The organism is Variovorax sp. OAS795 (genome assembly GCF_040546685.1).
GTDB lineage: Bacteria > Pseudomonadota > Gammaproteobacteria > Burkholderiales > Burkholderiaceae_C > Variovorax.
In genome coordinates, this window is record NZ_JBEPOH010000002.1 from 168,498 (window position 1) to 222,168 (window position 53,671).

A 53,671-nucleotide genomic window follows, 5' to 3' on the forward strand; every position below is an offset into this window, starting at 1 on the left:
ATTTGTAGGGATGATTTGAGGCATTGCGCAGTAACAGTTTCAGTAACCCCGCCTCCAGATCAACAGGCGAGTAAAAGTTACTGCAGTGCAAGAACTCCGACTCTCCAATCAATTCGAAACCTGTCGCCGAAATCGCGCGAGCGTGTCCGACACACGTTGACCGAAGCGGCGTGCTGTTTCCAAGTCTCCAGCAGCCATTTCATCGGTGGACGCATCCGACGGCGTTGTCGTAGCAAGGCCGCTGAATGACGCTACATAGTTGATGTCATTTCGCTCGGCCGCCTTGGTACTGCTCGGCAGCATACCCATGCCCACCCAAAGCATCCCGTGCTGTTGTGCCATCGTGAACAGCGCGTTGAGCGTGGCGGCCTTGTCTCCGTTCATGCCCGCCGAGTTGGTGAAGGCCGCAGCAAGCTTGTCCTTCCACCCCATGACAGCCCACACTTTGGACGATTCGTCGATGAACTTCTTGAACTGCCAGCTTACGCTGCCTATGTAGGTCGGAGACCCAAACACGATCGCGTCGGCCTTGGACAGCTGCTCCCAGCCTTCGGATGGAAGATTGCCTGCCTCGTCGATACGCAAGAGCTGCGCCTCTGAAGTGAGTGCGACTGCTTCTGCAATCCGCTTGGTGTGGCCGAAACCGCTGAAATACACAACGACGATGTTTTGCGACATGGTGCCTCCATTTAAGAAGAGCCGTCGTGCGCAACGGCCAACTGTTCTGCCGATCGCGAAGCGACGTGAACGAATGCCTGCTCAGAATTTGCAATGACTCCCCGGAGCTTTCTGCTGGTGGGCCGCTTGCCGACGGACCGAATTTGCCCAGCGGCATCACTTGCGCTGGCTGCTTCCGTAGGAGTCGCCGTAACTTGGAATCGCGCCGACCTTGTTTTCTGCTTTCAGTTCCGCCCGTTTGGCGCTGCGCTCGGCCCTCCGCTCGGCTCTTGGCAGTCGCGCGATCGCACTTGGCTTGGGGTTGCCCTCTCCCGGCATGAAGGCGCGTGCTGCTTCGCCGCCCGTGGTTTTCCGAGCCTCGCGCGCCTTAACTCGCTCTGGACGCGACACCTTGGGCCGAGCTTCTGGAATCGGGTCGCCTTCTCCCGGCTTGAACTCGCGAGCAGTCTGCGTCGCCTCGGCTTTCCGCTCCGCGCGAACCTGCGCCGCTTGCGGCTTGGTTTGTGCCAAGCAGCTTAATGAAGATCCCAGGAACACAGCTCCGATGATCGACACATAGGCAATTGATTTCATGATTTGCTCCTGACTGATAATTGGAAGAAGAAAGTTCACTCGCTTGGCCTGAGAAAACCAAGCCTACGAGGCCTTCAATCTTTGGTCAGTAGCGCTTTGTCGACAACGTTCCAAATGCCGACGTCTTCTACTTCTGAAGGTAGACGCATGAAAAGACCCGGGGCAATCGGCTCATGAACTGCGATAGCGCACGCGAGGGCGCGCACATCGGGTTCTGCGCTTGAGGGACCAGCCCCTTGCACCCGCACTTTCCAGATCAAACGACGTTAACAACAATCTTGCCGGTTGCGTGGCCTCCGATAGCGCGCGCATGCGCTTGTTCAACCTGAGCGAGCGTGAAGCTCTGGGTGTCCAAGACAGGACGAATCTGGCCTGCTTCGACCAGCTTGGTGATCTGCGCCAGGATCTCACCGTGATGGGAGCGGCCTGTGCCGCTCAGCATCGGCATCAGCGTGAAGACACCGGAATAAGTGGCGCCTCGAAAAGACAGCGGTGCCAGTGCGTGGGTGCCCCAACCCAGCGCGCTAACGACATGGCCGGTATACCGGCGCACGGCTTGAAACGACGCGTCAAGGGTGGCGCCCCCCACGGTGTCGTACACCACGTCGAACCCCTCGTCCGCCGTGTGCTCAAGAACATACGCGGCGGGCGTGGATGTCGTGTAGTCGATGGGTGTGGCACCCAAAGATCGGACCACATCAAACTGCGCGGGCGTGACGGTGGTGTACACGTCAGCGCCGATCGAACGGGCAATCTGTATGGCCGCGCTCCCGACTCCCCCCGCGCCACCATGAACGAGCACCTTGTGGCCGGCACTCGTCCGGGCCCGATCGACCAAGCCCTCCCACGCGGTGATCGAAACCAGTGGCAGCGCGGCCGCCTCGCGCATCGACAGGTTCGCAGGCTTGTGTGCGAGCAGATCCGCATCGACGGCGCCGTACTCGGCCAAGGTGCCTTGCAGCCCACCCACACCCCCGACAAGACCGTAGACCTCGTCACCCACGTGGAAGCGAGTCACGCCGGCGCCGACCTGGATGACGGTACCCGCCAGGTCCATGCCAAGAATCGCCGGGAGTGGGTGCTTCGCATGCGCCGCAGTGCCGGCGCGAATCTTGGTGTCCAGCGGGTTGACGCCGCTGGCGGCGATACGGACCAACACGTGGCCGGCGGAGATTTCCGGAACGGGGCGCTCGGCGATCAGAAAGGCGCCATTGGCTTCGTGAACCAAGGCGGCCTGCATCGTGGCGGAAATAGGTGAGTTGCGCATGGCAAAGTCCTCTTTAACTTCTGGTTGATAGGAGGGCCTTACTTTGGGGTTTTCATTTGTGAATGTAAATTCACAGAACTGAACACTCTCTATTCATATTTGAACTCCCATGGACTGGCAGGATCTCCGAATCTTTCTGGCGGTTGCGCGTGCGGGCACGTTGAGCGGCGCAGCCGCACGTCTGGGAATGTCCCAGCCGACCATGGGGCGCCGCATTCGGGCGCTGGAAGACTCAACCGGGCAGAAGCTGCTGCATCGTGGTCCGGAGGGATTTCAACTCACCGACGAGGGCGCGTCGGTGCTCTTGCACGCAGAGCGTATGGAGGAGGAGGCGCTCGCCATCGAGCGACAGCTGGCCGGTCACGGCGCTGACCTCCAGGGGCTTCTTCGGGTGTCGTGCTCCGACTGGTTCGGATTGCATGTCCTGTCACCGGTCATCACTGAATTCGTCGGACGCCACCCGGGCGTTCGCATCGACCTCATCACGGACGTACGTTTTCTCGATCTCGACCGACGGGAGGCAGACTTGGTGTTTCGCATTCGGCCTTCCGAAAGCCCAGGGGTCGTCCAACGCCACCTCATGCACATGAGCTATGCGCTCTATGGGCCAGCTGGCGTGCAAGGGCCCGCAACAGGCAATGGGGCCGACATAAAACTGATCACGCTGAATACGGCCTTCGAGGATCTGCCGGACGTGCATTGGCTGCGCAGCACGTTCCCGTCAGGCATCTTCACGCTCGGCAGCAACAATCGTGATGTGCAAGCTCGCTTGTGTGGCCTGGGGGCAGGATTCGCTGTGTTGCCAACCCTCCTCGGCGATCACTTCCCTGGCATCGAAAGGCACGACCTGGAGCCGCCGCCACCTGGCCGGGACGTCTGGTTTGTCTATCACCAGGACCTTCGTGGACTGGCGAGACTGCGAGCATTCCTGGACCTGGTGATCGAGAAACTCGGCGGACGCACCACCCATGCCGGCGCGGCGCCCGAGCCGTTCGTGACTCCCGCTCTGCAGGTGAAGGACCGCTAACTGCTGAGCGCCCCTATATCGCCGCGAAACTCCCCCACCACAGTTCGGATCAAGAGCCACAGGATGACAAGCGTCGACACGGCCACCAGCCCGATCGCAATCGTTATGGTGATCGATCCAGGCTCCGCTTCGGCGAACCGGAGCGAGGCTATGGCGGAAGCTGCAAGCGGGAAGCTGACCGCCCACCACGCGAACCGGAACGGACAGCAGTTTCCCAGATTCCTGAGCCGTCCCAGCAGCACCAGCAGAAGGAAGATTGTCAGCACATACAACGACTTGGCGAACAGATCGACCTGGCCCGTCGTTGCAACATAGGTAGACATTCCAACCGCAAAGGGTGCCACGAGGATCATCAGGGTAGGGCGCAGTGCTACGGGCATTGGCGGCTCGAAAACCAGGCGCGAGAAGACCAACGTGAAGAGTGGAATCGCGAAGAAGAGACCGATCGCCAAGCCGGCCAGCATGAGGCCTCGCAACTGCGGCAAAGATAGATAGGGAATCGCCAGCGGCAAGTCAAGCAAGCCGACCACTGGAAGGATCCATGCCGGCGTCGCGTGGGTGATTTGATGCTGCGAACTCAACCAGCGGTCCACGATGAATATTGCAAAGGCCGCCATTCCCAGCGCCCCGACTGCCCACATGAGGCGCGCGACCATCAAGTTCAGCGGAGCGATGACCATGGGCAAAAGCAGGAGGCTGATCCAGAAGGTCGCGAAAAGGTTGACCGCAATAGGATGGCCGAACTCGGCTTCGGCCCGCGCCCTCGAGTGCATGAGCTTCGCAGCATAGGCAAGCGTGACGAGGACGAACGCCAAAATCGCCGCGTATGCGAAGGCCTGCGCAATCCACGAAGGTGTGGCGAACTGCGCATGCATGGTGGCCCACACCAAACTCAGGCCCGTCAAGCCCATGACACTGCCGAAGAGGCCGACGGGTACATGAGCCCACTGGCTCGTCGAAGACCCAACTGCTTCTGTCATAGTGGTGTTCATGCTGTCTGCCCCCTTTGGTTTGAGCCTCTGATACCAGTCAATGAAGCAAACAGGCAGCGATCTCCCAGAGGCGATGTGCATTGGTAGCGTCGAGCGCATACGGAGCAACCCCGCGATAGTCCGCAGATCGCACCGGCACGATCTCTGCCTCATTGCAGTCCTCGAAGTAGCGCCCGCCGACCCCACTGAGCAGAGGGGAAGCCGCCAGGAGCACAGATGTGGCCGCACCTTGCTGCACGGACTTCTGTCTCTCTTTCGGCGTCTTCAAGCCACCCGAGTGCTTCTGAAGGTTCGTCGCGATCGCCCCGGGATTGAGCGCATTGGCGAAGATGCCTTCACCCGACCAGCGGCGATTCGCCTCCATCGCAAGAAGGATGCACGCTGTCTTGGATTGCCCATAGGCAACGAAGGGTGTGTAGGGAATGAAGTTGAAGTGCAGGTCGTCGAAGTTGACTGGAGAGAAGAGACTGCCGCTTGAACCAAGTGAGACGATGCGTGCGCCATTTGCCGCAGCCAGCGCGTCGTGAAGTCCCACCGTCAGTCCCATATGCCCCATGAAGTTGGTCGCGAACTGCAGTTCCCATCCCTCTGTAGAACGCTGTAGCTCCGGCAGGGCCATGATCCCAGCGTTGTTCACCAAGATGTGCAGCGGTCCGCGCCATTCCTCGACGAAGTCACGCACCGAGCGCGGACTCGATAGCTCCAGAAGCGCAACGTGAACGCGGCAGCGCCTGGCGGCAGCTATGGCATGAGCCACCTTCTTGCCCGCCTCTACGTCCCGAACGGCCAGCGTAACATCGGCGCCGGCGTGCGCGAGCGCGCGCGCCGTCTCGATGCCTATGCCCGACGTAGCACCCGTGACGATGGCGCGCCGACCTGACAGTCGAACCCCTGAGAGCACTTCATCCGCTGTCGACGCGAAATCGAATGGCGTCGATATCCTGGCTGTGCCTTCGCGAGTGCCCAATCCCCAGGCCGGAGGATCGCTGGCCGGAAACGATTCCAGGCCAGCTTCCTCTACTGGATCCCGTGAACTTCCGCCGGACATCGAAGGTCACGCCTTCTGTTCAGACTTGATGAAGTCGAGCAGGTCGGCGTTGAACCGATCCTTGTGGGTATCGGTCAGCCCGTGCGGAGCGCCGGGATAGACGATAAGCTTTGAAGTCTTGACCATCTTGGCCGAAGCCCGGCCGCCGACGTCGATCGGAACCACTTGGTCGTCGCCGCCATGGATCACGAGCGTCGGAATGGTGAACTTCTTGAGGTCTTCCGTGAAATCCGTCTCGGAGAAAACCTTGATGCAATCGAACGTGTTCTTGTGTCCGCCCATCATGCCTTGCAGCCACCAGGCATCGATGAGGCCTTGGGAAGCCTTGGCACCCGGGCGATTGAAGCCATAGAACGGTCCGCTCGCGATGTCCTTGAAAAACTGCGAACGGTTCGCCAGTTGCTGGGCGCGGAGCCCGTCGAACACTTCCAGGGGAACGCCACCGGGATTCGCCGCTGTCTTCAGCATCAGCGGCGGAATGGCAGAGACGAGTACGGCTTTCGCGACGCGTTTCGTCCCGTGGCGGCCGATGTAGCGTGCGACTTCTCCGCCGCCGGTGGAAAATCCGACCAGCACGGCATTCCTGATGTTCAGCGAATCCAACATGACTTCCATGTCGTCCGCATAGGTGTCCATGTCATTGCCTTGCCAAGGCTGGCTCGAGCGGCCATGGCCTCGCCGATCGTGCGCGATGCACCGATATCCTTGCCCGCCCAGGAACAGCATCTGGGATTCCCAGCTGTCGGAGCTCAGTGGCCATCCGTGGCAGAACACGATCGGCTGGCCGCTTTTCGGCCCCCAATCCTTGAAGTAAATCTGCGTGCCATCTTTGGTTGTGACGGTGTTCATCGTTCGGCTTCCTTTCAGTGGATTGCGAGATGCAGGCATTCCTGCGGCCTGGGCGGATGCGACCTGAGTCGCCGTGGAAATCGAGAGTGCAAGCGCAACGCCGGCGCCGCCAGCGAGTACGTCGCGGCGCGTCGCGCCGTGTTTGCTGATAACGATTGATCTGGCCATGGCGTGGATTCCTTTTCGGTTGGTTGAAAAGAATCGTAGGCAGTGGATGCGCCTCGAACATCTGCCGCTGGAACGTCCTTGCATCGGTCAGAAGACTGTGTGCAAAGGGAGACGTCTTTGCTGGCTGTGGTCGGTCCTATGGAAGATGCGTTGACAGCTCCCGGGGGAGAAAGTACCTGCACGAAGAACCATTCGTCGAGTACGCCAATGCCACACGCAACCCTCAATTTGTTTGCGCCCTCTCAGTTGCACAGGGGACAGCCATGAGGCGGGACCCCACCTACGCGATGGATCACCAGCCGGAGTTCGTGCTGTCGATGCAGACCGCCTTGGCACTGGAGCTCGGTTCGTCCCACCGCGTCGGCGGAGTGGCGCGAACCTGGACTCCCGTTCCGGCGTCGCCAACGGCGACCCGAGACCACGCCTTCGTCGCGTTGCTCTCGGCCCTGCGGCCTTTTGGGGGGCTCATGCGCGTCGATGACCTTGCAGACGTATTAGTTCGCAGAGGTCACGGCGACCATGCCAGCTTAGCGCGGGCGATTGTGTCGGGCGAGCTCATCAGCTTTGAGTGGAACCGAGACTATTGGATACCCGTGTTCCAGCTCGATGGATACAGCCTGGTCCTGAAGAGCGGGGCGAGGAAAGCCGTGGCACAGCTGGCAGGGGTGTTTGACGGCTGGGACTTGTCGATCTGGTTCGCCACTCCCAATCCTTGGTTGGCTGAGCGCGCCCCGGTTCAAGTCATCGAAGAAGATGAGGATGCCGTGGCGGACGCGGCAAGGGCCGCGCGATTCATCGTGAAAGGCTGAAGTTTCACTATTTGGGCAGCGGCATCGCTGGCTCGCCCCCGTGCAGGGAGCGAGCTCAAGCCCTCACAGTCTAGACGCCCATGTAGACCAAGAGCGTGAAGAACGCCGGATCGATCACAAAGGCACCGTACTTTCCGTCGAACTTGGCGGTCGGTTTCAGTGCCACGATCTCGGCAAGCGACTTTCCCTGCTTCTTCAATGCAGCGACGTTCTTTCGCGACGTGACCAGCATGTCCCGGTACTCCATGAGCTCCGCGCGATTTCCAATCGGACCATGGCCTGGAATGACGATCGTTTTTTCCGTCGTTCGCTTGAGGCTCGCGTCGACCCACCGGATCATGCCGTCGATGCTTCCACCGGCACCGTAGTCGATGAACGGATAGTGGCCATTCCAGAAAATGTCGCCGAGCTGAAGCACGTCCGCTTTCTTGAAGTACACCGCGGTGTCGCCATCGCTATGTCCGCCACCGTAGTTGGTCAGGATGATCGTCTCCCCACCGAACTCCATCGTTTTTTGCTTTCCGTAAGTGACGGTCGGCAACGCTCCAGGCGGCAGAGGAGGGAATGTGTAACCCCATTCGATCACGCGGGTGCGGTCCCGTAGCCGCTTCAGCACGTTGTCATGAGAGAGAATCGTTGCGCCTTCGGCGTTCACCCATTCATTACCGTCGGAGTGGTCCCAGTGCCAGTGCGTGTTGACGAGGTACCGCGGCGGCAGCTTGCTGATGCCGTCGAGCGCCGCCTTGACCTTCGGCTTGGAGACGGCGATGCCGGAATCGACGAGGAACTTGCCGTCGGGCGTGGAAAGTACCCCGATGTTCCCGCCCGAGCCCATCAGAACACTGAGGTTTCCTCGGATCGGCGTAACAGTGATGTCCGCCTTCGCTGCTTCATCATTGATGGCGAGAACGGGACTGGTGACTTCGGCGCTCGCAGGCAGCGCCGTCAGGACTGCGATGGTCAGTACGCAGGCAGCGGCAAGTGCGCGCACCGCGGATGTAGGGCGTGTAGCTGATTTCATCATGCAACCTTCGTTTCGCTCGGGGTCTACGAGCGGACCGGTGCTGCGGCGGCCCATTCCGCTCGGGTCATCGGCTCACCGTTAATGGTTTCGAAAATGGCCTTGGAATTGCCCAGCGTCTCCTTGAGCGATTTGGGCCCTGCGAACGGCCGTCCACCGATATGCCAGCCGTCCGTATGGAGTTCCTCGATCAGGACCCACACCACCTCCCTGAAGGCTTCCGAGCCTTCGAACTTGACCATGACGTCGGTGAGCGCCTTAGCGAGCGCGTGCTTCTCCTCGGTCGAAAATACACCGTCGACCAGCTTTACGTTGACAAATGGCATGTTGAACTCCTTGAGGAATGGACGAGAGAAAGTGCATGGCGAATGCCAGCCCTGGAAGCGAGAGCCGCGACCGCGTGCTCTTCGAGAAGACCAACGAGGATTCGCTGATCCAATTTCGTGGAATGAGCGCTGGCTCATTCAATGACGCCTTGAAGGTGTTTCACGACAGGCCGTCCGCATTGGCCTGCGTATCGCCGCTGGGCAGCACGAACGAACTCAATATCTGACGATGCAGCTCGAGCTTTGCGAGAAACCAGTCGTCGCCGTGTTTCTCCCACGTCTCGTAGTAGTGGCCATAGCCGCGCATGGCGGAGCCCGGGTTGCCGTTGTGTGCGGGGAACACCAGGTAGTCCTCCATGGCCCAGATGGCGCAGACCCTGCGTTCGGAAACCAAGGAGAGTTCGGAGTTGCATACCCGGTGACTGGTCCGTGCACCTTCGAGCAACCGTACTGTCGGCCCGAGGAGGTCCTCGGTCGAAGAAAACTCATGAAGAACCTTGCCGTCTACTCCATAGAAGATGAACTTTGCGTGGGGCAAGGTCAGCCTCTTGAAGCTCTCCCATTGCTTGGTGTCCACAAAGCGGCAGTACTGCGCCTTCTTGAGTCTTATCCTTTCGGCGATTTCGAACGATATGTGCATTGGATGCTCCGGTGTATCGGCCTTGAATGGACGGAGGGCTATGCGTTTCTGCGAGCGAGGGATTGCACCTTTCCCGTGGCGGACGCCCTCTCGATCGCTGCAATCACCTCGTGCTGGTAGCAAGCGCGCGCGAAGTCGGGCGTGAGATGCGTGTTGTTCCGGATATCGTCGGCCAACTGGGCATAGAGCCGCAAAGTGTTGCCCCCGGGCACTCCAGGAATGTCGAAGTCCGTCTGCAGGCCAGGCAACTCGATGTCGGAGGCCGTAATGTCATCGCCTCGTGCACCGCTAAGTCTCAAGTCCGCGACTTGTACGTTCCCGATGGGTGAGCTGACGACCAGATCGCCTTCTGTTCCATTGATTTCCCAGTGAAGATTGCTGCCTCGCGAAACCCCACCGCGGTAAAAGATGGACGCAGTCGCACCGCTGTACAGTCCACCGAAAATGGCGATCTGGTCCGGGGCCGATACCGCCAGCATCCGATCGTCTTCCTTGACGCGGACCCATTGCCGTCCCATACCGAGCCTCGCGCCTACATCGACGAAATCTCCCAGCATGAAGTTGAGTGCGTCCAGTGCATGGAGTGTGGGGACGGTCAGGGTGGAGGCGCCCTCCGCCACATCGAAGATGTAGCCGCGCGACCGTTCGGTCTCCGGTCCCCATGCGATTCCTGAGCCGACCAGCGTGGTTGCCAGAACTTGTCCGACATAGCCTTCGCGGATCAGCTTGCGCGCATGCTGAATTGCCGGTGCAAAGCGGCCTTGCAGCCCGATAGCCGTGCGAACGCCTGCCGCCGTCGCTCGCTCCGCCAGGTCTCGCGCTTCGGCAAGTTCTCTGCCAAGCGGCCACTCGCAGAGCACCATCCTTCCTGCCGCCAGGGCAGCCGAAACCATGGCGTGGTGATGACGTACCTTCACCGTGACAACGACGAGATCCACGTCGGGACAGGTGACGAGCTCCTCGTAGTTATCGAACGCCAGTACGCCAAACGCAGTCGCGGCCGCCTCGGCCGATTGCCTGCTGCTCGTGCTGACTGCCCGAAGCTCATAGTCAGGAAGAGCGCGGATCGCAGGGATATGGGCGGCGATAGCCCATCCAGGATTGAGCGGACTTGCACCGATCACTCCGACGCCGATTCTTTTCATGATCTAGCTTTCAATGGTTGTAGGGCTGATGGCTGTTCAAGGCCGAGGCAGCAGGAGAAGCTTGCCGGTGGTGCGGCGTGACTCGATGTCACGATGCGCGCTTGCGGCGTCCGCGAGCGGATACCGCTTTCCGATCGACACCGTTAGATCCCCAGCGCGAACCCAGTCAAACAAGCGGCTTGCATTGCGGACCAGGCGCTCATGCGTCCGACAATGATCAAGCACGACTGGGTACGTGACCTTGATGCTCTTGGGAATGTCCCAGACGGTGAATGGCGGCATCGGCTCGTCGAAGAGCGGCCCGTAGAGAGCCAGCGTTCCGTGAAAGTCGACAACCGCGAGTGAATTTCTGAATGTCTCGGCGCCGGAGCCGTCATAGACGACTTGCACTCCAACATTGCTGGTGAGCCGAAGGAGCTCGGCGGCAAAGTTGCCGCTGCGGTCGACAATCACATGGCTTGCACCCGCTGCCTTGGCGGCCGCAATCTTCTCGGCGCTCGACACGCGGCCGATCACCCGCCCGCCGAGCACGCGCACCATTTGCGTGAGCAGCAAGCCCACGCCACCGGCAGCTGCATGTATCAATGCAGTCTCACCGGGTCGGAGCATATGGGACTCGAAGACCAGGTTGCTCGCTGTGAGTCCCTGCATCATCAACCCGGCGGCCGTCTCGTAGGCGATGTCATCCGGCAAGGGAACGAGCTGGGTGGCCGGAACGATCACTTGCTCGGCATAGCTGCCCCAGGCGAAATACCACGCCACCCGGTCATCGACCTTGAATGATGTCACCTCTTTTCCGAGGCTGATCACCTTGCCGGCACCCTCTACTCCGGGTGTCAATGGCAAATCGGTTCGCCCACCCGGATGTCCGCGGCGTGTGCCCGTGTCCATGAAGTTGACTCCGGCGGCCGCAACTTCCACAAGCACTTCGCCAGTTCCGGGTGTCGGGCAATCGACGTCTTTCAGCTTCAGTTGTTCGGGGCCGCCATGGGCTTCCAGAACGATGGCCTTCATCGGACTACTCCCGGTTGAAAGGCTGCCGAGCGTCGATATCGACGACAAGCTTGCCTTCGGCCGTGCGGTCCCTGATGGCCCGATACGCGTCGTCGACGGTGTCCAGCGTGAAGATGCGCGGGTCGACGCGGGGAACAAGCTTTCCGTCTTCGACCAGGCGAGTGGCGTGCCGAAGGATCTCGCCGTGGTGTTCACGCCCGACTCCGCTCAGCATCGGCAGCAGCGTAAAAACACCCGAATAGGTTCCTGCACGGAAGGACAGCGGACCGAGGGCGTGGGTTCCCCATCCAAGGCAACTCACGACATGACCGAAGCGGCGCACTGCAGCGAACGATGCGTCGAGCGTCGCCCCACCTACTGTGTCGTACACCAGATCAAAGCCGTGCCCGTCGGTGTGCCGCCCTACATAGTCCTCGATAGACTCTGCGGCGTAGTCGATCAGGACGGCACCGATCTTTTCGACATAGCTTCGCTTCGACTCGGCATCCGTTGCATACACCTTCGCACCGAGCGCATTGGCGATCTGGACGGCCACGTGACCGACGCCGCCGGCGCCTCCATGAATCAATACCTGCTGGCGTTTCTGGATTGATGCCCGGTCTACCAGCCCCTCCCAGGCGGTGATAAATACCAGCGGCAGCGCGGCCGCTTCCCTCATGCTCAGGTTCCTCGGCTTTGGCGCGAGCAGCCTGGCGTCTACTGCCGCAAACTCTGCCAGGGATCCCTGAAGCCCGCCGACGCCTCCGGTCATGCCATACACCTCGTCGCCCCGCTTGAAGGTGGTCACGCCGCTTCCCACATTTTCGACCACTCCGGCCAGATCCAGGCCCAGGATGGCAGGCAACGGATGCTTCGCGTGCGCGGCTTCGCCCGCCCGGATCTTCACGTCGAGTGGATTCACGCCGCTGGCCCTGATTCGCACGAGAACATGCCCTGCGGAAAGACTTGGACTCTGGATTTGAGCCACACGGAAGGCAGCGCCAGGGCTGTCCACGATTGCGGCGAGCATCGATTCGGGATGGGTCATGTGTATCTCCTTGGTGCTTGTGTGCGCCGGGCGCCTTGCCGAGCGGGGCGAAAAACCATGCGAGCGTCCGTCAAGCCAACCCGCGTTGCATGGCCGTCGAGGCAGCTTCGGTACGACTTGCGACCTTCAGCTTCGAGAGAATCGATTGCACGTGGCACTTCACGGTGCCGACGTGCAAGTCGAGCTTGTTCGCAATCGCCTTGTTGGAGAGCCCGAGCGTCACCAAGGAAAGGACGTCTTGTTCCCGGACGGTCAGCGCTTCCTGAGACAGGCAGTCCGCAATTCGCTCGGCGACCGGGATACCGATGCATCTCGAACCGCGACCTGCGGCGCGAACCCCTTCTGCGAGCTCACGCGGGGAGCAGTCGGGCGTGAGATATCCGAGAACGCCACATTCAAGTGCGACCCGAATCTCACGCTGGCTATTTCTGGCGCTCAAGACGACGACGCGCCTGCGGGGCGTCGCGCCAACGTAAATGTCAGCGCTTTCGCGCCCGGGCCCCACGAGGTCCATGGCCGCGTCGTAGTCGGCCACGATGACGTCGAGGTCCTGGGGCGGCGGCGCCGCCGAATCTTGCAGTGGTGGACCGCAACGCACCACCATGCCTGGCTCTTCGCGCAATGCTGCACAGATTCCGAGCCTCAGCAAAGGCTCGGCATGCATTACGAACACCTCGAATGAACTTTGCCGCTGAAGGTACATGACCGCTGCTCCAGATAAGGGTGGCATCGAGTGCTTCGCATCTCGACTTTTGATGCCTCGATGATCCGAGGCCACCCATAGCAACGGCGTATGAATGAATTTGCCCCGCTTATGAAGGCCTGCGGGGACTCCCGGTTAGGGCGAGCGCCACGGAGCGCTGCTCAGGCGGCGAGCGTGTCGCCGCAAGCTCAGAGTTGTCGCGTCGCGGTGAAGCTGTGAGCGGCCAGGAGGACGCGCTTGACGGCGCTGTCGCGTTCCCGCGTTCTCGACACCAAGTAGAGCGGCAGCTCGAGGTGCTCGCTTGTGTCCTCCAGTTCGACGAGCGCTACGGCGGGATCTGCAAAACGGCGGCAACTGGCAGGCAACAGAGCGACCCCCAGGCCGCCGCTGACAAACGACAAGATGGTGGGTACTTCAAACGCCTCGAGTGCAGCGCGCGGCTGAAAGCCGGCGGCACTGCAAGCGGCGAGGATGCGCGAATCGATGGTTACGAAGCGGTCCGCATTCAGCGAGGTGAGCTTAAGGCTGGCCTGGTTGGCCAAGGGATGCGTCCGGGGAAGAGCGGCCACCATCCTTTGACGGTGAACGAGCGTGAATTCGAGCACGTCCGACGCGAAAGTGGATTGCCGCACGAGCCCGAGGTCAAGCTCGCCTTCCTCCAGCTTGTACATCTGGTCATAGGAGGGCAGTGCGGACATCTGGAAGCGGACGCCGGGCAGCTGGCGCTGCAGGAACGGCAACAACTCGGGCAGCAGATCGAACGACGCGGATTGGACAAACCCGATTCGACAAAATCCCTCGCCGCCGGAAGCGATTGCGATGACATTGCGCTCCATTTGGCCTACGAGCGCCAGAACCTCTCGCGCGCCTCGTGCGTAAGCCTTGCCCGCCGGAGTCAAGACCACTGATCGATTCGTTCGGCTGACCAGCGGAACGCCCATCTGCTCCTCGAGGCGTTGCAACGCCAAGCTCAGTGCTGGCTGAGACATTCCGAGCTTCGTGGCTGCAGACGTGAAGCTGAGCGTCTCTGCCAGCACTGTGAAGTAGCGCAGGGTTTTGAGCTCGCTGTGAATCATGTGGCCGCCAGCTTTCGAGGGCGTCGTCTAAACCCCGGAGCGTGCGACCCGCGGAGGCCGCAACCCGGTACCAGCCGGCACGCTAACCGCCCATGTCGTTTTCGTGAATAACATTTTCACGTTACTCCTTGTCGGCTTCGTTCCGCGCCGCGCACAATGACTCAGCGAGAAGTCTGCGAGGCAGTTGCCATTCGTTGTCGAAATCCCCGGATCGACTCACGCAAAAACGTGATGGCGATCTCCAAGAGCCGCTGATAGCCTCTCGCGCTGCGATAAGACATGCGCGCCATCGACCATGGCCGATGCTGGACGCAACGTCACGGTCCGATCGAGGAATCTGAGGTGAACATCTTCCGTCTTCTGCGATTCGCCGGCCTTTCCATGTTGCTTGGTTCGGTTCTCCAGCCACCGGCGGCACTGGCGCAGGACGCCTATCCGTCACGACCTGTCGTGCTTGTGGTGCCATTCCCGCCCGGGGGCAGCGGCGACGTGCAGGCACGGATCGTTGCTGCTGTGCTGGCGAGACGATTGGAGCAAAGCGTCATCGTGGAAAACCGCCCAGGGGCGGGCACAGCGATCGGCGCTGCATACGTGGCACACGCCAAAGCAGACGGATACACCTTGTTGCTGAGTTCCGGTTCCACGTTCACGCTGAATCCGGCCATTCAATCCTCCTTGCCCTACGATCCGATCAAGAGTTTCCAACCGATCGGAATGATCAGCCGCGTGCCCCTTGTGATGCTGGCCAACACCAAGGTGCCGCTGAACAGCCTGCGCGAGGTAGCCACGACCCTCAGGGCGAGTCCGGACAAGTTCGCCTACGCCTCCTTTGGTGCAGGCACAAGCTCTCACTTCGCCGGGGCGATCGCCACCCGCGCGATGGGCATCCAGCTCATGCATGTGCCGTACCGCGGCAGCTCCCTCGCCATGAAAGACCTCATCGGAGGGCAAGTCGGCTTTCTGTTCGACACGCTGACCTCTGCGGTGCCTCAGATTCGCGCCGGCAGGGTCAAACCGCTTGCTATCACTTCGGCGCGGCGCTCACCTTTGCTGCCCGACGTGCCGACCTTCGCCGAATCCGGCTACCCGGAGGTCGTCTTCGACAGCTGGGGCATGCTGGTCGGCCCGCGAGGCCTGCCTTCGCAGGTGCTGGCCAAGCTGGAGATCGCGTTGCAGGAGACGATTGCCGATGATTCGGTGCGGCAAAGCTTGGCCGAGCAAGGTGTGGAGGCAATGTTTGCGGGCTCTGCACAAGCAGCCGAGTATCTCGAGGCGGAACTTCCATTGATGCGAGCGACCGCGGCGCGCGCTAATATTCGCGCGGAGTGAACTGCAGACGACCACCGGCTATTGAATGAACGATGGTCCGATGCGGTCGCATCGAGTAAAGATCGCAATTCGGCGAGGAGCTCATCGGATGGATGCAGCGGACCACCTAATCTATGTTGTCGACGATGACTTTCGGATGCGCGAAGGGTTGGAGGATTTGCTGACTGCTGAAGGCATGAATGTCGCGTGCTTCTCGAATGCGACTGACTATCTGCGCTTCGTGCGACCCGATCTTCCTTCTTGCCTTGTGCTGGATGTCGAACTGCCTGACATCAGCGGCCTGGAATTGCAGGCGCAGCTAGAGCAAGGTGTTCACCCCAGCATTGTTTTTCTGACCGGACACGGAGACATTCCAAGTTCTGTGAGGGCTTGCAAGGCCGGTGCGGTCGACTTTCTGACCAAGCCTTTCGATACTCAGCACCTGTTGAGTTCGATTCGCGAAGCTGTTCGCCTGGACGGCGAACGCCGACGCTCATTGGCGGCGCGCTCCGCATTGAGCGAGCGTTTTGGCACGCTGTCGCCACGCGAGCGCGAAGTCTTGCCGCTGGTGGTCGGCGGCCTCCTGAACAAGCAGGCTGCAGCCATCCTCGGGATCAGCGAGATCACTTTGCAGATTCATCGAAGCAGCATCATGCGCAAGCTCGGCGCGGACTCGCTTCCCACACTCGTGCGCATTGCCGATGCGCTAGAGGTGCCAGTGACGCATTCGCGGCGGGCGCCCCTTTAACAGGTGCTTTGCCCCTGCAAAGTCGCAATTTCAGCCGCGACGTAGACAAGAGTCGACCGTTCGAAGGAGCGACGGGCCATCGAATGGTTTTTTGAACAGCTCGGGCTTGCGTCCGATGCAGCGCGACGAGATGAATTTGGCCTCGTCCACATGAGCCGTCATCAGAATGACCGGGAGTTCAGGGCGGCGTAGCGAAGCCAGGCGCTGCAATCCCCAACCGTCCATGCCCGGCATGCAGATGTCGCAGATCAGGCATCCTGCCGCTTCGAAGCTGTCGCTAGCCAGGAACGCGGACGCTGAAGAGAAAACTCGAACAGCATGGCCGGCGGATTCGAGCAAGTCTTGCAGGCCTTCCAGCATGCGCCGATCGTCGTCGACCACAGCCACGACCGATTGCAAGGTCTCCAGAGGGTCAGCCATCGTTCGGCCCGCTGGAGGAGCGCGCATTCACAACGTCATCAAGGCCCGGAGATGCAATGGCATTGGGTCGCATGGCTCACTCCTTACCGCGCCTCGCTGCCGTCCATGCCCGGCTGATGCCGGGCTCAGGACGAACCTTTTGAGGTCCGGAAGCGGAAATCATCGTACATCCGCGCCACAACGCTGCGGCTAACGCTAAAACATGATTGCACGTCAGCGTCATGTATGTTCTGGCAGCAAAATCGCCAGTGCCATCCAGAAAATCAGGGTGACAGCTCCGTAAAGGTTGGCCCGCTCCGGGCCCGTCTTTCGCGGGATCTAAATTGCACCAAGGCGCCCGGAGAAAGTCTCATGGCAAGGTCTTACGATGATTCGACACGCACGACCGTGCGAAAACGCGTCGCGAAAGCTCTCCCCACGCCCGATCTGCGAACAATCATCGACGCAATTCCGGTGCTGGCCTGGACCGCCGGACCGGATGGTGCGGCTGATTTCTTCAACAGCTACTGGGTTGCATTTTCCGGTTTGTCGAGCGAAGAGTCCGTGGCTCAAGGCTGGTCTCAGGTGCTCCATCCCGAGGATCGGGAGCGGGTCTTGAGTGACTGGCAGGCAGCCGTCGAGACGGGCGTGCCAATCGAAATGGAGCTGCGGCTTCGTCGCTCCGACGGCGACTACCTGTGGTTCCTGGCGCGTGCGCAACCCTTGCGTGATGCGTCCGGACAGGTCCTCAAGTGGTACGGCACAAGCACCGAGATCGACGCGCGCCGCAAGCAGGAACATCTGGCCCGCGAGAGCGCCGATTCCTATAGCCAAATTCTGGACCGCGTGCCGGCGATGCTGTTCACGACCACCGCAGAGGGTGAACTGGAGTTCGTGAACGGCCCGCTGCTGCGTTACTTCGGAACCGGTCTGGAAGCCCTGCAAGCCTGGAAGCAGGCAGCGCATTTGCATCCCGACGACCTCCCACACACTATCGCGCTCTGGTCGCAGGCCGTCGCGGCGGGAGAGGCCTGCCTCATTGAACATCGCATGCGGCGTCACGACGGCGTCTACCGGTGGTTCCAATTTCAAGCCGTACCGCAACGGGACGACGGCGGGCGCTTGGTCCGATGGTACGGATCGATCACCGACCTGGACGACGTCAAAAGAAAAGACGCCGAACTTCGTGCCATGGAAACCCGGCTGTCGAGTGCCTCGAAGATGGCGGCTGTGAGCCAGCTTTCGGCGGCAATTGCACACGAAGTCAGCCAGCCCCTAGCGGCGGTGGTGGCGAATGGCGACGCATGTACACGTTGGCTGAGTATGCAGCCGCCCAATATCGAACGCGCACTTCAGAGCCTAGAGCGAGTCGGGCGCGATGCCGCGGCCAGTGCGGATGTCGTCCAGAGAATCCGGCTTCTCTTCCAGCGTGCTCCGCTGGTACGGGAGCCGTTGGACCTGAACGCTGTGACGACCGAGGTGCTCCAGATGCTCCACGGCGAACTGCTTCACACGGGCGTGACGCCTAAAAGGGAACTCGAGCCTACGCTGCCCGTCGTCCAAGGCGACCGCGTACAGATTCAGCAAGTTCTCTCCAACCTGTTGCGCAACGCACTCGAAGCCTTGGGCGAACAGGAAGGCGTCGCAAGATCGCTCACCGTGAGTTCGAGATTGGACGGCGATGAGGCGATCGTTTTTGTCACGGACAGCGGCCCGGGTTTGAGCGATCCCCACATCATCTTTCAGCCCTTTTTCACTACCAAGCGCACAGGGATGGGAATGGGCTTGGCGATCAGCAGGACGATCGTGGAAGCGCATGGCGGCAGGCTCTGGGCTACTTCGGAACCGGGTGCTGGCGCCACATTCGCGCTCGCCATCCGCGTCTAGTCTGCGCGCATGTGCGACGCTCAGGCGAAGCGGCAGGCTTCTTCGAATGCGAGGCGCGGGTGGCGATCGAACAGGTGGGCGGGGTCGCCGTGGCCGAGGTTGCACAGGAAGTTGGTGCGCACCGAGGTGCCCTGCCAGAACGCCGCGTCCATGCCCGCCACATCGAAGCCCGACATCGGCCCGCAGTCCAGCCCGATGGCACGTGCCGCGAGCATGAAGTAGCCCGCCTGCAGGCTCGCGTTGCGAAAGGCCGTGCGCAGTGCGTGCTGCTCCTTGTCAGGACCGATGAAGTCGGCCTGCATCCCTGGCCGGTGCGGAAAGAGGCGCGGCAATTCGCGGTAGAAGGCCGTGTCGAACGCGAGGATCGCGGTGACGGGCGCCGTCATCGTCTTCTCGACGTTGCCGGGCGAGAGCAGGGGCCGCAGGCGTTCTCGGCCTTCGTCGGAGCGCACGAAGACCACGCGCATGGGCGAGCAGTTGGCCGAGGTGGGCCCCCATTTCACGAGCTCGTAAATCTGGCGCAGTTGCGCTTCGCTGACCGGTCGGGGCAGCCAGCCGTTGTGCGAACGGGCCTGTCGGAAAAGGGTGTCGAGGGCGCTGTCTGGGATCATGGGGAAGGTGTGTCGTCGAAGGACCGCATCAGGCCAAGCGCCGCGGTCGCGATGACGCCGTCGGCCTGCGCCAGCGCATCGAGGATCGAGAAGTGATCGTGGCCCGGGCAGTCGATATGGCCGGCGTGCACGTCGTGCCACTGTCGTTGGATGATCCCGCATTGTTCGTGAAAGCCGGCGTTCTCCTCGCTGCCCAGCGCGGTGAGCAGGGGCGCGGCAGAGGCCGGTCGCAACAACGCCGGACTCAGGGCTGTCGCACTGCGCGGCGTGAAGGGCGTGGCCTCCATCACCGACGGCACGTGGAGCAGCGGGCGCAGGTCGTACAGCGCGCTGATGCAGACGGCGGCCCTCACCGCGGGTTCGGTGGCCAGCAGCATCGCCGCCAGGTGCCCGCCGGCCGAATGGCCACAGGCGAACAGGCGCCCGGCCGGTGCGTCCCACTGCACGTGGTGCGTGGCGAGCCAGGTTGCCGCGCTGCGCACCTGCGCGACGATGGCCTCCACGCTCACCGCAGGGCACAGCGCGTAGTTGACCACCGCCACCGCGTAACCCGCGGCGGTGAAGGGCGGTGCGACCAGCGAGGCGTCGCTCTTGTCGAGCGAGCGCCAGTAGCCGCCGTGGATGTACATCAGCGTGCCGCGCGGACGGCCTTCGGGCAGGAACAGGTCGAGCCGTTCGGCCGGGTCGGGCCCGTAGGCCAGGTCGAGCCGGCCCGGCGCGCGGGCGCGCACCGCGGCGGACACGCGCGCCCAGCCGTCGAAGATGCGCTGGTAGTGCGGGACGGCCAGGCGCGCGTTGTAGCGGCGCTCGCCGTCGGTGGGGGGCGGCGACATGGCGAGCTAGGCGTTCGCGGCGATGCGGGCGACCACGGCCTGCAGGTCGGCGCGGACCTTCTCGGACAGCCCGGCCACGGGAGGCCGCGTCGGTCCGGCGCTGCGGCCCGCGAGGGTCATGGCCTCCTTGATGACGACCGGGAACGAGCCCCAGGCCCAGGCCGCGCGCAGCGGCGCGAACACGTTCGACAGGCGCAGCGCCTCGTCGTGGCGGCCGGCGCGCAGCGCGTCGTACAGGCGCACCATCAGTTCGGGGAACACATTGGCGGCAGGCGAGATGGTGCCCTGTGCGCCGTGGAACATCATCGACAGCGCGATGGTGTCGCGGCCCGAGAACAGCAGCGCGGGGCGCGGCGCGGCCAACAGGTACTCGATGGACTGCGTGAGGTCACCGCCCGAGTCCTTCATGCCCACGATGTTCTCGGCCGCCTGCATGCAGCGCGCGAGCGTGGCAGGCAGCACGTTGACGCTGGTGCGCGGCGGGTTGTTGTAGAGCATCACGGGCAGCTTCGTCGCGCGTGCCACGGCGGTGTAGTGGGCCACCAGCTCGTCCTGCGTGGGCTGCACGAAGTACGGTGTGATCACCAGCGCCAGGTCGGCGCCCAGGGCTTCGGCCGCCTGCGTGAGCGCAATGGCCTGGCGCGTGGTGGCGCCGCCCGTGCCGGCGTACAGCGGCACGCGGCCGTCGATGGCGCGCATCGACAGCTCCAGCAGGCGAATGTGCTCGTCGGTGTCCAGGGCGAAGAACTCGCCCTGGCTGCCGGCGACCGAGATGCCGTGCACGCCGGCACGGATGTAGCTGTCGATCAGCTCGCCGACGCGGGCTTCGTCGAGCCGGTGGTCGGCGGTGAAAGGCGTGGCCATGGCGGGCACGACGCCGTGGAATTTCGAGAGGTTCAAGGCAGAGAGCTCCGGAAGAAGAACGGTGGGTCGAGGAGCGGCGTCAGTCGACGCCCATGAGGTGGCCCAGCTGCACCACGTAGTGGCCGAAGGCGGCCGCTTCCTTGGTGGTGCGCGGGTCGCGCGGGCGGGGCAGGTCGATGCGGATGTCCTCGACGATGCGGCCCGGTCGCTCGGACATCACGAGCACGCGGTCCGAGAGAAAAACGGCTTCCGGGATGCTGTGGGTGATGAGGATCACCGTCTGGCGCATCTCCTGCCACAGGCGCAGCAGCTCGACATTGAGCTGGTCCCGCGTGAGCGCGTCCAGCGCCCCGAAGGGCTCGTCGAGCAGCAGCACCTGAGGCCGCATCACGAGGATCTGCCCGAGTGCGGCGCGCTGGCGCATGCCGCCCGAGAGTTCGTGCGGATAGTTGCGGCGGAACTTCTCCAGCTTGAGGATCGGCAGCAGCGCTTCCACGCGTTCGTCGATGTCCTTCCTGGGCAGCTTGCGCACCTCGGCCGCGAGGCGGATGTTCGCTTCCACGGTCTCCCACGGCAGCATGTTGTGGGTCTGGAACACCACGCCCACGTCGTCGGACATCCGCGTCTGCAGGTGGTCGAGCACGCGCACCTCGCCACCCGAGTCGGGCTGAATCAGCCCGGCCACGATGCGCAACAAGGTGCTCTTGCCGCAGCCGCTCGGACCCAGGATCGAGACGAACTCGCCGCGTTGCACCGTGAAGTCGACCTGCTCCAGCGCGCGCACGCTGTGGCGCGCGTCGAAGGTCTTCGCAACGCGGCTGACACCGATCGCGGTGTCGGTGGCACCGGGGGCGCGCACCAGCGGCTCGCCGGTGGCCACGCTCCCAGGCTTCACTTGCAGGCCCCCACCCAGCCGCCTTGGGAGATGTCGAAGACCACGCCGTCGAGGTCGCGGAACTTCATTTCGTAGTACAGGCTCTTCTTGTCGTGCGGCAGGTCCATGAAGAAGGTGCCGCCGTGGTCTTCGATGGCCTTGCGCTGTGCGTCCAGGTCGTCCACCCAGAAGCCGAAGTGGTGCGTGCCGATCCAGTCCTTGCCCTTTTCGAGGCCGGCGGCCTCGTCGGTCTTGTAGTTCAGCAGCGCTAGGCAGATGGTGCCGTCGGTCAGGTACACGCCGTCGGCAATGGGCGAGTGCGTGGGCTCCACGATGGTGAGGTCGAAGACCTCGCTGTAGAACTTGGCCGCCTTCTGGGGATCGGGAACGGCGAGGGCGATGTGACGCAGTTTGGCCATGTGGATGTCTCCTGAGTTGAAATCTTTGAAACGGCGAAAGAGAAAAGAGGAACGAAGGCTCAGAGCCCGCGCCACCAGATGCGCTTGGCGGCCAGCTCGACCAGCAGGTACAGCAGGCCGGCGACCACCGAGATCACCACCAGCGCGGCAAACAGGTAGTCGGTGCGCGCGTTGGCGTTGGCTTCGAGGATGAGGTGGCCGAGCCCGCGCTCGGAGCCGACGAACTCCCCCACGATCGCCCCGATCACGGCCAGCGGCATGGCCGAGCGCAGGCCGTCCATGATCGACGGCAGGGCCGAGGGCACGTAGAGGCGACGGAACGTGGTCCAGGACGAGGCGCGGATGGCGCGAAAGTGCTCGACCAGGTGCGCGGGCGTGCCCGCCAGTCCGCCCATGGTGGCGATCACGACCGGGAAGAAAGCGAAGAGAAAGGCCATCAGCACCTTCGAGGTGTCGCCGTAGCCGAACCAGATCACCATGAGTGGCGCCAGCGCGATCTTGGGCAGGCCCTGGAACACCACGATGAGCGGGTACAGCGACCGCCGCACCACCGGGATGGCGTGGATCGCGAGCCCGAGCAGCACGCCGCCAACGGCCGCCAGCGCGAAGCCGGCCAGCACCTCCTGCGTCGTGAACCACGACTGCACGAGCAGCGTCATGCGGTTGGTCCATAGGCTGTCGAGCACCTGGGACAGCGGCGGCAGCAGGTAGCGCTTGATGCCGAATACGTCGACCGATTTTTCCCACAGCAAGCCCAGCGCGAGGAACAGCAGGGCAGGGTCGGTGAAGCGGCGCCACGATTCGGCGCGCGAGGAAGGGGCAGGATGCATGTGTCTTGTCTCCAATCTTTCTTGTGAGTCGTGTCTCGTCGCGTGACGGGCGCTCAGCGCTTCGGCTCGTCGCTGTCTTCGCTCTCGCCGCCTTTGTCCAGTGCCGTGCGCGGCCCCCACTCGGGCGGCGGCACGACGAAGCGGTCGAAGTGCCACTGGTCGAAGGCCGCGAGGTCGTTCTTCCAGACGCGGGGCGTGTAGGGTTGCGCGGGCGTGATCTGAACCATCTCCGCGTAGAACTCGCAGTAGTTGCCGTCGGGGTCCTTGAACACGAGGAACAGGTTCTCGCCGGGCCCGTGCTTGCCGATGCCGCGCACGATGTCGATGCCTCGCGCCTGCAGATGGCGCGCGGCGTCCTCGATCTCGGCCAGCGAGCCGAGTTGGTAGGCGAAGTGCTCCAGCCCGGGCCGCCCCGGCGTGTAGGTGGCCCCGTGCTGCGGATCGCCGGGCGCAATCTGCGCCAGCGCCAGATCGTGGTGGTCGTTCCCGCAACGCAGGAAGGCCATCTGGTCTTCGATGTAGTCGGACACCTCCAGCCCGACGATCTCGGTGTAGAAGCGCACGGAAGCCTCGAGGTCGCGCACGTTGAGCACGACGTGCCCGAGGCGTTGGGGGCGGGGGCGTTGAACCATCGGCGTTGCTCCCGGGCTCATGGTGCGAGCAGGTCGTTGCTGTACGCGTCTTGCGGCTTCACCTTGCCGCCCAGGCCGAAGGCCTTGTCGACGAACTGCACGGTGGCCCGCATGCGGTCTTCGCGCAGGTGGCCCAGCCCCTTGGCCTTGGCCGCAGGATCGACCAGCAGGTCGTTCATGTCCTTGATCTGCGCCAGCGCCACGGCGCGGTCGGTCGTGGGAAACATCTTCACCATCAGGTCGGCTGCCTGCTCGGGATTGGCCATGGCGAACTCGAAGCCGCGGTACGACGCGCGCAGGAATTTCTTCGCCACCTCGGGGCGCTTCCTGATCAGGTCTTCGCTCGCGGCGAAGCCGCTGCCGTACGCGTCCAGGCCGAAGTCGCTGTACTCGATCCAGCCGAGCGTCACGCCTGCGGCGTTGGCCTGCTTCTGGGTCACGGCGCGGTTGCTCCCGCGCCAGCATTCGGCCAGGTCGACCTTGCCTTCGATCAGCGAGGCGTCGACCACGGCGGGGTCCATGCGCAGCAGGCGGATGCTGTCCTTGGGCTGCCGGTTCAGTTCCAGCCAGGCGGGCACGACGTTGTGCACCGGCGAGGCCGAGCCGCCGCCCAGGCGCAAGCCCTTCATGTCGGCCGGCGTCTTGGGTTGGTGGCGCTTGGTGTCGAAGCAGATGCCGGCGGGCCAGCGTGTGTTGATGGCGCCGATCATGCGGATCTTGCCGCCGTTGGCGCGGTTGAGCACGAGGCTGATCGGGTCGACGTAGCCGAACTCGAACTGCCCTTGGTCGAGCTCATTGGCGGTGCGGTTGCCGCCGTAGCCGCGCACGATGGCGGTGTCCAGGCCCAGCTCGCGGAAGAAGCCCTGCGCCTGCGCGACGATCACGCCCACCGAGCTGCCCTGCGGCAGCCACGCCATGTTGTAGGTGACCTTCTCCTGGGCAAACGCGGGGGCCGTGCCGGCCAGCAGCGCGCTGCAGGCGAGGCCGGTCAGTGCACGCGCGATCGCGGCGAATCCTCTGCGGGTGGGTTGCATGTCGTTGTCTCCATACCTTGTAGTGATGCGAAAGGACGGGGCCGTGGCCCCGCCGTGCCGGCGCTCAGACGCGCTCTGCCTGCACGTGATTGGCAAGCCGCCCGATGCCCTCGATGCTCGCCACCAGCCGGTCGCCTGGCTTCAGGTAGATACCCCGACCCATGCCCACGCCGGTCGGCGTGCCGGTGGCGATCACGTCGCCGGGTTCCAGCGTGACGATGGTCGACAGGTAGGCGATCTGCTCGCGCACCGTCCAGATCATGTTGGCGGTGCTGTCCTCCTGCATGGGCCCGTCGTTCACGTCCAGGCGCATCTGGACGGCCTGCGGGTCGGGGATCTGCCAGGCCGGCACCAGCCACGGGCCGATGGGCGCGAAGGTGTCGTGGCACTTGCCCTGGAACCAGTCGTGCTTGAACGGGTAGTCGGTGCGGATGTTGAGGTCGCGCGCCGAGATGTCGTTGACGATCGTGTAGCAGGCCACGGCGTCGAGCGCGTCTTCGACCGACACGCGGCGGCAGCGCTTGCCGATCACGGCGGCGAGTTCGACTTCCCAGTCGAGCTTGCTGGTCTCGGGCGGCATCTGGATCGTCTCGCCGTTGCCGATCACCGTGTTCGAGAGTTTCAGGAACATGTACGGCTTGCTCTGCGACTTGGCCGCCAGCACGGTGCCCATTTCGTTGGCGTGCGAGGCGAAGTTCGAAGCAGCGCAAAAGATGCGGCTCGGAACGAAGGGCGCGGCCACGGCCGCGGCGCCATCGGCCACCGGCCGGATGGCGCCCGACGCCGCCAGCGCACCGGCGATGGGCGTGGCGTCGCGCAGCCAGGGCTGGGCATTCGCCCAGTCGCGCAGCATGGCCTCGATGCCTTGCGTTACCCAGGCGTCTGGCAACGGTGGCAGGCCGGCCTTGCGCGCGGCCTCCAGGTCGTACAGCTGGTTGTCGATCACCAGGGCGGGGGCAAGCCCGCCGGCGCGGCGGTAAGTGGCGAGCGCGATCCAAGACATTCGATTGACTCCTCTTTGTTAGGTGGATTGGAATCCGCGACATGTATTTTGCATTCAGTGTCTGCGAATTGTGTGCAAGTTTATGTTTTGGTGTTCACGGACGTCAAGGCTTTCTTGCAATACGCCGGAAATTGGCGCGCAGGCGCGTGCACGGCCTGCGCCGCAAGGGCGGGCCGAGGGCAGATGGAACGAGGGAAAGGGAAGGAAGCGCGTCGGCCGCGTCAGGCGGCGGCGCTGGAAGCCGGGGTGCGGGAAGCGCTGCCGTCGAGGTGCTGCAGCACGTTCATCGCCGAGTTGGCCGCATGGCCGTGCATGGCAGCGGCGGCGGCCCCACCGTCGTGCGCCAGCAGGGCGGCAACGAGGGATTCATGCTCGACATGGGAATGCTGCAGACGGTTCTCCGTCGTGAAGAAGCCTTGCGAGCGAAAGGGCGCGAGGCGCTGCCGCAGGCTCAGTGCGAGGTCTTGCAGCGTCTTGTTGCGGGCGCCGGCGTAGATCAGCGCGTGGAATTCCTCGTTCAGCGCGGCGTACGCTTTTGCGTCGCCCTCGGCGGCGGCGCGCCCGGCCTGCTGATGAACGAACTCGATGCGCTTGAGTTCCGACGGCGCGGCACGCAGCGCGCACAGCTTGGCGCAGAGGGCTTCCAGTTCGCCGGAGGCTTCGAAGAGGCCGTCGAGGTCGGCAGGCGCCATCGTCGCCACCGAGAAGCCACGGCGCGGCAGGTGCTCGATCAACCGGGTCGAGGCCAGCTGGCGCAGCGCATCGCGCACCGGGCTGCGCGAGACACCGAAACGCGTGGCGATCGTCTGTTCGTCCAGGCGCTCGCCGGGCTGGAAACGGCGCAGCACGATTTCTTCGGCCAAACGGTCCGAGATAGTCTGGGACAGCGTTTTTCCAGGCTCGTTTTCCATGGTGTGCTCTTAGGAGGCGCGCGCAGTGCGTGTGGCGCGACATATTGTCGACAAAATTAAATTGTCGCATGCAATTAGGCGGACGCGTTCGAAGCAGGTGCCATAGGACAGGACTGCCTCTGCATCCGACACCCGTCAGTTGCGAATATTGCGTTTGGTGCGTATATTTCGCTTGAGGCGTCGGCGCAACGCCGGCTATTCAAAGGACCCAGAATGACCCAGATACTCGACCCCGCCAGCGAATTGGAAGCGGAAATGGCCGGCGCAGCGACGGCGTGCCTGGTTGCGGCTCTGGACCACTCCAAGGCGAAAGCCGTCAAGGTGACCATCGAAGTGGAGGGGGACGGCAAGGGCGAGGCCCCGGTGCTGCTCCTGCCTCCACGTGCCCTGCGCTTCTTTGCGGACGTTCTGCGCCAAATGGCCAAGCGCGAGCCCATGATGCTCGTCCCTCAGAAGCTGGAGCTCACGACGCAGCAAGCTGCGGCACTTTTGAATGTGTCGCGTCCCTTCGTGATCAAGGAGATCGAGGCTGGTCGGCTGAAGTGCCGGCTGATCAACCGGCACCGCCGCATCGAGTTCGAAGAGCTCATGCGCTACAAGGACGAGCAGAAGCAGCGATCGGCCGGCGCCCTCAGACGATTGAACGACCTCTCCCAGGAGATGGGCGAGGAGCTGTGAGTGGCGGGAAGCGCCCAGTACACGGCAGTGCTAGACGCCAACGTCCTGTATCCGGCGTTGCTGCGCGATGTGCTTCTCAGCCTGGCCGACGCGGATCTCTATAGCGCGAAGTGGTCCGTCCACATCCGCGACGAGTGGACGCGCAGCTTGTTGCGGGACCGGCCCGACATGGGGGCCCAGATCGCCGCAGCCGCGCAAGCCATGGAGGACGCAATTCCGGACTGCCTGGTCTCAGGCTACGAACACTTGATCGAGGGCTTGAAGCTGCCGGACCCGGACGACCGCCATGTGCTGGCGGCTGCGATCACCGGGCATGCGGACGCGATCGTGACGTGGAACGAGAAGGACTTTCCCAGGGAAGTGCTGGACCCGTTCGGCATCGAGGTGCAGACCCCCGACGAATTCGTCCTCAACCAGTTGATGCTGGAGAAGCTGACCGCGCTCGCGGCCCTCAAGCGCATGCGCGAGCGCTGGGCACGGCCCCAGTACGACGCGCCAGCGTTGGTTGCCTTACTCGAAAAGCGTGGGTTGCCCCAGACGGCGGCGCACCTGCGCGATGTCGTGGCACTCATCTAGCTCGCATTGATGCGTGCCGGGCGGAGAGTGGCGAGCGGCTCAAAAGTGGGAGAACCGTTTCGACGGCACTGTTGTCCGGGGTGCGATGCCGTGACTGCCGTTGCTTTCACGGATGCTCCCGCGCCTTGACGTTTCTCGCCGAGATCAATGCGCTAACGAGGTCACGCACAAGGCGTGACTTCGGCACACCGGGCCGAAAGATGAGCAGGCTTTTGAAGTTCACGGTCGCCGAGAACGGCCAGAACACGACGCCGCGCAAAGCGTAGCCGTCGATCGCATAGGGGTTGACCAAGCCCACCCCGATGCCTTCCATCGCGAGCGCGCAGACAGTCGCGGAATTCGGCGTTTCCACCACGATCACCGAGCGCACGCCTGCTGCGCGCAGGACGTCGTCAACCTGGCGGCGGACTGTGTCCTTTGGCGCCAATGCAATCAAGCGTTCACCGTCCAGGTTCTGGGGGCGGATCACTTTTCTAGCAACAGCACGACGGCCGGCGCGGGCCCAGCGTCTGATGACACTCAATGTCGCCACGTCTATCACTCCTAGGATCCCCTGCCTTAAAAATGAGCAGGGTAGAGTTTTACGTGGATCAGTCTTAGACGGAAATTAGTGCGTTAGCCGGGTCAATTTTCGGTTGCAATCAACAAGCGGTTCTCAATTGCGCAATCTCAGATGGTCCATCGACAGCTTGCTTCACCCCTACCGACTGCTCGCGTCTTGCAGCTGCCGGCCACGGTGACCCGTACCCAGCCGCGGCGACCCGCACCCATAGCGCGTAGTGCTTCCGCCGCCCTTGTGGGGACGCAGGTCAAGGCCCTTAGGATGGCAGCCGGCGTGTCCGCCAGGGGCTTGTTGCGGGCATCACAAATTTCGGCTTCGATGCTCTCGCGCATCGAGCGCGGCTTGGGCTCGCCTTCGGTGGAGACGCTGGACCGCATTGCACAAGGCCTACATGTGCCAGTGTCTCGGTTCTTCGGGGATCAGGCGCACCGTGCGGACTTCTGCCATGTCCGAGCTGGCCAGGGCATGGTCGTCGACAGGGTCGGTGCGGTCGCTGACTACCGATACGAACTCCTTGGGCATTCACTCTCGGGCAACCTGTTCGTCGAACCCTATCTGGTTACGCTGCTGCCCGATGCTGCGCCCTACGTGTCGAGTTGTCGAGTTGTCGATGGCTCCTGCTCGAGTCTAGGCAGCGCCAGATGCGACGGAGCGAGAGCCATTTCTGGCAGAGAGGTGGTGGTTTGGGCGATGCTCCTTGTTGTCGCCTCTCGGCCATTCGGCCCCTCCGCTGAAAGCCCGCTCTCGCCGATGCGGACTCGTTTCGAGTTCGGCTATTTGAAAACGCTACATCGCCATAACGACGAACACCTTCCGCAAGGTCTCAAGAACGTGCCATTCGCCCGTAGTGTTCGCCGGAAAGAACAGCGTATCCCCCGCGCGGAAGCTCAGTGGCGTTTCTCCTGTCGGTGTGAAGGTGCCGGCACCTGTAAGGATGTGCATGACCTCGGCGTTGGGCAGCTGGCGCTCGAAGCGGCCGGGTTCGCATTCCCAGATCCCGCTGCCGTTGCCGCCGGCACCCGCAAGCTCGACGTCGATGCCGCGCAGGCGGCAGGGCGGCAGGGTCAGCGGACGGGCGGGGGTGCCCTGGTCTTGCAGGCCGCCGATGGTGGCGGACTGCTTCAGCACGGTGATGCCGCTCATGGTCAGCGGCCCGCGTCGACGGCGTCGGCCAGTTCGGCCAGCGTGTGGAAGTGGTAGTCGGGTTCTGTGCGCTTGGACTCGATGGTGCCGCCCGATCCTTTCTGCGCATGGCGGCGCTCGATCCAGCAGGTGGCGATGCCCAGCTGTTTGGAGATGCCGATGTCGTGGTACTGGCTTTGCGCCACGTGCAGGTTGTCGGCCTGCTTGTAGCCCCATGCGCCTTCGAAGCGCCCGCGCGCATAGGCGAAGTAGCGCGCATCGGGCTTCTCGCACAGCGCGTCGTCGCAGCTCAGCAGCATGTCGAAGGGCGAGCCCAGCGTCTTGTCGAAATGGGCCAGCGCCCAGTGCTGCGCGTTGGTCATGGTGACCAGCTTGAAGCGCTTCTTCAGCCGCTTCAACGCATCGATCGAATCCGGGAACGCCGGCCACTGCGCGACGGAATCGCGCAGGCCTTGTGCGAGCGCGTCGCTGTCCGGCAGGCCGAGCTTGGGCGCGATGGCGTGCCAGCAGCGCTCGAGGTCGTCGGGGTACCAGCCCGCGTTGCCGTCGGCGCGGGCGACACGGTAGGCGGCCAGAAAGTCGTCGTCGCTCACGTTCGCGTCGGGCACCGCCGAACGCAGATAGGCGAGCATGCCGCCTTCGAAGTCGATCAGCGTACCGACCACGTCGAAAGTGAGGACCTTGAAATCTTGCAGGGACATACGAGAGAAGCTCCAGTGAGGCAGGGAAAAGGCATCGCAGCGGCAACAGACGAAGCTGTCTGTCCGCTACGAGCATAGGAGCCTCGCCGGGTCTTACCGGATCGAATTGGTCCTGCGAACCAGCAGAGAATTTCGCAGTCGTGCCGATGACGGCATCTTGTTTGGCAACGGGGCTGGCGCTACTGCTTGCCCGCTGCCGCGTGCCGGTGCTTGCTGAGCGAGCTGGACGCGTTCAGGCCGGCGTCCTCGTCGACGCCGACGGCGAGCCGGTCCACCAGCTCACCGCCGAGCCAGGCCGTGACCAGCGCAATGGCAGCGCCCAGGAAGGCCCAGACCATCTGGCGTGGCTCCGGAGCGTAAGCCGTGTCACGCAGAAAAAAGCTCAGGGCAAACAGAAGCATCACCACCACGTTGCCGGCGCCATGGATCGCGCCGATGCGCTTGGCGCGCGTGCCTGCGGGAATGCTCAGCCAGTCGATGGTGCCGAAGGGCGCGGCCAGCAGGCCACCGACCAGGCCCGCCGCAATCATCCAGTACGACACGGCCGCCATGACCTGGCTCCTGCCGGCCAGATAGATCAGGTCGAAGACCACGGCCGTGGCCAGCAGACCCAGCGGAAAAACCACCAGCATCTGGTGCACGGAATGGCCGAGGAAACGAGCTTTTGCATGCATGGGATCACCTCCATTGGCTGCTTGTGGAACCGAAATCTGAGGCGCAACGAGCCGTAACCGGCGCGGGCGTCGGCCGCCTGTAAGGGTCGGCAGTTTCCTACCGGAGCGGTGCACGCTCGACGTGGCGCATGGATACACCTGCGGCATCGACGGGCGCGCCGCGTTGCCTACAATCTGCCGATGCGCCAGGTTCGTCTTTTCGTGTTGTGGATCGTCATGTTTGCCGTGCCTTTCCAGGCCTTCGCGGCAACGGCGATGGAGTTTTGCGCACCGGGGCATGGCGGTGCGATGGTGGCGGCGAGGGCAGGCGGCGAAGCTGCCCAACCAGCGGCGCATGCGAACGGGCATGCGGATCATCACCACCCCGACGCAGCGGCCCCGCACGATGCAAAGACGCCCACGCCGGGCAGCGCCGACATCGCACCAACCGCCCATGCGGAGCCCGACACGATGCACAAGTGCAGTGCGTGCGCCGCGTGCCACGCCACGGCGCTGATCAGCATGCTGGAACTCGCCGTGTTCCAGGGCCTTCCTGGCGCCGACCTGGTCGCGCCCCCCGACGCGGTGGCCACGGTCGTACCGCGCCTTCTCGACAAACCTCCTCGCGCCTGAAGTGTTCGTGCGCCTGCGTGCGGCCGGGCCACGGGCCGCGCGCCAGCGCGCATGCATCGCCTGCGTCATGCCTTGCCCACGGGCGGCTTCTTGACGCACTCGTTCATGAACTCGCGAGGACGCCATGTTCCATTCATCGCCGGCCGGTTGGCTGGCCGCACTTTCTGCTTTCGCGGCGATTGCCACATCGGCGCAACCCGCGCCCACCGTCCTGAACTACAAGTCCGCGCTGGAGGGCTACCGGCCTTTCACCGACGACAAGCCGATTCCGTGGAAGGAGGCCAACGACACGGTCTACCGCCGCGGCGGCTGGCAGGCGTATGCCAAGGAGGCTGCTGAGGCCGCCCCGCCCGCGGCGGCCGAACCGTCCAGGGGCAGGTCAGATGCGCCCGACCCGCACCAGGGCCATGCGATGCCGATGCCGGCTCAAAAGGAAAAGCCATGAAGCGGGCGCTGCGCCTTTCGGCCGTCGCCATCGCGGCCGCCTTCCTGGCCGGCTGCGCCTCGGTGAGCATCGACGACGCCCTGCACGGCACCAACACCCAGGCGCAGGCCTTCACCGGCGGCAAGCTCGAATTCAGCCGCACGCAAGCGCAACGCGACCGCCGTGCCGCACTGGCGCAGGAGCTGCTGTCCAGGCCGCTCTCGCAAGGCGACGCGGTGCAGCTCGCGCTCGCCAACAGCCCTGCGGTGCAGGCGCTGGTGGCGCAGGGCTGGGGCGAGATGGCCGCCGCCGACCAGGTGGGGCGGATGCCCAACCCGGTCTTCACCTTCGAGCGCGCGCGCCTCGGCAGCGAGCTGGAGATCGGGCGGCTGCTGTCCTTCGGCCTCGTCGACCTCATTCTGCTGCCGCAGCGCCTGTCCATCTCCCGCGGCCGGTCTGAAGAGGCCCAGCTGCGGCTCACCGGCGCCGTGGTCGACCAGGTCACGCAGGTGCGCCACGCGTGGGTGCGCGCCGTCGCCTCGCAGCAGATGCTGCAGTACGCGGGGCAGGTCAACCGCTCGGCCCAGGCCAGCGCCGAACTCGCGCGCCGCATGCAGCAGATCGGCAACTTCAGCAAGCTGCAGCGCGCACGCCAGCAAGTGTTCTACGCCGATGCGACCACGCAGCTTGCGTCGGCCCAGCATGCTGCCACGGCCGCGCGCGAGGACCTGGTGCGTGCGCTGGGCCTGGACGATGCGCAGGCCGCTCAACTGGCATTGCCCGACCGGTTGCCCGACCTGCCGAAGGCGCCGCGCGAGCCCAGTGAAGTGGCCGCCACCGCGGCCGAGCAGCGCCTTGACGTGCAGCTTGCGCGCGCGCAGCTCGACGCAGCGGGCAAGTCGCAGGGCCTCAACCTGCTGTCGACCTTCATCGACGTGGAGGTGGGCGGCCGGCGCGACACGGTGTTGGACAACGCCGAAGGCACGAAGGGCACGCGCCGCGGCTACGAACTGGACATCCGGCTGCCGCTGTTCGACTGGGGCTCGGCGCGGCGCGACGCGCTGAACGCGCAGTCGCTCGCGGCGGCCAACCGCTACGACGCCGCGGTGCGCAGTGCCTCGTCGCAGCTGCGCGAAGGCTACTCGGCCTACCGCACGGCCTACGACATCGCGCGGCACTACCGCGACGAGATCGTGCCGCTGCGCCAGGCCATGGCCGACGAGAACCTGCTTCGCTACAACGGCATGCTGATCGGCGTCTTCGAGCTGCTGGCCGAGGCGCGCGACCAGGTCGCGAGCGTGAGCAACGCGATCAATGCCCAGCAGCAGTTCTGGCTGGCCGATGCCGCGCTCGCGGCCTCGGTCATCGGCAAGCCCACGTCCATGCGTACGTTGGCAACCAGCGCTGCAGGCGAGGGCGCCTCCGCCGGCGCGGCCCACTGAGTGCGCCGCAGTCCCACCCAACAAACATTCGAAACGACATGACCAACAGACGCAATTTCCTCAGCGGCGCGGGTGCCATCACGGGCGCCCTGGCCGCCACGAGCGTGAGCAAGGTGGCGATGGCCGCATTGCCCGAGCCCGCCATCCAGACCACGCCCGACACCATGCCGCCGCTCGAGCCAACCGTCGGGCGGCCCTACGACCCGGTGGTCACGCTCAACGGCTGGACCCTGCCCTGGCGCATGAACAACGGCGTGAAGGAGTTCCACCTGGTCGCCGAGCCCGTGGTGCGCGAAATGGCCCCCGGCTTCAAGGCCAACCTATGGGGCTACAACGGCCAGTCGCCGGGCCCGACCATCGAAGTGGTGGAAGGCGACAGGGTGCGGATCTTCGTAACCAACAAGCTCCCCGAACACACCAGCGTGCACTGGCACGGCCAGCGCCTGCCCAACGGAATGGACGGCGTCTCCGGCCTCACGCAGGCGCCCATCAAGCCGGGCAAGACTTTCGTCTACGAGTTTGTCGCGCGCCGGCCCGGCACCTTCATGTACCACCCGCATGCCGACGAAATGACGCAGATGGCCATGGGCATGATGGGCTTCTGGGTCACGCATCCCAAGGCCGCGCATCCGCTGATCGACAAGGTCGATCGCGACTTCGTCTTTCTGCTCAACGCCTACGACGTGGAGCCCGGAAGCGCCACCCCCAGGATCATGACCATGCTGGACTTCAATCTCTGGTCGTGGAACAGCCGCATCTTCCCCGGCATCGATTCGCTCAACGTGAGGCTGAACGACAAGGTGCGCATCCGCATCGGCAACCTCACGATGACGAACCACCCGATGCATCTGCACGGGCATGAATTTGTCGTCACCGGCACCGACGGCGGGCCCATGCCCCGGAGCACGCGCCACCCCGAGGTGACCACCGACGTGGCGGTGGGCCAGATGCGCCAGCTGGAGTTCGTCGCCGACGAGGAGGGCGACTGGGCCTTTCATTGCCACAAGAGCCATCACACGATGAACGCAATGGGCCACGACGTGCCGACGCTGATCGGCCTGGACCACAAGGACATGGTCAGGCAGATCACGAACCTGGTGCCCGACTACATGGTGATGGGCGAGCGCGGCATGGCCGACATGGGCGAGATGGAGATGCCCATACCTGACAACACCGCGCGAATGATGAGCGGCGAAGGGCCGTTCGGCTCGGTCGAGATGGGCGGCATGTTCAGCGTGGTGAAAGTGCGCAAGCACCAGAAGCCCGGGGACTATTCGAACCCCGGCTGGTTCCGGCACCCGAAGGGCACCATGGCCCACGAGCTCGATGGGCCGCCGCCCGAGGCTGCGCGCCAGCGCGAGGCCGGCGCCGCCACCATGCCTGCCCGGAACATGCCGGCCAGGAACATCGAAGTGCAGATCCGCAAGCCCGGCAGCGGGCACGCGGGGCACTGAATGCATTGAGAAAAGCATGCGCCGCAACTCGCCGAGCAAACGCTACAACTTTCAGCAAACACACACGATGACCCAACGTTCGCATTTCATTCATGGCGGCCGTGGCCGCATTGGCCTTTGCGGGCGCAGCCACTTCGCAGACGTCCGCGTCCGACGCCCCTCCCACGCCTCAGGCCGCAGCCTCCGATCTCGCTGACGGCGAGATCCGCAAAGTGGACAAGGACAACAAGAAACTCACCATCAAGCACGGCCCGTTGAAGAGCCTCGACATGCCTGGCATGACCATGGTCTTCGGGGTCAGCGACGAGGGCATGCTCGACAGGTTCCAGGCCGGGGACAAGGTGCGTTTCGATGCAGGGAAGATGGACGGCAAGATGGTCGTCGTGCGCATCGAAGCTGCGCGGTAGTGTCGATGCTCGCCTGGCACCAGGCCGCTAGTTGGGATGGATCGTGAAGAATTGCGTTTCCTACTTCCTCCGGCGAGTCGAAGGCCTGTCCCCAACGCGCAGCAAGGGAGTAGGCTAGCCCCGCACATCAAGGTCCAGCAAAAAGACGCTGACTCTGTACCCGCATCTGAATCTTCCAGGAGCGCAAGGCGACCGGAGCATGCCGACGTGTACCAGGGCCGCCAAATGAATCAGGAAACAGTATGAAGAAGAGCAATGTCCGCCTTGCGGCCACCGTACTTGCCACAAGCGCATGCTTCAGTCCGGTCGTTTACGCCGCGACTTCGACCGAGCCAGGGACGGAGGCCTCATGGGAGTTGGTAGTGGCTCCCTTCACGCACCACTGGCGCAAGGATTCAGAACACCGTCATGTTGTTCTGCTCGGGCTGGAGCGCATCGAATCCAATGGCTCCACCATGGGCGGTGCACTCTTCAGAAATTCATTTGGCCAACTCTCGGCCTATGCGTACTACGGCCATGAATGGGATGCCCTGATGGGCGCCGAGTCGCTGTACTTCAAGTTGTCCGGCGGAATCATCTACGGCTATCGTGGGCGCTACAAGGACAAGGTACCACTCAACGTCGGAGGCTTCTCTCCGGCGATCATCCCGGCCATCGGTTGGCGCTTTACACCCAAGGACGCCATCCAGGCTGCCGTTCTTGGCAAGGCAGGAGTGACCTTCTCCTACGACCGCCGTTTTTGATGGGTGTCAGCGCCTGATCGGACTAAAAGCGTCAGCGGTGCAGCGACGATCCGCCGCAGATGGCGATGTCCTGCCCAGTGATGGCCGCCGCCGGCGCGGAGAGCAAAAAGGCGACGAGCGCCGCAATCTCCGTCGGCTCGATGAGCCGGCCGATGGGCGGCAGGCGCGGTGCGCTGCCGGCGCGGGCCGGGTCCTGCAGCATCGCGGTCTGCGTGGCGCCGGGCGACACCACGTTGACGGTGACGCCGCTAGTGGCCACTTCCGCGGCCCAGCTGCGCGCGAGCGCGATGACCGCGGCCTTGGTCGCGGCGTACTGCCCGCGGCCCGGCAGGCCCTGCGCCACGCGGCTCCCGATGAACACCACGCGGCCGCGGCCGCGCGCGGCCATGGCGGGCACGAGCGCATCGGCCAGGCGCGTGGCCGCGTCCACGTGCAGGCGCCACATCAGTTCGCCGCCCGCATGGTCGAGCTGGCCGAGCGGGCCCACGCGCAGCACGCCGGCGGCATGCACCAGCGCGTCGGTGTGCTGCAGGGCGGCAGCATTGCGCGCGATGTCTTCGGCATTCGACAGATCCACCGTGGCATGCGCGAAGTTCGCATGCGAGAGCGTCGGCGCTGCCAGGTCGAGCCCGGTGACGCGCCAGCCGCCCTCCAGCAGGTGCTCGGCGATGGCGCGGCCGATGCCGCCGCTGCTGCCCGTCACGACGGCATGCGGGGCGGCTTCATTCGACACGGATGTTGCCCTCGACGATGATCTTCTTCGAGCGCTCCATGTCGGCCTGCTGGAACTTCACGAAGTCGTCGACGCTGCCGGGCGTCAGCAGCAGCCCCTGCGCGTTCAGCGTCTCGCGCATGTCGGTGGCCAGCGCCTTGTTCACTTCGGCATTGAGCCGCTGCGTGATCGCGGCCGGCAGCTTGGCCGGGCCCCACAGGCCGTACCAGCTGTAGAACTCGTAGCCCGGAATGCTCTCGCCCACGGTCGGCACGTTCGGCAGGCTGGTGGCGCGCGCGGCCGAGGTGACGGCCACCACGCGCAGCATGCCGCTCTTGTGGTACTGCAGCGAGCCGAGGATCGGGTCGATGAAGCCGTCGATCTGCCCGCCGATCAGGTCCTGGAACGCCGGCGCCGTGCCCTTGTAAGGCACGATCAGGTAGTCGAGCCCGCCCGCGCGCTTGAGCAGCTCGGTCGACAGATGCCCCGCCGAGCCGATCGAGCCGACCGCGAAGGTCATCTTGCCGGGGTTCGCCTTGGCATAGGCGATGAGCGACTTGACGTCGGTGATCGGCAGGTTCTTGTTGATGGCGACCGAGAGCGGCGCCTTGGCGACCAGCGCCACCGGCGTGAAGTCCCGCACCACCTCGTAGGGCACCGACTTCATCGTCATCGGCGCCGTGGTGAAGGTGGAGGCGTTGAACAGCAGCGTGTAGCCGTCGGCCGGTGCCTTCGACACCACGTCGGCGCCGATCACGCCGTTGCCGCCGGGCCGGTTCTCCACGATGAAAGGCTGGCCCGTCTGGTCGCCGAGCTTCTGCGCGAGCAGGCGGCCTACCGTGTCGAGCGTGCCGCCGGGCGGGAACGGGATCACCACGCGCACCGGCCGGCTGGGCCAGGGCTGCGCCTGTGCAAAGCCTGCGGATGCCGAGGCCAGTGCGAGGGCCGCGAGCGCGGCGCGCACAAAATGGTTGCGTTGCATGTCTTGTCTCCTTGTTTTCTTTGAACGGGGCCCGGCGCGAGTGTCTCAGCGCTTCGAGAGGCCGGCCTGCGCGACCGCGGCACGCAGCGCTTCCATCTCTTGCGCATCGGGCGCTTCGGTCGGCGGGCGCACCGTGGCGTTGGCAAGCACGCCGGCCAGGTACATGCCGCCCTTCATGCGCGCATGCGCCTCGCCCGTGGGTTCGCCGCCGCCGTAGACGGCGTCCTTCAGCGGCGTGATGAGGGCCTGCACCGCCATGGCCTTCTTCAGGTCGCCGGCCTTGACCGCATTCCACAGGTCGATGATCAACTGCGGAATGAAGGTGGCGAAGCCGACCAGCGCGCCATCGACACCCTGGACCATCGAGGCCAGCAGGTATTCGTCGTGGCAGGTCAGGATCGCCTTGGACGCATCGGCCTCGCGAATGGCCTGGATGTCGCGGGCGTATTTGTTCATGTCGCGCTGGCCAACCTTGAAGGCCTGCAGGTAGGGCAGCCGGGCCAGCTCGGCCAGCAGCTGCGACGAGTAGGAGGCGCGGGTCCAGGCCGGGTACACGTGGCAGACCAGGTCGAGCTCCGGCGCGGCGCGGTGGATGGCCTCGAAGTATTGCAGCGCATGGCCCGGCGTGAAGCCGAAGCGCAGCCAGTGGTGCGGCGGCATCACGTCGAGCGCGACGGCGCCGGCGGCCGCGGCGGCCCGCGCATGCTCGGCGGCGTCGGCCAGGCCCTCGCAGACGATCGACGAGATCACCGGCATGCGGCCGCGCAGCTCGTCGGCCACGATGCGGGTCACCTCGGCGCGTTCGGCCGGGGTGAGCGAGAACACCTCGCCGGTGTGGCCGTTGGTCATGATCGCCACCACGCCGTCGTGGCCGGCTAGCCAGGACGCGAGCTTGCGCAGCGCCGGCTCGTCGATGCGGTAGTCGGCGGTAAAGGGGCATGAAATGGCGGGGATGATCCCGCGATAATTCGCGATGGAAGGCATGCTGTGTCTCCGTTGTGGTCCAGGGGTGCAGGAATGAGCGCATCTTTGCCGCCGGGGCAGGTACCGTCCAATACTCGAATCGCATACAACTATTCAACCGATCGCGCAGCCCATGGGCCCCGGCAACCGACCTCTCGATCTCGAATGGCTGGAAGACTTCCTCGCCCTGGCCGAGAGCGGCAATTTCTCGCGCGCGGCGCTGGCGCGCTCCATCGCCCAGCCCGCGTTCAGCCGGCACATCCGCGCGCTGGAGGAATGGGTGGGTGTCGACCTGGTCGACCGCAGCGCGCACCCGGCGGCGCTTACCGCGGCGGGCAAGCGCCTCCAGCCGCTGCTGCAGGAGGTGCTGGCCGCGCTGGAAGCCGCCCGCATCAAGGCGCGCGCGGCGCACGACCTGGCCGCCGCCAGCCTGAGCTTTGCCGCGACGCACGTGCTCTCGCTGACCTTCTTTCCGCGCTGGCTGGGCCGCGTGGAGGCGCGGCTGAGCCTGGGGCCGATCCAGACCATCTCGGACAGCGCGCAGGCCTGCGAAGACCTGATGCAGCAGCGCCGCGTGCAGTTCGTGCTGTGCCACGGCCATGCCGGCGCGCCGGGCCGGCTCGACGAGGCGCAGTACCCCATGGTGCGCCTGAGCGAAGACCTGCTGGTGCCGGTGGCGGCGCCCGATGCGCAGGGCGCGCCGCTGCATGCGCTGGGCGCAGGCCGGCCGCCGCCGGTGCTGGCCTACGGAGAGGCGTCGGGCCTCGGGCGCATCATGCGGGCGATCCAGGACAGCGAGCTGGGCAAGGACTTCGCGCCCTCGCTGCCGGTGGTGTTCACCGCGCACCATGCCGTGCTGCTGCGCACCCTTGCGCTCGAAGGGCGCGGCCTGGCGTGGCTCCCCATGAGCCTGGTGGCGGACGACCTGCGCAGCGGCGCGCTGGTGGATGCCGGCGCGGGCGGCTGGCGCGTGCCGGTGGACATCCGGCTGTACCGCCAGGCCGCCCACATGTCGCCCGTGGCGGAGTCGCTGTGGCAGCTGGTCGGCGATGGCGCTGGGGCGGGCCTCGCGTCCTGAACACGCCGGCCCGCGTTCACTGAAAGCAGGGCGACAGCACCCACGCGGCGAACCACTGCGACGCGACCACCAGCGTGAACAGCGCGCCGACGCCCGTGGCCGCGGCCGCAAGAAATCGCTGGCGCACCGCGGGCCATGCCGCATCGTCGTCGGGCGTCGGGCTGGCCGGCGACTCGGCATGCAGGCGGTGCCACTCGTACGCCGCGAGCAGCGTGGGCGCCAGGCAGCCCAGCAGCGCCACCAGGCTCATCGCATGCACCAGCAGCGTGGTCTGGGAGTCGCAGGCGTGCGGCACCGCGGCGTAGGCCAGCGTCTGGTAGAGCAGGGCGAAGGTGGGCACCACCAGCAGCGCCAGCCATGTCATCGAGCCCCGGAGCGTTGTCATCGCCGGCCTCCTTCAGATGCGCGGCACGCCATAGATCACCGCATAGATCGGCAGCCACGAGAACACGACGAAGTACCAGTACATCGCGTTCTCGCTCACGTCGGCAAAGCGCTGGCCTTCCACCGGCCCGGTGAAGAGCAGCACGTCGAGCACGGCCGTGTCGTAGGTATCGGTGAGCAGGTGCACCGTGTGCAGGCCGAGCAGCGTCCAGACCACCGAGCCGTAGGCGTTGCTGTCCCAGCGCGTGTTCAGCGCCGCAAACTCGAAGCCCCGCAGCACCAGGAACACGACGGAGAACAGCAGGCACACCAGAAGCCACACGCGGGTGCGCCGGAGGTCGCAGGCCTCGGCCGCGCGCTTGGCCTTGTGGTTCGGCCAGAGGCTCGCGAGCAGGATCAGCGTGTTGGCCGATCCCCAGAGCAGGTCGGGCGGCGGGGCGCCAAGCGGCCACTGGTCCGACTGGCTGCGCAGGTACAGGTAGGCGCCGATGCCCAGCGCGAACAGGGTGCTCTCGATGGCGATGAGGCCGAAGGTGCCCCACCACATCAGGCTGCGGTGGCCGAACGCATAGCTCGGCAGGCCGGAGACGTCGAGCTCGCGCCGCGCGGTCATGGCTTGCGCTCCAGGCTCAGGTGCACCGCGGTTTCGGAGCGCCGCGGCCAGAACCACGCGGTGAGGGCGATCGCGATCGGGATGCTGCCCCAGACCACCGCCCACGGCGTGAAGACGGAGCCGATGAAGAGCCCGGTGACGGCCACCGCGCTGACGAAGGGCCAGATCGTCGGATCGGGAAAGTTCACGCGCAGGTCGGGCCGCGCATCGAGCACGGTGGTGGCGAGCAGCTCGCGCGTGTCCGCCGCAAGGCCGCCCACATGCGTGAAGGCCGGCGAGCTGCGCTGGGCTTCCGCACGCGGCGCCTCCCAGAGCGGCTCGCGGCCGTGCACCACCGGAATCGCGTGGAAGTTGCATGGCGGCGGCGGCGACTCGGTGGCCCATTCGAGCGTGCCGGCGCCCCAGGGGTTGGCGCCCGCCATCGCGCCCCGGCGCAGGCTGCGCACGGCGTTCACCATGAAGAGCAGCACCGACACGGCGATCACCACGGCGCCCACGGTTGCGACCAGGTTCAGCGTGTCCCATCCCAGCCCTGCCTGGTAGGTGTAGACCCGGCGCGGCATGCCCCTGAGGCCGAGCAGGTGCATCGGGAAGAAGGCCACGTTGAAGCCGATGAAGAAGAGCCAGAAATTCCAGCGCCCAAGCCGCTCGCTCATGAGCCGGCCGGTGACCTTGGGGTACCAGTAGTAGAAAGCGCCGAAGAGCGGGAACACCGCGCCGCCGATCAGCACGTAGTGCAGGTGCGCCACCACGAAGTAGCTGTCGTGCACCTGCAGGTCCAGCGGCACCGAGGCCAGCATGATGCCGGTCATGCCGCCCAGCACCAGGATGAAGAAGAAGCCGAGCACGAAGAGCAGCGGCGTCTTGAAGTCGAGCCTGCCGCTCCAGAGCGTCGCGATCCAGCAGAAGATCTGCACCGCCGAAGGAATCGCGATCAGCATGCTGGCCGCGGTGAAGAAGCTCTTGCCGAGCTCGGGCAGGTTGACCGCGAACATGTGGTGCACCCAGAGCCCGAACGCCAGGAATGCGGTCGCGATCAGCGCCAGCACCATCGCCGTGTAGCCGAACATCGGCCGCCGCGCAAAGGTCGGGATGATGGCCGAGATGAACCCGAGGCCCGGCAGGAAGATCAGGTACACCTCCGGGTGGCCGAAGAACCAGAACAGGTGCTGCCAGAGCACCGCGTCGCCGCCTTCGGCGGGGTTGTAGAAGTGCGTGCCCACGAGCCGGTCGGTGATGAGCGTGGTGCTGGCCAGCATCACCGAAGGCATCGCGAACAGGATCATGAAGGCCGTGACCAGCATGGCCCAGGCGAAGAGCGGAATGCGGTTGAGCGTCATGCCCGGCGCGCGCAGCTTGAACACCGTGGTGATGACCACGATGGCCTCGACCAGCGCCGAGAGCTCGGTGAAGGTGATCATCTGGGCCCAGAAGTCGGTGCGCTTGCCGGGCGAAAAATCGGGCCCCGCAAGCGGCACGTAGGAGAACCAGCCCACGTCCGGCCCGGCACCCAGGAAGAACACGACGTAGAGCATCAGCCCGCCGAACAGGAAGATCCAGTAGGCGAAGGCATTGAGGCGCGGAAACGCGACGCTGCGCGTGCCCAGCATCAGGGGCAGCAGGTAGATGGTCACGGCCTGCATCACCGGCACGGCGAAGAGAAACATCATCGTCGAGCCATGCATCGTGAACAGCTGGTTGTAGAGGTCCGGGCCGACCAGCGTCGAACCCGGTCGTGCAAGCTGCAGCCGCATGACGAAGGCCAGCAGCCCGCCGGCCACGAAGAAGCCGAAGGTGGTGACGATGAAGCGGCGCGCAATCGCCTTGTGGTTGACGGCCGAGAGCCAGCCCATGACGCCCGGCGGATCGCGCCATGTCGCGTCGAGCGCGGCAGCTTCGCGCGAGCCCGGGCCGGGACCGTCCTTCAGGCGGGAGGCGGGCGCGTGGCGGGGCTGGTCCATGGCGTGTCCTGGCGAGTCCTGGCGAGTCCTGGCGTGTGTGTCAGCGCAGCGTCTGCAGATAGCCGACCAGTGCGTCCATGTCCTCGGACGAGAGCTGGGTGGCGGGCATGTAGGTGCCGGGCTTGATCTGCTGCGGATCGGCGATCCAGCGCTTCAGGTCGTCCGGCGTGTTGGAGAGGCTGCCCGCGGCCAGCGTGCCGCGGCTGGCCATGTGCGTGAGGTTCGGTCCGCGCACGGCCTGCGCCGGCGTGCCGTCGATCGCGTGGCACATCGCGCAGCTCGATCGCATGAAGATCTCGCGCCCCCGCAGCGGCGGGCCCGGCGGCGGCTCGGGGGCCGGGCTGCGCTGCGCCGCGGCCCAGGCCTGGTAGCGCTCGGGCGCATCGGCCACCACGAAGAAGGCCATCAGCGCATGCTGCGAGCCGCAGAACTCCGCGCACTGGCCGCGGTACACGCCTTCGCGGTCGGCGCGAAAGTTCATCGTGGTGGTGCGGCCCGGAATCAGGTCCTTCTTACCCGCCAGGCTCGGCACCCAGAAGCTGTGGATCACGTCGTCGGCCTTGAGCGTGACGATCACGGGCCGGCCGGTGGGCACGTGGATCTCGTTTGCCGTGATGAAGCTGTCGGCCACCTGCGGCTCCACGTAGCGCACTTCCCACCACCACTGGTGGGCCGTGACCTCGAGCCGCAGGGCGCCGTCGGTGGACATCCGCGCGAGCGCGCGGTCGGTGAAGATGCTGGCCGCAATCAGCACGAGCAGCAGCAGCGTGGACGCCGCCAGGGCCGCGGCCACGGCATGGCGCCGGCCGGGTTCGGGCCGGCCCACGGTGGACAGGTCGGGCGCGCTCTGCGCATTGCCGCGGCCCGCCCGCATCAGCGCGATCAGCAAGGCCGCGAGCACGGCCGCGAACACCAGCCCGCAGACCGCGAGCGTCAGCATCCACAGCGCATGCACATGGCCGGCCTGCGGGCCGAAAGGTGCGAGAACGTGGTGCAGCGAGTCCATCATTTCGTCCCCGGGCGCGCCGGTTCGGGGTCGCGCGCCGCTTCCGGTTCGTTGGCCTGCAGGGTGTCGCCGCGGCCCGGCGCCACGTCCTTGCGCAGCTGGCCGCTCATGGAGCGCACGTAGGCGGTGAGTTGCCACACCTGGTCTTCGTTCAGGTGGCCGCCGAACGAGGGCATGCCGTTGGGCCGCCCCTGCACGATGGTGCTGAAGATCTGCGCCGGCTCGCTGCCGTAGCGCCACTGGTCGTCGGTGAGCGCCGGCCCCATGCCGCCGCCGCCCTGCGCGTGGCAGCCGGCGCAGTTGTACCAGCGGTACAGGCGCTTGCCCTGGCTCACGCTGTAGGCGTTGTCTTCATACCCCTGGCCGTTGCCCGCGGGCAGGCGCACCGGGTCGTCGCGCGGCCCGGCGGGTTGCAGCGAACTGGTTCTCGGCGCTTGGGGGCTCGGGCTCGCCTGGTTGTCCGGCGGCGTTTCGAAGCGGCGCATCTCGCGCTCGCAGCCGGCCAGCGCCATGGCCAATGCGAGGGCAATCGCGAGGGAGGGCACCGCGCTGTCCGTCATGGCTGCTCCGGCTGCGCAAGCGGCATGCGCGGCACCGCATGGTCGTCGAGGATGCGGTCGATGTCGGCGCCGCGCCGCGCGATGAAGTCGTCGAGCCGCGCCTTCATCGCGCGGTCGCCCTTGCGCACGCCCATGGCAATCGAGAACGCGAACGGCAGGTCCGGATCGGCCGGTGCCGCGGCCGGGGTGATGCGCAGCGGCGGCGTGGCGCGTGAGGCGAAGTAGCCCGCCTGCGGCCCCCAGACCACCGCGGCGTCGAGTTCCCCGCGCGCCACCGCATCGACCATGCGCTGCGCCGGCGGCGCTTCGCCGGCCACCGTGAAGCCGACCACGTGGCGCACCGCGTCGTGCCGCGCCAGCACATGGCCGGGCGGTGTCGCGGCCAGGTTGTTGCCGACCAGCTGCACGCCGATGCGCAGCGCAGGCAGGCGGGCGTCGTCGAACGAGCGCAGCCCGCGGGAGGCCGTGGCACCGGTGTCGTGCTGCACGAAGACATAGGTCGAGCGGTAGTAGGGCCGCGTGGTCAGCAGGCGCTCGTCGCCCGCGGGCACGCCGATGACCACGTCGCAGGCATTGGCGCCAAGCGTCTTGCGCACGAAGCCGCGGCGGTCGGGCAGCCACGCGTACTGCAGCGGCAGGCCGAGGTCGTCGGCGAGCAGGCGCGCGATGCGGTTCTCGAAGCCGCTCTGGTCCTCGCGCGAGTAGGGCAGGTTGTCGGGCTCGGCGCAGACGCGCAGTGCCGCGGGCATGCCGGCTGCAACAGGCTCCTGCGCGCACAGCAGCGCGAGCAGGGCGGCGCATGCGGCGCGCGCAAGATCAGTCGGGCAGCTTGAAGACATAGAGCTTGCCGCCCTTGCGCGTGGCCGTGGGCAGGTCCTTCATGGCGTTGGCGAAGCCGAGCGCGGCGGTGCCGTCGCGCGCGTCGAGGTCTCCGGAGACCACCGCGCCGGCCCAGCCCCCGACACCCGAGAGCACGGCCACGTACTGCTTGCCGTCGGGGCCGCGGTAGGACACCGGCTGGCCGATGATCCCGGAGTCGGTCTTGAACTCCCAGCGCACGGCGCCGGTGTGGGCGTCGAGGGCCTTGAACCAGCCGTCCATGGTGCCGTAGAAGACCACGTCGCCGGCGGTGGCGAGCGCGCCGCTCCAGACCGGAAAATTCTCTTCCTTCGACCACCTCGCCTTGCCGGCCACAGGGTCCCATGCGGTGAAGCGGCCGCGGTGGCCGCCCGGTCCGCCGTACATCCGCGCCTCGGTGCCCACATAGGGCGTGCCCGCGATGTAGCTCACCTGGGAAGACTGGCTGTCCTGGCACAGGTTCTGGTGCGGGATGTAGACCAGGCGCGTGCGCGGTGAATAGGCCGAAGGCTGCCAGTCCTTGGCGCCGGGCGAGGCCGGGCAGATCCCGCGGATGGTCTTGCCGACCTTCGGCTCCTTGGTGGGGTCGTAGCGCAGGCGCCCCGTCTTCAGGTCCACGCCGGACGATGTCGTCACCTTCACGAAGGGCTGGGCCGACAGCACCTCGCCGCTCGCGCGATCCATCACGTAGACGTGGCCGTTGCGGTCGGGGTGGACCAGCACCTTGCGCGCCTTGCCGCCCACCTCGGCATCGATCAGGATGTTCTCGTTCACGCCGTCGTAGTCGTGCAGGTCGTGCGGGCTGAACTGGTAGAACCAGACCGCCTCGCCGGTGTCGGGCCGGCGCGCGAAGATGCCGGCGGTCCAGCGGTTGTCGCCGGGGCGCTGTTCGGGATTCCACGGGCCCGGATTGCCGGTGCCGTAGTAGATGAGGTCCAGCCCGGGGTCGTACGAGATCCAGCCCCACACATTGCCGCCGCCGATCTTCCAGGCCCCGGGCGGCCACGAGCTCACCCCCAGGTCCTTGCCGCGGTCCTGCGCATAGAAGGACTTGAACTGCGGGCCGATCAGCACGTCGCTGTCGGGCCCGGTGCTCCATGCGCGCCAGGCGATCTTGCCCGTGGCCGCGTCCAGCGCGGTGAGCCAGCCGCGCACGCCGAACTCGCCGCCGCTGTTGCCCACGAGCACCTTGCCCTTGACCACCAGCGGCGCCATGGTCATGGTTTCGCCGGCGCGGATGTCGCCGAGCTTCGCGCGCCAGAGCTCGGTGCCGCTGGCCGCGTCGACCGCGATCGTCTGGTTGTCCAGGGTGTTGAAGAACACGCGGCCATCGGCATAGGCGGCGCCACGGTTGACCTGGTCGCAGCAGGCCACGCCTTGCGAGCCGGCGTCGGGCTTGGGCTCGAACTTCCACTTGAGCGGCGCGCCGGGCTGGGTGAGGTCGAGCGCGAAGAGCACGTTGGGGTAGGGGCCGACGATGTACATCGTGCCACCGACCACCAGCGGCGCCGCCTCGTGTCCGCGCACCACGCCCGTCGAGAACGTGAAGGCCGGCTGCAGCTTCGAGACGTTGGCGGCCGTGATCTGGGCGAGCGGGCTGAATCGCGTGCTCGCAGGGTCGCCAGCGGCCATCGTCCATTCGCCTTCGCCGGGCGGCGGGGTGTCCGCCGGGGCCGCCGGCTGTGCGAAGGCCATTGCGAACGGCAGGAGGCCGCCGGCCAAGAGGCCGGTCCATCCTGCGCTGTGCTTCTGTGTGTGGTTGTGGCTTCGCATGGACTGTCCGTCCGACAGGGGAGTAGCAGCAACTTAGCTGCGCACGGGCCGGCCGCTGTAGGGCCGCAGGCCGACCGGCCATCGGCCCCCATTGATGAGCGGACCGGGGCGCTTGCCGCTGCTTAGCGGGGCGGCATGGCGCCGGGGGCAGAGTGCGCGGGCGCGTCGCCCTGCAGCAGCCGTGCGGCGGCCGCGAGCGCCACCACCAGGTAGGCGAGTCCGGCCGGCACCCACATGATCAGCCCGCCGAGGCGCTGGTCCTCGAGCAGGTCGAAGCCGAGCGCCGGCGTGCTCGCCCCATAGGCCGGGTACCAGGGCACGGTGGAGAAAGTCAGCAGTGCGCCGAGAGCGCCGGTGTGCACCATGGTCGTGAAGAGATACAGCATGGAACTGCCATGCCCTGCGCGCGAGGCCCCGCCCAGCGGCGGCCACCAGAACAGCAGCGCCGTCACCAGAAAGCTCGCATGCTGCAGGGTGTGCACGCCCGGGCTCTGCAGCGCGGCCTCGAAGAACGGCGGCAGGTGCCAGACCCAGAGCGCGAGCCCGTGCAGGGCCCAGGCGACCGGCGCACAGGTCAGCACGTCCCAGGTGGCCGCCACGGCCGGCAGCCGCACGAAGCGCCCGGCCGGGGCACGCCAGGCCATGGGCAGCGCCCAGGTCCAGACCGCCAGGGGCCGGCCGATCACGAGCAGCGGTGCCGCCAGGATCATGAGCACCTCGTGCTGCACCATGTGCGCGGAAAAAAGATGGCCGCCGAGCGCATCGAGCGGCGAGACCAGCGCCACCACCAGCGCGAGCCAGCCGGCGCCGAAGGACGCGGCGCGCGCCATGCCGAGCCCGCGCCCCGCGCCCGCCTTGCGCCACAGCCGAAACAGGCCGGCCGCGTACAGCAGCAGGCTCGCGCCGAGACAGGCCAGCACCCAGGGCTCGAAGCTCCATCCGATCGCGGCCACGGGCGCGTCCGCGGGCTGCGGTGCATGCGCGCCCGCGAGGGGCGGGGCGAGCAGCAACAGCAGAAGCAGCGCGGCGCGTGCGATGCGCCGCGAGCCGGTCGGCGGCATCACGGGTGGCATGCGCCGTAGTCTGGACTAACTTGGCCGATTCTGCAGCGCGTCGAGAGCGCTCCAGGTTTCAAGGATCAGCGTCTCGATGTCGTGCACCTGGCGGCCCGTCGCCGCGGCCACGCTCTGGCGATAGGGCGGCATGTTCGTGCATTCGAGCACGATGTGCTCGACGGTGGGATCGGCCTCCACCAGGCGCATGGCCGCTTCGACCACGTTGCGCTGCGCTTCGGCGAGGTCCAGCACCGTGTCGTCGTTCAGGATGCGGCGATGGAGCTCGCAGCCGGGGCGCAAGCCCGCCACCGGCGTTCCCTCAGGGACACCCGCGGCTTGCAGAATGCGCGGCGTCAGTGAATGCGCATCGAAAGTGACGATGCCCGGATGGGCGTGGCGCCGCACCTGCAGCAGGCTCGAAGTCACGACCGGCACAGGGACCGCGTCGGACAGCAAGGCCTGGTACGCGGCCAGGAAGCCGCAACTGGTGGTGATCATCGACGCACCGTCGGCGGCGAGCCGGACCGCGGCCTCGATGAAGGGCTGGATCAGCCGCGGGTCGGCCTGCTCGACGATGCGCCGCGGCGACGCGCCTTGGACGGTGGCAAAGCGCACGGGAATGCCGGCGCGCGCGTAAGTCTCGGGATTGCCGACGTCGCCGGGCGGCCGCGGAAAGCGCGTGTCGAGCATCAGCACGCCGAGGAAGCCGCGCGGGGCAGCCGTCATGGCACCACAGGCTCCGGCGCCGTGGCGATGGCGCTCCGGCGGTCGATCTTGCGGCTCAGCACGATGGAGGTCTGCGTCTGGTGGATGCCGTCGAGCTGGCCGAGCTGGTCCAGCAGCACGTCGAGTTTTTCGGGCGTTTCGCAGCGCAGGAAGACCATGTAGTCGAACTGGCCGCTCACGGCCGAGAGCTCTTCCACCTCCGGCAGGCGCTCGAGCGCGCGGATCACCGCCGGCGCGCTTCTCGCGTCGACGCTGATGCCGCAGATCGCGCACACCGCGGCATGCGCGAGCTTCTGTCCGAGGCGCACGCCGTAGCCCGCGACGACGCCATCGCGCTCGAGCCGTGCGATGCGCGCGACCACGGTGGTGCGCGCGATCTTGAGCTTGCGCGCCAGGTTGGCGGCCGGTTCGCGGGCGTTGGCCTGCAGCAGGCTCAACAGGTGGCGGTCGAGATCATCCAGTCGTCCATCCATCGCACGGTCTCCTCGAATTCGAGTGGTTTGACCGGGATGCTAAGGCAGCGCGCGCAGGAACACGCCTCGGCCCTGCCGCGGCGGTGCCCGCGCGGGGCGTTCAGGCTTCGGCGAGCTCCTTGTGCGCGGGGCTGGACGCGCCCACGCCGAGGCCGTGGAAGTAGTGCCCCACGCGCGTCGCAAGAAAAGCCTCGAGCGGCGCCTGCTCCTGCCGCACGAAGCCCGCGCACGGCAGCTTGCCCTGCAGCACCAGTTCGAGCACGCCGACCACGCCGGCTGCCGTGGTGAGCTCGATGGCGGTGCGCGCCTTGCCGCGCAGCGTGGCGCCGAAGACGCGGCCTACGCGGGTTTCCTGCTCGAAACGGCCGCTGCGCAGGCCCGAGGCCGATGCGAACACGATGACAACGTCCTCGCGGCTGTGCGGCACCGCGTGCTCGAGCACCTGGCGCAGCAGGTCGCGCCGCTCGATCAGGCGCAGGTCGTGCAGCAGGAAGTTCATCGCGTCGCGATGGCCCGGATAGCGGATGGTCTTGTAGTCGAGGTTGCGCACCTTGCCGTGCAGCGTCTCGCACAGGGTGCCCAGGCCGCCCGAGGTGTTGAAGGCCTCGAAGGCTTCCGCATCGAGCGTGAAGGTCTCGTGGCCCTCCATCGGCTGTACCGAAACGAGCTGGCCGTTGACGATCGCATCGCAGGCGTTGCAGTACTCGTTGATGACGCCGTCGATGCTCCAGGTGAAGTTGTAGCGCAGGCTGTTGGTGGCATTGCGGGTCAGCGCGCCGACGCGAAGGCGCAGGTCGTAGAGCGCATCGAAGTCGCCCGCGAGATGGCTGCCGAGCATGCCGACCACGCCGGGCGCGAGGCCGCTCTGCGGCATCAGCACCGAGGTGGCCTCGCGAGAGAGCTCGCGGATGGCATGCGTTGCCGCCACGTCTTCCGTGAGGTCGAAGTAGTGCACGCCCAGCCGCGCGGCCTGCGTCGCCACGCGCGCGGCCAGGAAGAAGGGCAGTGCGTTGATGACCACGGTGTGCGATGCGAGTTCGCGCGCCAGCGCGGCATCGTCCTGCACGTCCAGCAGGATCTGCCGCACCAGCGGATCGCCCGACAGCTTGCCCGCGCACTGGTCGGCCAGCGTCACGGGCACGCGGTGGTACTCGGCCACCATGTCGGCCACGGTGCTGCCCACCTTGCCGGCGCCCAGGACCAGGACGTTCTCGAGTTGTAGCTGCTTCGACATTTTTTTCTCCAGCGGGGCAGACGGCCCCGTGAAGAAAAATGTAGAAGCGAAGGCTGGCAGTTGCCAGCGCGCAGAACGTCGAAATCGCCGGTGCTTTCGACGCTTCGACCAAGGTGGCTGACGTTACGACGCAGCGGCGACCGCTCGGCCAGGATGCAGGGGCCGCCTGCTTACTGGCCCTGCGCGCGGAACGCGGCCTCGCCGGCATCCGACACCTCGACCCATGTCTTGTCGGGTGCCGTCTCGGCGGCGTAGTTGTCGTGCCAGTTCCACCACTTGTAGGTCGGCGTCTGAGGATAGCCCGGGGGCGAGTGCTCCCAGACTTCCTGCCGGCCAAGCGGCGTGATGTCCAGGTAGTTCCAGGTGCCGCCCATCTGCTCGTCGCCGCGGTTGTTGACGAAGTAGGTGCGGTACACGCGGTCGCCGTCGCGGTAGAACACGTTGGTGCCGTGCCACTCGTCGACGCCGAAGTCGGCATCGAAGCCGTCCGTGAGGGTGAACCACGGAATCTCCCAACCCATGCGCGCCTTCAGCCGTGCGATGTCCGCCTGCGGCGCCCGCGAGACGAAGACGAGCGTGGTGTCGCGCGCGTTCAGGTGGGCCAGGTGCGCCACCTGGTCGGCCACCATCGAGCAGCCGCGGCAGGCGTGGTCGGGCCAGCCGAACACGCCGGGCTCGAAGAAGGCGCGGTAGACGATCAACTGGCGCCGGCCTTCGAACAGCGCGGGCAGGCTGGCCCTGCCCGCGGGCCCTTCGAAGGCGTACGATTTTTCCACCGCCGTCCACGGCATGCGCCGGCGTTCGGCGGCCAGCGCATCGCGTGCGCGGCTCTGGGCTTTTTCCTTCACAAGCAGTTGCGCATGGGCGGCCTGCCATGCCTCGGCGGACACCACGGGTGGGGTCTGCATGGCGGGCTGGCGGCCGTTCGCTTCGGTATCGGCTAGGGTGCTCATCGCTGGAATCTCCGGGTTGGGCGAAGGCCGGCGCGCGGTTGCGGCGCGCGATGCCATTCGGTGCTTGCTCATCGCTCGTTGCCGAGCCGGGAAAGACAGTTTGATGCGGCAGGCCGAAGACCGGGAGTAACAAGTTTGGCGGGATTGCCGGGGCGCGGATGCCCGCGGCTGGCGACAATCGGCAAGCTATGAAGACCATCTCCTATGGCGTGCTCATCTTCAACGAGCAGGGCCAGCTTCTGCTGGCCCATGCAACGGGACAGAAGCACTGGGACATTCCGAAGGGCGGCGCCGAAGCGGGCGAGTCCGCGCGCGACGCGGCCCTTCGCGAGGTCCAGGAAGAAACCGGCATCGAACTGGACGCGGATTCGCTGCAGGAGCTCGGCCGCATGCCGTACCTGGCGCGCAAGGACCTGCACCTGTTCCGCGTCGTCCTGCACACCCGCGACTGCGACATCGCGGCGTGCCGCTGCACCAGCTTCTTTCCCCACCATGCCTCGGGCGCGATGACACCGGAGGTCGACCAGTTCCGTTGGGTGGACATCGCGGACATCCCGGCCCATGCCGCAAAGTCGATGACCGCGCTGCTGCGCAAGCTGCCCGGTTTCGAGGCCATGCGGCCCGGCACCGCCGGATGAAGAAGCGTGCCCGGGGCGCTGCGCTCTGCTACGATTTGCCCACGGGAACACAGCCTCCCGTTCTTCAAGGTCAGACGGTGTCCCGTCCAAGCGCTGGTGACTCACAACGAAAGCCGTTTCGTGGACACCGCCTTGCCTGACGCACCCTTCGCATCCCTCGCGCCTTCTGCGCGCCTGCCCATCGCCTCGATCAAGGAGGCGCGATGAGTGCCACGCCCTTGTCCCGCCCCGCGAAAGGCCTCGCGCGCCTCTTGCCTGCCGGTGTCGATCCTGCCGCCTTGCCGCTGCTTGCCGCGCGCGGGCTGCGCGCCTTCGGCGACGGGTACATGGCCGTGCTGCTGCCCGCGTACCTGCTTTCGATCGGACTCGGAACGCTCGAGGTCGGGATCGTCAGCACCGCCACGATGCTGGGCTCCGCGCTGGCCACGCTCGCAGTGGGCGCCTGGGGCTATCGGTTCGCGGGCGGACGGCTTCTCCGGGCTGCGGCCTTGCTGATGGCCGCCACGGGCCTTGGCTTTGCGGGCCTTTCGTCGTTCTGGCCCTTGCTGGTCGTCGCGCTGGTCGGCACGCTCAATCCCAGCTCGGGCGACGTCAGCGTGTTTCTTCCGCTCGAGCATGCGCGCCTGGCCGCAGCGGCGCAGGGCCATGCGCGCACGGCGCTGTTCGCGCGCTACAGCCTGCTGGGTGCATTGTGCGCAGCCATCGGCGCGCTGGCCGCTGCCGTGCCCGACTGGCTGGTGCGCCACGGGCTGGCGCGGCCCGACGCGCTGCGCGGCATGTTCGTGGTCTACGCGTTGATCGGGCTCGCCGTCTTCTGGCTCTACCGGAACATGCCGGGCGATGCCGGTGGCGGCCACGCCGGCGCTGTGCCTGTGGCGCCCGCACCGCTCGGGCCATCGCGCCGCGTCGTGGTGCGGCTGGCCGCGCTCTTCAGCGTCGATGCGTTTGCCGGCGGGCTGATGGTCAATTCGCTGATGTCGCTGTGGCTGCTGGAGCGCTTCGGCTTCTCGCTGGCCCAGGCCGGCGTGTTCTTCTTCTGGACCGGCCTGCTCGGCGCGGCTTCGCAGTTGGCCGCACCGGTGGTCGCGCGGCGCATCGGCCTGCTCAACACCATGGTCTTCACCCACCTGCCGGCCAACGTCTGCCTGGTGCTGGCCGCGCTGGCGCCGAACCTGCCGCTCGCGCTCGGCCTGCTGATGGTTCGCAGCGCACTGTCCTCGATGGACGTGCCCACGCGCACTGCCTATGTGATGGCGGTCGTGACGCCGGCCGAACGCAGCGCCGCGGCGAGCTTCACGGCCGTGCCGCGCAGCCTGGCCGCGGCCATCAGCCCGACGCTCAGCGGCGCGCTTTTTGCGGCCGGGTGGATCTCGCTGCCGCTCATTGCCTGCGGACTGCTGAAGATCACCTACGACCTCGCGCTGTGGCGGGCCATGCGGCGGGACAGGATCGATGAGGCGTGAGCTGCGGCAGCCCGGATGCACAGGCGCATCGTCACACCCGCGACCGGCGCGGCGCCCTCGCTGCGCTATACCGCGGACTTGCCCATTGCCCGTGTACGTCCAAGGAA

The 53,671-nt window shown here is 65.7% G+C and carries 60 protein-coding genes and 1 pseudogene; 17 read left to right on the forward strand and 44 right to left on the reverse strand.

Annotation, left to right across the window (positions count from 1 at the left end; all coding sequences use genetic code 11):
* Positions 1-108 precede the first annotated feature (108 nt).
* The 3 genes from ABID97_RS26215 to ABID97_RS26225 all read right to left on the reverse strand — a co-directional run bounded on the left by ABID97_RS26215 (position 109) and on the right by ABID97_RS26225 (position 2,518).
* Positions 109-678: a flavodoxin family protein gene (locus tag ABID97_RS26215; protein WP_354402091.1), complete on the reverse strand. Its 570-nt coding sequence runs from the start codon at positions 676-678 to the stop codon at positions 109-111.
* A gap of 156 nt (positions 679-834) precedes the next feature.
* Positions 835-1,251 (reverse strand): hypothetical protein, encoded by a 417-nt coding sequence (locus ABID97_RS26220; RefSeq protein ID WP_354402093.1) that lies wholly within the window; start codon positions 1,249-1,251, stop codon positions 835-837.
* 256 nt (positions 1,252-1,507) lie between these two features.
* Positions 1,508-2,518: a zinc-dependent alcohol dehydrogenase family protein gene (locus tag ABID97_RS26225; RefSeq protein ID WP_503012827.1), complete on the reverse strand. Its 1,011-nt coding sequence runs from the start codon at positions 2,516-2,518 to the stop codon at positions 1,508-1,510.
* A gap of 109 nt (positions 2,519-2,627) precedes the next feature.
* On the opposite strand from ABID97_RS26225, the gene ABID97_RS26230 reads away from it, so the two are divergent.
* Positions 2,628-3,545 (forward strand): LysR family transcriptional regulator, encoded by a 918-nt coding sequence (locus ABID97_RS26230; RefSeq protein ID WP_354402095.1) that lies wholly within the window; start codon positions 2,628-2,630, stop codon positions 3,543-3,545.
* Here ABID97_RS26230 and ABID97_RS26235 read toward each other — a convergent pair.
* The 3 genes from ABID97_RS26235 to ABID97_RS26245 are packed head-to-tail and all read right to left on the reverse strand — an operon-like array spanning position 3,542 to position 6,602.
* The gene (locus ABID97_RS26235; RefSeq protein ID WP_354402097.1) at positions 3,542-4,537 is read right to left on the reverse strand and encodes an SLAC1 anion channel family protein; all 996 of its coding nucleotides are present in this window, start codon (positions 4,535-4,537) and stop codon (positions 3,542-3,544) included. The genes ABID97_RS26230 and ABID97_RS26235 overlap by 4 nt on opposite strands.
* A 37-nt stretch (positions 4,538-4,574) precedes the next feature.
* Positions 4,575-5,585 (reverse strand): SDR family NAD(P)-dependent oxidoreductase, encoded by a 1,011-nt coding sequence (locus ABID97_RS26240; RefSeq protein WP_354402099.1) that lies wholly within the window; start codon positions 5,583-5,585, stop codon positions 4,575-4,577.
* A gap of 6 nt (positions 5,586-5,591) precedes the next feature.
* Positions 5,592-6,602 carry an alpha/beta fold hydrolase gene (locus tag ABID97_RS26245; RefSeq protein WP_354402101.1) on the reverse strand — a complete coding sequence of 337 codons (1,011 nt, stop codon included), beginning with the start codon at positions 6,600-6,602 and terminating at the stop codon, positions 5,592-5,594.
* Between the two features lie 287 nt (positions 6,603-6,889).
* On the opposite strand from ABID97_RS26245, the gene ABID97_RS26250 reads away from it, so the two are divergent.
* Positions 6,890-7,411, forward strand: a complete 522-nt coding sequence (locus ABID97_RS26250) for a hypothetical protein (protein ID WP_354402103.1) — start codon at positions 6,890-6,892, stop codon at positions 7,409-7,411.
* A 70-nt stretch (positions 7,412-7,481) separates the two neighbouring features.
* On the opposite strand, the gene ABID97_RS26255 is transcribed toward ABID97_RS26250, so the two are convergent.
* The 8 genes from ABID97_RS26255 to ABID97_RS26290 form a co-directional block, all read right to left on the reverse strand.
* Positions 7,482-8,435 (reverse strand): MBL fold metallo-hydrolase, encoded by a 954-nt coding sequence (locus ABID97_RS26255; protein ID WP_354402105.1) that lies wholly within the window; start codon positions 8,433-8,435, stop codon positions 7,482-7,484.
* A gap of 23 nt (positions 8,436-8,458) precedes the next feature.
* Positions 8,459-8,758: a tautomerase family protein gene (locus tag ABID97_RS26260; RefSeq protein WP_354402107.1), complete on the reverse strand. Its 300-nt coding sequence runs from the start codon at positions 8,756-8,758 to the stop codon at positions 8,459-8,461.
* Between the two features lie 160 nt (positions 8,759-8,918).
* Complete coding sequence (locus ABID97_RS26265) at positions 8,919-9,398, reverse strand: nuclear transport factor 2 family protein (protein ID WP_354402109.1); 480 nt, start codon at positions 9,396-9,398, stop codon at positions 8,919-8,921.
* A 38-nt stretch (positions 9,399-9,436) separates the two neighbouring features.
* Positions 9,437-10,543: a Gfo/Idh/MocA family protein gene (locus ABID97_RS26270; protein WP_354402111.1), complete on the reverse strand. Its 1,107-nt coding sequence runs from the start codon at positions 10,541-10,543 to the stop codon at positions 9,437-9,439.
* Positions 10,544-10,579: 36 nt separating this feature from the next.
* Positions 10,580-11,557 (reverse strand): quinone oxidoreductase family protein, encoded by a 978-nt coding sequence (locus ABID97_RS26275; protein ID WP_354402113.1) that lies wholly within the window; start codon positions 11,555-11,557, stop codon positions 10,580-10,582.
* A 4-nt stretch (positions 11,558-11,561) separates the two neighbouring features.
* Positions 11,562-12,584, reverse strand: a complete 1,023-nt coding sequence (locus ABID97_RS26280) for a zinc-dependent alcohol dehydrogenase family protein (protein ID WP_354402115.1) — start codon at positions 12,582-12,584, stop codon at positions 11,562-11,564.
* A 70-nt stretch (positions 12,585-12,654) separates the two neighbouring features.
* Positions 12,655-13,287, reverse strand: a complete 633-nt coding sequence (locus tag ABID97_RS26285) for a LuxR C-terminal-related transcriptional regulator (RefSeq protein ID WP_354402117.1) — start codon at positions 13,285-13,287, stop codon at positions 12,655-12,657.
* Positions 13,288-13,475: 188 nt separating this feature from the next.
* Positions 13,476-14,363 (reverse strand): LysR substrate-binding domain-containing protein, encoded by an 888-nt coding sequence (locus ABID97_RS26290; protein ID WP_354402119.1) that lies wholly within the window; start codon positions 14,361-14,363, stop codon positions 13,476-13,478.
* 279 nt (positions 14,364-14,642) lie between these two features.
* On the opposite strand from ABID97_RS26290, the gene ABID97_RS26295 reads away from it, so the two are divergent.
* Both ABID97_RS26295 and ABID97_RS26300 read left to right on the forward strand, forming a co-directional pair.
* Positions 14,643-15,692, forward strand: coding sequence for a Bug family tripartite tricarboxylate transporter substrate binding protein (locus ABID97_RS26295; RefSeq protein ID WP_354402121.1), 1,050 nt, complete (start codon positions 14,643-14,645; stop codon positions 15,690-15,692).
* Between the two features lie 88 nt (positions 15,693-15,780).
* Positions 15,781-16,419: a response regulator transcription factor gene (locus ABID97_RS26300; RefSeq protein ID WP_354402123.1), complete on the forward strand. Its 639-nt coding sequence runs from the start codon at positions 15,781-15,783 to the stop codon at positions 16,417-16,419.
* A 30-nt stretch (positions 16,420-16,449) separates the two neighbouring features.
* On the opposite strand, the gene ABID97_RS26305 is transcribed toward ABID97_RS26300, so the two are convergent.
* Positions 16,450-16,839, reverse strand: a complete 390-nt coding sequence (locus tag ABID97_RS26305; RefSeq protein WP_354402125.1) for a response regulator transcription factor — start codon at positions 16,837-16,839, stop codon at positions 16,450-16,452.
* Between the two features lie 351 nt (positions 16,840-17,190).
* Here ABID97_RS26305 and ABID97_RS26310 point away from each other — a divergent pair, with 351 nt between their 5' ends.
* Positions 17,191-18,705: a PAS domain-containing sensor histidine kinase gene (locus ABID97_RS26310; RefSeq protein ID WP_354402127.1), complete on the forward strand. Its 1,515-nt coding sequence runs from the start codon at positions 17,191-17,193 to the stop codon at positions 18,703-18,705.
* Between the two features lie 20 nt (positions 18,706-18,725).
* On the opposite strand, the gene ABID97_RS26315 is transcribed toward ABID97_RS26310, so the two are convergent.
* The 10 genes from ABID97_RS26315 to ABID97_RS26360 form a co-directional block, all read right to left on the reverse strand.
* The gene (locus ABID97_RS26315; protein WP_354402129.1) at positions 18,726-19,316 is read right to left on the reverse strand and encodes a malonic semialdehyde reductase; all 591 of its coding nucleotides are present in this window, start codon (positions 19,314-19,316) and stop codon (positions 18,726-18,728) included.
* Positions 19,313-20,149, reverse strand: coding sequence for an alpha/beta hydrolase (locus ABID97_RS26320; RefSeq protein WP_354402131.1), 837 nt, complete (start codon positions 20,147-20,149; stop codon positions 19,313-19,315). The genes ABID97_RS26315 and ABID97_RS26320 overlap by 4 nt, the downstream gene beginning before the upstream one ends.
* Before the next feature lie 6 nt (positions 20,150-20,155).
* A complete protein-coding gene (gene dapA, locus ABID97_RS26325) occupies positions 20,156-21,049 on the reverse strand; it encodes a 4-hydroxy-tetrahydrodipicolinate synthase (protein ID WP_354402133.1) in 894 nt (297 codons plus the stop codon).
* A 43-nt stretch (positions 21,050-21,092) separates the two neighbouring features.
* The gene (locus ABID97_RS26330; protein WP_354402135.1) at positions 21,093-21,908 is read right to left on the reverse strand and encodes an ABC transporter ATP-binding protein; all 816 of its coding nucleotides are present in this window, start codon (positions 21,906-21,908) and stop codon (positions 21,093-21,095) included.
* Positions 21,905-22,306 (reverse strand): VOC family protein, encoded by a 402-nt coding sequence (locus ABID97_RS26335; RefSeq protein ID WP_354402137.1) that lies wholly within the window; start codon positions 22,304-22,306, stop codon positions 21,905-21,907. The genes ABID97_RS26330 and ABID97_RS26335 overlap by 4 nt, the downstream gene beginning before the upstream one ends.
* Before the next feature lie 59 nt (positions 22,307-22,365).
* Positions 22,366-23,136, reverse strand: coding sequence for an ABC transporter permease (locus tag ABID97_RS26340; protein ID WP_354402139.1), 771 nt, complete (start codon positions 23,134-23,136; stop codon positions 22,366-22,368).
* Between the two features lie 53 nt (positions 23,137-23,189).
* Positions 23,190-23,768, reverse strand: a complete 579-nt coding sequence (locus tag ABID97_RS26345; RefSeq protein WP_354402141.1) for a VOC family protein — start codon at positions 23,766-23,768, stop codon at positions 23,190-23,192.
* 17 nt (positions 23,769-23,785) lie between these two features.
* Complete coding sequence (locus tag ABID97_RS26350; RefSeq protein WP_354402143.1) at positions 23,786-24,802, reverse strand: ABC transporter substrate-binding protein; 1,017 nt, start codon at positions 24,800-24,802, stop codon at positions 23,786-23,788.
* A gap of 64 nt (positions 24,803-24,866) precedes the next feature.
* The gene (locus ABID97_RS26355; RefSeq protein WP_354402145.1) at positions 24,867-25,805 is read right to left on the reverse strand and encodes a fumarylacetoacetate hydrolase family protein; all 939 of its coding nucleotides are present in this window, start codon (positions 25,803-25,805) and stop codon (positions 24,867-24,869) included.
* A 221-nt stretch (positions 25,806-26,026) separates the two neighbouring features.
* A complete protein-coding gene (locus tag ABID97_RS26360) occupies positions 26,027-26,716 on the reverse strand; it encodes a GntR family transcriptional regulator (RefSeq protein ID WP_354402147.1) in 690 nt (229 codons plus the stop codon).
* A 213-nt stretch (positions 26,717-26,929) separates the two neighbouring features.
* On the opposite strand from ABID97_RS26360, the gene ABID97_RS26365 reads away from it, so the two are divergent.
* Positions 26,930-27,394, forward strand: a complete 465-nt coding sequence (locus ABID97_RS26365) for a helix-turn-helix domain-containing protein (RefSeq protein WP_354402149.1) — start codon at positions 26,930-26,932, stop codon at positions 27,392-27,394.
* 27 nt (positions 27,395-27,421) lie between these two features.
* Positions 27,422-27,970 (forward strand): VapC50 family PIN domain-containing toxin, encoded by a 549-nt coding sequence (locus tag ABID97_RS26370; RefSeq protein ID WP_354402151.1) that lies wholly within the window; start codon positions 27,422-27,424, stop codon positions 27,968-27,970.
* 106 nt (positions 27,971-28,076) lie between these two features.
* Here ABID97_RS26370 and ABID97_RS26375 read toward each other — a convergent pair whose 3' ends face one another.
* The gene (locus tag ABID97_RS26375; RefSeq protein WP_354402153.1) at positions 28,077-28,502 is read right to left on the reverse strand and encodes a LysR substrate-binding domain-containing protein; all 426 of its coding nucleotides are present in this window, start codon (positions 28,500-28,502) and stop codon (positions 28,077-28,079) included.
* A gap of 186 nt (positions 28,503-28,688) precedes the next feature.
* On the opposite strand from ABID97_RS26375, the pseudogene ABID97_RS26380 reads away from it, so the two are divergent.
* Positions 28,689-29,126, forward strand: a pseudogene (locus ABID97_RS26380) (helix-turn-helix domain-containing protein); the annotation flags it as partial.
* 192 nt (positions 29,127-29,318) lie between these two features.
* On the opposite strand, the gene ABID97_RS26385 reads toward ABID97_RS26380, so the two are convergent.
* From ABID97_RS26385 to ABID97_RS26395, 3 genes are all read right to left on the reverse strand, one after another.
* Complete coding sequence (locus tag ABID97_RS26385; protein ID WP_354402155.1) at positions 29,319-29,675, reverse strand: cupin domain-containing protein; 357 nt, start codon at positions 29,673-29,675, stop codon at positions 29,319-29,321.
* Positions 29,676-29,677: 2 nt separating this feature from the next.
* Entirely contained in the window at positions 29,678-30,376 is a 699-nt protein-coding gene (locus tag ABID97_RS26390; RefSeq protein WP_354402157.1) for an HAD-IA family hydrolase, read from the reverse strand.
* A gap of 179 nt (positions 30,377-30,555) precedes the next feature.
* Complete coding sequence (locus tag ABID97_RS26395) at positions 30,556-31,050, reverse strand: DUF2231 domain-containing protein (RefSeq protein WP_354402159.1); 495 nt, start codon at positions 31,048-31,050, stop codon at positions 30,556-30,558.
* 180 nt (positions 31,051-31,230) lie between these two features.
* Here ABID97_RS26395 and ABID97_RS26400 point away from each other — a divergent pair, with 180 nt between their 5' ends.
* The 6 genes from ABID97_RS26400 (at position 31,231) to ABID97_RS26425 (ending at position 36,132) form a co-directional block, all read left to right on the forward strand.
* Positions 31,231-31,662 (forward strand): hypothetical protein, encoded by a 432-nt coding sequence (locus ABID97_RS26400; RefSeq protein WP_354402161.1) that lies wholly within the window; start codon positions 31,231-31,233, stop codon positions 31,660-31,662.
* Between the two features lie 124 nt (positions 31,663-31,786).
* A complete protein-coding gene (locus ABID97_RS26405) occupies positions 31,787-32,107 on the forward strand; it encodes a hypothetical protein (RefSeq protein ID WP_354402163.1) in 321 nt (106 codons plus the stop codon).
* Positions 32,104-33,528, forward strand: a complete 1,425-nt coding sequence (locus ABID97_RS26410; RefSeq protein WP_354402165.1) for a TolC family protein — start codon at positions 32,104-32,106, stop codon at positions 33,526-33,528. Before ABID97_RS26405 ends, ABID97_RS26410 begins: the two co-directional genes overlap by 4 nt.
* Positions 33,529-33,566: 38 nt before the next feature.
* Positions 33,567-34,982, forward strand: coding sequence for a multicopper oxidase family protein (locus ABID97_RS26415; RefSeq protein ID WP_354402167.1), 1,416 nt, complete (start codon positions 33,567-33,569; stop codon positions 34,980-34,982).
* A gap of 92 nt (positions 34,983-35,074) precedes the next feature.
* Positions 35,075-35,389 (forward strand): copper-binding protein, encoded by a 315-nt coding sequence (locus ABID97_RS26420; RefSeq protein ID WP_354402169.1) that lies wholly within the window; start codon positions 35,075-35,077, stop codon positions 35,387-35,389.
* A 242-nt stretch (positions 35,390-35,631) separates the two neighbouring features.
* Positions 35,632-36,132: an ABC transporter ATP-binding protein gene (locus ABID97_RS26425; RefSeq protein WP_354402171.1), complete on the forward strand. Its 501-nt coding sequence runs from the start codon at positions 35,632-35,634 to the stop codon at positions 36,130-36,132.
* Between the two features lie 31 nt (positions 36,133-36,163).
* Here the strand turns inward: ABID97_RS26425 and ABID97_RS26430 are convergent, their stop codons facing one another.
* From ABID97_RS26430 to ABID97_RS26440, 3 genes are read right to left on the reverse strand one after another with little or no spacing between them, the layout of a single operon-like run.
* Entirely contained in the window at positions 36,164-36,865 is a 702-nt protein-coding gene (locus tag ABID97_RS26430) for an SDR family NAD(P)-dependent oxidoreductase (protein ID WP_354402172.1), read from the reverse strand.
* Positions 36,855-37,826 (reverse strand): Bug family tripartite tricarboxylate transporter substrate binding protein, encoded by a 972-nt coding sequence (locus tag ABID97_RS26435; RefSeq protein ID WP_354402173.1) that lies wholly within the window; start codon positions 37,824-37,826, stop codon positions 36,855-36,857. The genes ABID97_RS26430 and ABID97_RS26435 overlap by 11 nt, the downstream gene beginning before the upstream one ends.
* 45 nt (positions 37,827-37,871) lie before the next feature.
* Positions 37,872-38,810 (reverse strand): dihydrodipicolinate synthase family protein, encoded by a 939-nt coding sequence (locus ABID97_RS26440; RefSeq protein WP_354402175.1) that lies wholly within the window; start codon positions 38,808-38,810, stop codon positions 37,872-37,874.
* Between the two features lie 112 nt (positions 38,811-38,922).
* On the opposite strand from ABID97_RS26440, the gene ABID97_RS26445 reads away from it, so the two are divergent.
* The gene (locus tag ABID97_RS26445) at positions 38,923-39,867 is read left to right on the forward strand and encodes a LysR family transcriptional regulator (protein WP_354402176.1); all 945 of its coding nucleotides are present in this window, start codon (positions 38,923-38,925) and stop codon (positions 39,865-39,867) included.
* Positions 39,868-39,883: 16 nt separating this feature from the next.
* Here ABID97_RS26445 and ABID97_RS26450 read toward each other — a convergent pair whose 3' ends face one another.
* The 12 genes from ABID97_RS26450 to ABID97_RS26505 form a co-directional block, all read right to left on the reverse strand.
* A complete protein-coding gene (locus ABID97_RS26450) occupies positions 39,884-40,252 on the reverse strand; it encodes a hypothetical protein (protein WP_354402177.1) in 369 nt (122 codons plus the stop codon).
* Positions 40,253-40,264: 12 nt separating this feature from the next.
* Positions 40,265-40,864, reverse strand: coding sequence for a cytochrome c oxidase subunit 3 (locus ABID97_RS26455; RefSeq protein WP_354402179.1), 600 nt, complete (start codon positions 40,862-40,864; stop codon positions 40,265-40,267).
* Positions 40,861-42,825: a cytochrome c oxidase subunit I gene (gene ctaD, locus ABID97_RS26460; RefSeq protein WP_354402180.1), complete on the reverse strand. Its 1,965-nt coding sequence runs from the start codon at positions 42,823-42,825 to the stop codon at positions 40,861-40,863. The genes ABID97_RS26455 and ctaD overlap by 4 nt, the downstream gene beginning before the upstream one ends.
* A 40-nt stretch (positions 42,826-42,865) precedes the next feature.
* Positions 42,866-43,834 carry a cytochrome c oxidase subunit II gene (gene coxB / locus ABID97_RS26465; RefSeq protein WP_503012828.1) on the reverse strand — a complete coding sequence of 323 codons (969 nt, stop codon included), beginning with the start codon at positions 43,832-43,834 and terminating at the stop codon, positions 42,866-42,868.
* Positions 43,831-44,391 (reverse strand): c-type cytochrome, encoded by a 561-nt coding sequence (locus ABID97_RS26470; RefSeq protein WP_354402184.1) that lies wholly within the window; start codon positions 44,389-44,391, stop codon positions 43,831-43,833. The genes coxB and ABID97_RS26470 overlap by 4 nt, the downstream gene beginning before the upstream one ends.
* Complete coding sequence (locus ABID97_RS26475; protein WP_354402186.1) at positions 44,388-45,230, reverse strand: substrate-binding domain-containing protein; 843 nt, start codon at positions 45,228-45,230, stop codon at positions 44,388-44,390. The genes ABID97_RS26470 and ABID97_RS26475 overlap by 4 nt, the downstream gene beginning before the upstream one ends.
* A complete protein-coding gene (locus tag ABID97_RS26480; protein WP_354402188.1) occupies positions 45,208-47,022 on the reverse strand; it encodes a methanol/ethanol family PQQ-dependent dehydrogenase in 1,815 nt (604 codons plus the stop codon). The genes ABID97_RS26475 and ABID97_RS26480 overlap by 23 nt, the downstream gene beginning before the upstream one ends.
* A gap of 122 nt (positions 47,023-47,144) precedes the next feature.
* Complete coding sequence (locus tag ABID97_RS26485; protein WP_354402189.1) at positions 47,145-48,095, reverse strand: cytochrome c oxidase assembly protein; 951 nt, start codon at positions 48,093-48,095, stop codon at positions 47,145-47,147.
* A gap of 15 nt (positions 48,096-48,110) precedes the next feature.
* Positions 48,111-48,803 carry an aspartate/glutamate racemase family protein gene (locus ABID97_RS26490; protein WP_354402191.1) on the reverse strand — a complete coding sequence of 231 codons (693 nt, stop codon included), beginning with the start codon at positions 48,801-48,803 and terminating at the stop codon, positions 48,111-48,113.
* Positions 48,800-49,276 carry an Lrp/AsnC family transcriptional regulator gene (locus ABID97_RS26495; protein ID WP_354402193.1) on the reverse strand — a complete coding sequence of 159 codons (477 nt, stop codon included), beginning with the start codon at positions 49,274-49,276 and terminating at the stop codon, positions 48,800-48,802. The genes ABID97_RS26490 and ABID97_RS26495 overlap by 4 nt, the downstream gene beginning before the upstream one ends.
* A gap of 100 nt (positions 49,277-49,376) precedes the next feature.
* Positions 49,377-50,510 carry a saccharopine dehydrogenase family protein gene (locus ABID97_RS26500; protein WP_354402195.1) on the reverse strand — a complete coding sequence of 378 codons (1,134 nt, stop codon included), beginning with the start codon at positions 50,508-50,510 and terminating at the stop codon, positions 49,377-49,379.
* Between the two features lie 170 nt (positions 50,511-50,680).
* Positions 50,681-51,463, reverse strand: a complete 783-nt coding sequence (locus tag ABID97_RS26505) for a DUF899 domain-containing protein (RefSeq protein ID WP_354402196.1) — start codon at positions 51,461-51,463, stop codon at positions 50,681-50,683.
* Positions 51,464-51,651: 188 nt separating this feature from the next.
* Between ABID97_RS26505 and ABID97_RS26510 the strand changes: the two genes are divergently transcribed.
* On the forward strand, positions 51,652-52,101 hold the full coding sequence (locus ABID97_RS26510) for an NUDIX hydrolase (RefSeq protein ID WP_354402198.1): 450 nt from the start codon (positions 51,652-51,654) through the stop codon (positions 52,099-52,101).
* Positions 52,102-52,304: 203 nt separating this feature from the next.
* Complete coding sequence (locus tag ABID97_RS26515; protein WP_354402200.1) at positions 52,305-53,564, forward strand: MFS transporter; 1,260 nt, start codon at positions 52,305-52,307, stop codon at positions 53,562-53,564.
* Positions 53,565-53,671 lie beyond the last annotated feature (107 nt).

Excerpts from the sequence above, each read along its gene's own strand:
- ABID97_RS26215 (WP_354402091.1), bottom strand. The coding sequence starts at position 678 with ATGTCGCAAAACATCGTCGTTGTGTATTTCAGCGGTTTCGGCCACACC.
- ABID97_RS26220 (WP_354402093.1), bottom strand. The coding sequence starts at position 1,251 with ATGAAATCAATTGCCTATGTGTCGATCATCGGAGCTGTGTTCCTGGGA.
- ABID97_RS26225 (WP_503012827.1), bottom strand. The coding sequence starts at position 2,518 with ATGCGCAACTCACCTATTTCCGCCACGATGCAGGCCGCCTTGGTTCAC.
- ABID97_RS26230 (WP_354402095.1), top strand. The coding sequence starts at position 2,628 with ATGGACTGGCAGGATCTCCGAATCTTTCTGGCGGTTGCGCGTGCGGGC.
- ABID97_RS26235 (WP_354402097.1), bottom strand. The coding sequence starts at position 4,537 with ATGAACACCACTATGACAGAAGCAGTTGGGTCTTCGACGAGCCAGTGG.
- ABID97_RS26240 (WP_354402099.1), bottom strand. The coding sequence starts at position 5,585 with ATGTCCGGCGGAAGTTCACGGGATCCAGTAGAGGAAGCTGGCCTGGAA.
- ABID97_RS26245 (WP_354402101.1), bottom strand. The coding sequence starts at position 6,602 with ATGGCCAGATCAATCGTTATCAGCAAACACGGCGCGACGCGCCGCGAC.
- ABID97_RS26250 (WP_354402103.1), top strand. The coding sequence starts at position 6,890 with ATGGATCACCAGCCGGAGTTCGTGCTGTCGATGCAGACCGCCTTGGCA.
- ABID97_RS26255 (WP_354402105.1), bottom strand. The coding sequence starts at position 8,435 with ATGATGAAATCAGCTACACGCCCTACATCCGCGGTGCGCGCACTTGCC.
- ABID97_RS26260 (WP_354402107.1), bottom strand. The coding sequence starts at position 8,758 with ATGCCATTTGTCAACGTAAAGCTGGTCGACGGTGTATTTTCGACCGAG.
- ABID97_RS26265 (WP_354402109.1), bottom strand. The coding sequence starts at position 9,398 with ATGCACATATCGTTCGAAATCGCCGAAAGGATAAGACTCAAGAAGGCG.
- ABID97_RS26270 (WP_354402111.1), bottom strand. The coding sequence starts at position 10,543 with ATGAAAAGAATCGGCGTCGGAGTGATCGGTGCAAGTCCGCTCAATCCT.
- ABID97_RS26275 (WP_354402113.1), bottom strand. The coding sequence starts at position 11,557 with ATGAAGGCCATCGTTCTGGAAGCCCATGGCGGCCCCGAACAACTGAAG.
- ABID97_RS26280 (WP_354402115.1), bottom strand. The coding sequence starts at position 12,584 with ATGACCCATCCCGAATCGATGCTCGCCGCAATCGTGGACAGCCCTGGC.
- ABID97_RS26285 (WP_354402117.1), bottom strand. The coding sequence starts at position 13,287 with ATGTACCTTCAGCGGCAAAGTTCATTCGAGGTGTTCGTAATGCATGCC.
- ABID97_RS26290 (WP_354402119.1), bottom strand. The coding sequence starts at position 14,363 with ATGATTCACAGCGAGCTCAAAACCCTGCGCTACTTCACAGTGCTGGCA.
- ABID97_RS26295 (WP_354402121.1), top strand. The coding sequence starts at position 14,643 with ATGCGCGCCATCGACCATGGCCGATGCTGGACGCAACGTCACGGTCCG.
- ABID97_RS26300 (WP_354402123.1), top strand. The coding sequence starts at position 15,781 with ATGGATGCAGCGGACCACCTAATCTATGTTGTCGACGATGACTTTCGG.
- ABID97_RS26305 (WP_354402125.1), bottom strand. The coding sequence starts at position 16,839 with ATGGCTGACCCTCTGGAGACCTTGCAATCGGTCGTGGCTGTGGTCGAC.
- ABID97_RS26310 (WP_354402127.1), top strand. The coding sequence starts at position 17,191 with ATGGCAAGGTCTTACGATGATTCGACACGCACGACCGTGCGAAAACGC.
- ABID97_RS26315 (WP_354402129.1), bottom strand. The coding sequence starts at position 19,316 with ATGATCCCAGACAGCGCCCTCGACACCCTTTTCCGACAGGCCCGTTCG.
- ABID97_RS26320 (WP_354402131.1), bottom strand. The coding sequence starts at position 20,149 with ATGTCGCCGCCCCCCACCGACGGCGAGCGCCGCTACAACGCGCGCCTG.
- ABID97_RS26335 (WP_354402137.1), bottom strand. The coding sequence starts at position 22,306 with ATGGCCAAACTGCGTCACATCGCCCTCGCCGTTCCCGATCCCCAGAAG.
- ABID97_RS26340 (WP_354402139.1), bottom strand. The coding sequence starts at position 23,136 with ATGCATCCTGCCCCTTCCTCGCGCGCCGAATCGTGGCGCCGCTTCACC.
- ABID97_RS26345 (WP_354402141.1), bottom strand. The coding sequence starts at position 23,768 with ATGGTTCAACGCCCCCGCCCCCAACGCCTCGGGCACGTCGTGCTCAAC.
- ABID97_RS26350 (WP_354402143.1), bottom strand. The coding sequence starts at position 24,802 with ATGCAACCCACCCGCAGAGGATTCGCCGCGATCGCGCGTGCACTGACC.
- ABID97_RS26355 (WP_354402145.1), bottom strand. The coding sequence starts at position 25,805 with ATGTCTTGGATCGCGCTCGCCACTTACCGCCGCGCCGGCGGGCTTGCC.
- ABID97_RS26360 (WP_354402147.1), bottom strand. The coding sequence starts at position 26,716 with ATGGAAAACGAGCCTGGAAAAACGCTGTCCCAGACTATCTCGGACCGT.
- ABID97_RS26365 (WP_354402149.1), top strand. The coding sequence starts at position 26,930 with ATGACCCAGATACTCGACCCCGCCAGCGAATTGGAAGCGGAAATGGCC.
- ABID97_RS26385 (WP_354402155.1), bottom strand. The coding sequence starts at position 29,675 with ATGAGCGGCATCACCGTGCTGAAGCAGTCCGCCACCATCGGCGGCCTG.
- ABID97_RS26390 (WP_354402157.1), bottom strand. The coding sequence starts at position 30,376 with ATGTCCCTGCAAGATTTCAAGGTCCTCACTTTCGACGTGGTCGGTACG.
- ABID97_RS26395 (WP_354402159.1), bottom strand. The coding sequence starts at position 31,050 with ATGCATGCAAAAGCTCGTTTCCTCGGCCATTCCGTGCACCAGATGCTG.
- ABID97_RS26400 (WP_354402161.1), top strand. The coding sequence starts at position 31,231 with ATGCGCCAGGTTCGTCTTTTCGTGTTGTGGATCGTCATGTTTGCCGTG.
- ABID97_RS26405 (WP_354402163.1), top strand. The coding sequence starts at position 31,787 with ATGTTCCATTCATCGCCGGCCGGTTGGCTGGCCGCACTTTCTGCTTTC.
- ABID97_RS26410 (WP_354402165.1), top strand. The coding sequence starts at position 32,104 with ATGAAGCGGGCGCTGCGCCTTTCGGCCGTCGCCATCGCGGCCGCCTTC.
- ABID97_RS26415 (WP_354402167.1), top strand. The coding sequence starts at position 33,567 with ATGACCAACAGACGCAATTTCCTCAGCGGCGCGGGTGCCATCACGGGC.
- ABID97_RS26420 (WP_354402169.1), top strand. The coding sequence starts at position 35,075 with ATGGCGGCCGTGGCCGCATTGGCCTTTGCGGGCGCAGCCACTTCGCAG.
- ABID97_RS26425 (WP_354402171.1), top strand. The coding sequence starts at position 35,632 with ATGAAGAAGAGCAATGTCCGCCTTGCGGCCACCGTACTTGCCACAAGC.
- ABID97_RS26435 (WP_354402173.1), bottom strand. The coding sequence starts at position 37,826 with ATGCAACGCAACCATTTTGTGCGCGCCGCGCTCGCGGCCCTCGCACTG.
- ABID97_RS26440 (WP_354402175.1), bottom strand. The coding sequence starts at position 38,810 with ATGCCTTCCATCGCGAATTATCGCGGGATCATCCCCGCCATTTCATGC.
- ABID97_RS26445 (WP_354402176.1), top strand. The coding sequence starts at position 38,923 with ATGGGCCCCGGCAACCGACCTCTCGATCTCGAATGGCTGGAAGACTTC.
- ABID97_RS26450 (WP_354402177.1), bottom strand. The coding sequence starts at position 40,252 with ATGACAACGCTCCGGGGCTCGATGACATGGCTGGCGCTGCTGGTGGTG.
- ABID97_RS26455 (WP_354402179.1), bottom strand. The coding sequence starts at position 40,864 with ATGACCGCGCGGCGCGAGCTCGACGTCTCCGGCCTGCCGAGCTATGCG.
- ctaD (WP_354402180.1), bottom strand. The coding sequence starts at position 42,825 with ATGGACCAGCCCCGCCACGCGCCCGCCTCCCGCCTGAAGGACGGTCCC.
- coxB (WP_503012828.1), bottom strand. The coding sequence starts at position 43,834 with ATGATGGACTCGCTGCACCACGTTCTCGCACCTTTCGGCCCGCAGGCC.
- ABID97_RS26470 (WP_354402184.1), bottom strand. The coding sequence starts at position 44,391 with ATGACGGACAGCGCGGTGCCCTCCCTCGCGATTGCCCTCGCATTGGCC.
- ABID97_RS26475 (WP_354402186.1), bottom strand. The coding sequence starts at position 45,230 with ATGTCTTCAAGCTGCCCGACTGATCTTGCGCGCGCCGCATGCGCCGCC.
- ABID97_RS26480 (WP_354402188.1), bottom strand. The coding sequence starts at position 47,022 with ATGCGAAGCCACAACCACACACAGAAGCACAGCGCAGGATGGACCGGC.
- ABID97_RS26485 (WP_354402189.1), bottom strand. The coding sequence starts at position 48,095 with ATGCCACCCGTGATGCCGCCGACCGGCTCGCGGCGCATCGCACGCGCC.
- ABID97_RS26490 (WP_354402191.1), bottom strand. The coding sequence starts at position 48,803 with ATGACGGCTGCCCCGCGCGGCTTCCTCGGCGTGCTGATGCTCGACACG.
- ABID97_RS26495 (WP_354402193.1), bottom strand. The coding sequence starts at position 49,276 with ATGGATGGACGACTGGATGATCTCGACCGCCACCTGTTGAGCCTGCTG.
- ABID97_RS26500 (WP_354402195.1), bottom strand. The coding sequence starts at position 50,510 with ATGTCGAAGCAGCTACAACTCGAGAACGTCCTGGTCCTGGGCGCCGGC.
- ABID97_RS26505 (WP_354402196.1), bottom strand. The coding sequence starts at position 51,463 with ATGAGCACCCTAGCCGATACCGAAGCGAACGGCCGCCAGCCCGCCATG.
- ABID97_RS26510 (WP_354402198.1), top strand. The coding sequence starts at position 51,652 with ATGAAGACCATCTCCTATGGCGTGCTCATCTTCAACGAGCAGGGCCAG.
- ABID97_RS26515 (WP_354402200.1), top strand. The coding sequence starts at position 52,305 with ATGAGTGCCACGCCCTTGTCCCGCCCCGCGAAAGGCCTCGCGCGCCTC.